The organism is Micromonospora aridisoli, from assembly GCF_056150025.1.
In genome coordinates this window covers 113,731-170,335 of sequence record NZ_JAXCFK010000005.1, presented here as the reverse complement: position 1 = coordinate 170,335, position 56,605 = coordinate 113,731, and the positions used below count along the sequence as shown (strand labels likewise).

Annotated in this window: 55 protein-coding genes and 2 pseudogenes; 30 read left to right on the top strand and 27 right to left on the bottom strand. The window is 72.1% G+C overall.

All coding sequences use genetic code 11. The features are described 5' to 3' along the window. Positions 1-205: 205 nt before the first annotated feature. The 3 genes from SM447_RS12810 to SM447_RS12800 all read right to left on the bottom strand — a co-directional run bounded on the left by SM447_RS12810 (position 206) and on the right by SM447_RS12800 (position 2,345). On the bottom strand, positions 206-1,432 hold the full coding sequence (locus tag SM447_RS12810) for an RNA polymerase sigma factor (protein ID WP_474572975.1): 1,227 nt from the start codon (positions 1,430-1,432) through the stop codon (positions 206-208). Beyond that, the gene (locus tag SM447_RS12805) at positions 1,429-1,755 is read right to left on the bottom strand and encodes a YciI family protein (RefSeq protein WP_474572974.1); all 327 of its coding nucleotides are present in this window, start codon (positions 1,753-1,755) and stop codon (positions 1,429-1,431) included. Before SM447_RS12805 ends, SM447_RS12810 begins: the two co-directional genes overlap by 4 nt. 101 nt (positions 1,756-1,856) lie before the next feature. After that, positions 1,857-2,345, bottom strand: coding sequence for a hypothetical protein (locus tag SM447_RS12800; protein WP_474572973.1), 489 nt, complete (start codon positions 2,343-2,345; stop codon positions 1,857-1,859). A gap of 270 nt (positions 2,346-2,615) precedes the next feature. Here SM447_RS12800 and SM447_RS12795 point away from each other — a divergent pair, with 270 nt between their 5' ends. Both SM447_RS12795 and SM447_RS12790 read left to right on the top strand, forming a co-directional pair. Continuing rightward, positions 2,616-3,428 carry a helix-turn-helix domain-containing protein gene (locus SM447_RS12795; protein ID WP_474572972.1) on the top strand — a complete coding sequence of 271 codons (813 nt, stop codon included), beginning with the start codon at positions 2,616-2,618 and terminating at the stop codon, positions 3,426-3,428. Between the two features lie 11 nt (positions 3,429-3,439). Next, on the top strand, positions 3,440-4,159 hold the full coding sequence (locus tag SM447_RS12790; protein WP_474572971.1) for an SDR family oxidoreductase: 720 nt from the start codon (positions 3,440-3,442) through the stop codon (positions 4,157-4,159). 33 nt (positions 4,160-4,192) lie between these two features. Here the strand turns inward: SM447_RS12790 and SM447_RS12785 are convergent, their stop codons facing one another. The 4 genes from SM447_RS12785 to SM447_RS12770 all read right to left on the bottom strand — a co-directional run bounded on the left by SM447_RS12785 (position 4,193) and on the right by SM447_RS12770 (position 7,908). Further along, a complete protein-coding gene (locus SM447_RS12785; protein WP_474572970.1) occupies positions 4,193-5,089 on the bottom strand; it encodes a Gmad2 immunoglobulin-like domain-containing protein in 897 nt (298 codons plus the stop codon). After that, on the bottom strand, positions 5,086-6,531 hold the full coding sequence (locus SM447_RS12780) for an ATP-binding protein (RefSeq protein ID WP_474572969.1): 1,446 nt from the start codon (positions 6,529-6,531) through the stop codon (positions 5,086-5,088). Before SM447_RS12780 ends, SM447_RS12785 begins: the two co-directional genes overlap by 4 nt. 13 nt (positions 6,532-6,544) lie before the next feature. After that, positions 6,545-7,225, bottom strand: a complete 681-nt coding sequence (locus tag SM447_RS12775; protein ID WP_474572968.1) for a response regulator — start codon at positions 7,223-7,225, stop codon at positions 6,545-6,547. A 98-nt stretch (positions 7,226-7,323) separates the two neighbouring features. Beyond that, positions 7,324-7,908 carry an AMIN-like domain-containing (lipo)protein gene (locus SM447_RS12770; protein WP_474572967.1) on the bottom strand — a complete coding sequence of 195 codons (585 nt, stop codon included), beginning with the start codon at positions 7,906-7,908 and terminating at the stop codon, positions 7,324-7,326. Between the two features lie 229 nt (positions 7,909-8,137). Here SM447_RS12770 and SM447_RS12765 point away from each other — a divergent pair. The 3 genes and pseudogenes from SM447_RS12765 to SM447_RS12755 form a co-directional block, all read left to right on the top strand. Then, positions 8,138-8,611, top strand: a pseudogene (locus SM447_RS12765) (snapalysin family zinc-dependent metalloprotease); the annotation flags it as partial. A gap of 18 nt (positions 8,612-8,629) precedes the next feature. Further along, entirely contained in the window at positions 8,630-9,322 is a 693-nt protein-coding gene (locus SM447_RS12760) for a S1 family peptidase (RefSeq protein WP_474573268.1), read from the top strand. Between the two features lie 144 nt (positions 9,323-9,466). Next, complete coding sequence (locus SM447_RS12755; protein ID WP_474573267.1) at positions 9,467-10,495, top strand: TRM11 family SAM-dependent methyltransferase; 1,029 nt, start codon at positions 9,467-9,469, stop codon at positions 10,493-10,495. A 21-nt stretch (positions 10,496-10,516) separates the two neighbouring features. On the opposite strand, the gene SM447_RS12750 is transcribed toward SM447_RS12755, so the two are convergent. Further along, complete coding sequence (locus tag SM447_RS12750) at positions 10,517-11,719, bottom strand: FAD-dependent oxidoreductase (RefSeq protein ID WP_474572966.1); 1,203 nt, start codon at positions 11,717-11,719, stop codon at positions 10,517-10,519. A gap of 112 nt (positions 11,720-11,831) precedes the next feature. On the opposite strand from SM447_RS12750, the gene SM447_RS12745 reads away from it, so the two are divergent. Further along, the gene (locus SM447_RS12745) at positions 11,832-12,530 is read left to right on the top strand and encodes a TetR/AcrR family transcriptional regulator (RefSeq protein ID WP_474572965.1); all 699 of its coding nucleotides are present in this window, start codon (positions 11,832-11,834) and stop codon (positions 12,528-12,530) included. A 129-nt stretch (positions 12,531-12,659) separates the two neighbouring features. On the opposite strand, the gene SM447_RS12740 is transcribed toward SM447_RS12745, so the two are convergent. The 4 genes and pseudogenes from SM447_RS12740 to SM447_RS12725 form a co-directional block, all read right to left on the bottom strand. Beyond that, positions 12,660-13,196 carry a P-loop nucleotide/nucleoside kinase family protein gene (locus tag SM447_RS12740; RefSeq protein WP_474572964.1) on the bottom strand — a complete coding sequence of 179 codons (537 nt, stop codon included), beginning with the start codon at positions 13,194-13,196 and terminating at the stop codon, positions 12,660-12,662. Next, on the bottom strand, positions 13,193-13,744 hold the full coding sequence (locus SM447_RS12735) for a hypothetical protein (protein WP_474572963.1): 552 nt from the start codon (positions 13,742-13,744) through the stop codon (positions 13,193-13,195). Before SM447_RS12735 ends, SM447_RS12740 begins: the two co-directional genes overlap by 4 nt. Positions 13,745-13,891: 147 nt before the next feature. Beyond that, a pseudogene (locus SM447_RS12730) lies at positions 13,892-15,514 on the bottom strand (sulfatase-like hydrolase/transferase); the annotation flags it as partial. Positions 15,515-15,668: 154 nt separating this feature from the next. Continuing rightward, the gene (locus tag SM447_RS12725) at positions 15,669-16,484 is read right to left on the bottom strand and encodes a CDP-alcohol phosphatidyltransferase family protein (RefSeq protein WP_474572962.1); all 816 of its coding nucleotides are present in this window, start codon (positions 16,482-16,484) and stop codon (positions 15,669-15,671) included. A 96-nt stretch (positions 16,485-16,580) separates the two neighbouring features. On the opposite strand from SM447_RS12725, the gene SM447_RS12720 reads away from it, so the two are divergent. From SM447_RS12720 to SM447_RS12690, 7 genes are all read left to right on the top strand, one after another. Next, positions 16,581-17,561, top strand: a complete 981-nt coding sequence (locus SM447_RS12720) for a zinc-dependent alcohol dehydrogenase (RefSeq protein WP_474572961.1) — start codon at positions 16,581-16,583, stop codon at positions 17,559-17,561. Positions 17,562-17,564: 3 nt separating this feature from the next. Then, complete coding sequence (locus SM447_RS12715; protein ID WP_474572960.1) at positions 17,565-17,996, top strand: 6-pyruvoyl trahydropterin synthase family protein; 432 nt, start codon at positions 17,565-17,567, stop codon at positions 17,994-17,996. Further along, complete coding sequence (locus SM447_RS12710; RefSeq protein WP_474572959.1) at positions 17,980-19,032, top strand: glycosyltransferase family 4 protein; 1,053 nt, start codon at positions 17,980-17,982, stop codon at positions 19,030-19,032. The genes SM447_RS12715 and SM447_RS12710 overlap by 17 nt, the downstream gene beginning before the upstream one ends. After that, positions 19,029-19,853, top strand: a complete 825-nt coding sequence (locus tag SM447_RS12705; RefSeq protein WP_474572958.1) for a methyltransferase domain-containing protein — start codon at positions 19,029-19,031, stop codon at positions 19,851-19,853. The genes SM447_RS12710 and SM447_RS12705 overlap by 4 nt, the downstream gene beginning before the upstream one ends. Positions 19,854-19,939: 86 nt before the next feature. Beyond that, entirely contained in the window at positions 19,940-20,878 is a 939-nt protein-coding gene (locus tag SM447_RS12700) for a lysylphosphatidylglycerol synthase domain-containing protein (RefSeq protein WP_474573266.1), read from the top strand. Between the two features lie 11 nt (positions 20,879-20,889). Then, complete coding sequence (locus SM447_RS12695) at positions 20,890-21,531, top strand: GTP cyclohydrolase II (protein ID WP_474572957.1); 642 nt, start codon at positions 20,890-20,892, stop codon at positions 21,529-21,531. Beyond that, a complete protein-coding gene (locus tag SM447_RS12690) occupies positions 21,528-22,235 on the top strand; it encodes a RibD family protein (protein ID WP_474572956.1) in 708 nt (235 codons plus the stop codon). The genes SM447_RS12695 and SM447_RS12690 overlap by 4 nt, the downstream gene beginning before the upstream one ends. Here SM447_RS12690 and SM447_RS12685 read toward each other — a convergent pair. The 5 genes from SM447_RS12685 to SM447_RS12665 form a co-directional block, all read right to left on the bottom strand. Then, positions 22,202-22,780 carry a GNAT family N-acetyltransferase gene (locus SM447_RS12685; RefSeq protein WP_474572955.1) on the bottom strand — a complete coding sequence of 193 codons (579 nt, stop codon included), beginning with the start codon at positions 22,778-22,780 and terminating at the stop codon, positions 22,202-22,204. The two genes, SM447_RS12690 and SM447_RS12685, sit on opposite strands and share 34 nt — an antisense overlap. Continuing rightward, complete coding sequence (locus tag SM447_RS12680) at positions 22,773-24,815, bottom strand: penicillin acylase family protein (protein ID WP_474572954.1); 2,043 nt, start codon at positions 24,813-24,815, stop codon at positions 22,773-22,775. The genes SM447_RS12685 and SM447_RS12680 overlap by 8 nt, the downstream gene beginning before the upstream one ends. Beyond that, positions 24,812-25,621 (bottom strand): ABC transporter ATP-binding protein, encoded by an 810-nt coding sequence (locus SM447_RS12675; RefSeq protein WP_474572953.1) that lies wholly within the window; start codon positions 25,619-25,621, stop codon positions 24,812-24,814. Before SM447_RS12675 ends, SM447_RS12680 begins: the two co-directional genes overlap by 4 nt. Before the next feature lie 88 nt (positions 25,622-25,709). Then, positions 25,710-26,732 carry a FecCD family ABC transporter permease gene (locus SM447_RS12670; RefSeq protein WP_474572952.1) on the bottom strand — a complete coding sequence of 341 codons (1,023 nt, stop codon included), beginning with the start codon at positions 26,730-26,732 and terminating at the stop codon, positions 25,710-25,712. Then, on the bottom strand, positions 26,729-27,670 hold the full coding sequence (locus tag SM447_RS12665) for a FecCD family ABC transporter permease (RefSeq protein WP_474572951.1): 942 nt from the start codon (positions 27,668-27,670) through the stop codon (positions 26,729-26,731). The genes SM447_RS12670 and SM447_RS12665 overlap by 4 nt, the downstream gene beginning before the upstream one ends. Positions 27,671-27,909: 239 nt before the next feature. On the opposite strand from SM447_RS12665, the gene SM447_RS12660 reads away from it, so the two are divergent. The 5 genes from SM447_RS12660 to SM447_RS12640 all read left to right on the top strand — a co-directional run bounded on the left by SM447_RS12660 (position 27,910) and on the right by SM447_RS12640 (position 34,327). Continuing rightward, positions 27,910-28,938 (top strand): ABC transporter substrate-binding protein, encoded by a 1,029-nt coding sequence (locus SM447_RS12660; protein WP_474572950.1) that lies wholly within the window; start codon positions 27,910-27,912, stop codon positions 28,936-28,938. A 139-nt stretch (positions 28,939-29,077) separates the two neighbouring features. Then, positions 29,078-30,631, top strand: a complete 1,554-nt coding sequence (locus tag SM447_RS12655) for a pyridoxal phosphate-dependent decarboxylase family protein (RefSeq protein ID WP_474572949.1) — start codon at positions 29,078-29,080, stop codon at positions 30,629-30,631. 35 nt (positions 30,632-30,666) lie between these two features. Beyond that, positions 30,667-31,947 carry a lysine N(6)-hydroxylase/L-ornithine N(5)-oxygenase family protein gene (locus tag SM447_RS12650; RefSeq protein ID WP_474572948.1) on the top strand — a complete coding sequence of 427 codons (1,281 nt, stop codon included), beginning with the start codon at positions 30,667-30,669 and terminating at the stop codon, positions 31,945-31,947. After that, a complete protein-coding gene (locus tag SM447_RS12645; RefSeq protein WP_474572947.1) occupies positions 31,944-32,522 on the top strand; it encodes a GNAT family N-acetyltransferase in 579 nt (192 codons plus the stop codon). The genes SM447_RS12650 and SM447_RS12645 overlap by 4 nt, the downstream gene beginning before the upstream one ends. Further along, complete coding sequence (locus SM447_RS12640) at positions 32,519-34,327, top strand: IucA/IucC family protein (RefSeq protein ID WP_474572946.1); 1,809 nt, start codon at positions 32,519-32,521, stop codon at positions 34,325-34,327. The genes SM447_RS12645 and SM447_RS12640 overlap by 4 nt, the downstream gene beginning before the upstream one ends. Before the next feature lie 58 nt (positions 34,328-34,385). On the opposite strand, the gene SM447_RS12635 is transcribed toward SM447_RS12640, so the two are convergent. Then, positions 34,386-35,384 carry a phosphotransferase family protein gene (locus SM447_RS12635; protein ID WP_474572945.1) on the bottom strand — a complete coding sequence of 333 codons (999 nt, stop codon included), beginning with the start codon at positions 35,382-35,384 and terminating at the stop codon, positions 34,386-34,388. 51 nt (positions 35,385-35,435) lie between these two features. After that, positions 35,436-36,182, bottom strand: a complete 747-nt coding sequence (locus SM447_RS12630) for a class I SAM-dependent methyltransferase (protein WP_474572944.1) — start codon at positions 36,180-36,182, stop codon at positions 35,436-35,438. 123 nt (positions 36,183-36,305) lie between these two features. On the opposite strand from SM447_RS12630, the gene SM447_RS12625 reads away from it, so the two are divergent. Continuing rightward, positions 36,306-36,530, top strand: coding sequence for a hypothetical protein (locus tag SM447_RS12625; protein ID WP_474572943.1), 225 nt, complete (start codon positions 36,306-36,308; stop codon positions 36,528-36,530). A gap of 34 nt (positions 36,531-36,564) precedes the next feature. Here SM447_RS12625 and SM447_RS12620 read toward each other — a convergent pair whose 3' ends face one another. From SM447_RS12620 to SM447_RS12605, 4 genes are all read right to left on the bottom strand, one after another. Further along, a complete protein-coding gene (locus SM447_RS12620) occupies positions 36,565-36,711 on the bottom strand; it encodes a hypothetical protein (protein WP_474572942.1) in 147 nt (48 codons plus the stop codon). Positions 36,712-36,903: 192 nt separating this feature from the next. Further along, the gene (locus SM447_RS12615) at positions 36,904-37,749 is read right to left on the bottom strand and encodes a phosphotransferase (protein WP_474572941.1); all 846 of its coding nucleotides are present in this window, start codon (positions 37,747-37,749) and stop codon (positions 36,904-36,906) included. Positions 37,750-37,784: 35 nt separating this feature from the next. Then, the gene (gene arfA / locus SM447_RS12610) at positions 37,785-39,314 is read right to left on the bottom strand and encodes an arabinosylfuranosidase ArfA (protein ID WP_474572940.1); all 1,530 of its coding nucleotides are present in this window, start codon (positions 39,312-39,314) and stop codon (positions 37,785-37,787) included. A gap of 228 nt (positions 39,315-39,542) precedes the next feature. Then, a complete protein-coding gene (locus SM447_RS12605; protein WP_474572939.1) occupies positions 39,543-40,559 on the bottom strand; it encodes a LacI family DNA-binding transcriptional regulator in 1,017 nt (338 codons plus the stop codon). Positions 40,560-40,806: 247 nt separating this feature from the next. Here SM447_RS12605 and SM447_RS12600 point away from each other — a divergent pair, with 247 nt between their 5' ends. Genes SM447_RS12600 through SM447_RS12590 form a run of 3 tightly spaced genes read left to right on the top strand, consistent with a single transcriptional unit; the run spans position 40,807 to position 43,924 of the window. Further along, positions 40,807-41,958, top strand: a complete 1,152-nt coding sequence (locus tag SM447_RS12600) for a Gfo/Idh/MocA family protein (RefSeq protein ID WP_474572938.1) — start codon at positions 40,807-40,809, stop codon at positions 41,956-41,958. Then, entirely contained in the window at positions 41,955-43,109 is a 1,155-nt protein-coding gene (locus SM447_RS12595) for a dihydrodipicolinate synthase family protein (RefSeq protein WP_474572937.1), read from the top strand. The genes SM447_RS12600 and SM447_RS12595 overlap by 4 nt, the downstream gene beginning before the upstream one ends. Further along, a complete protein-coding gene (locus SM447_RS12590; RefSeq protein ID WP_474572936.1) occupies positions 43,106-43,924 on the top strand; it encodes a sugar phosphate isomerase/epimerase family protein in 819 nt (272 codons plus the stop codon). Before SM447_RS12595 ends, SM447_RS12590 begins: the two co-directional genes overlap by 4 nt. 77 nt (positions 43,925-44,001) lie before the next feature. Here SM447_RS12590 and SM447_RS12585 read toward each other — a convergent pair whose 3' ends face one another. Then, complete coding sequence (locus tag SM447_RS12585) at positions 44,002-44,910, bottom strand: 5'-3' exonuclease (protein ID WP_474573265.1); 909 nt, start codon at positions 44,908-44,910, stop codon at positions 44,002-44,004. Between the two features lie 82 nt (positions 44,911-44,992). Between SM447_RS12585 and SM447_RS12580 the strand changes: the two genes are divergently transcribed. Then, positions 44,993-45,373 (top strand): VOC family protein, encoded by a 381-nt coding sequence (locus SM447_RS12580; RefSeq protein ID WP_474572935.1) that lies wholly within the window; start codon positions 44,993-44,995, stop codon positions 45,371-45,373. Positions 45,374-45,385: 12 nt separating this feature from the next. Here SM447_RS12580 and SM447_RS12575 read toward each other — a convergent pair whose 3' ends face one another. After that, complete coding sequence (locus tag SM447_RS12575; protein WP_474572934.1) at positions 45,386-45,613, bottom strand: hypothetical protein; 228 nt, start codon at positions 45,611-45,613, stop codon at positions 45,386-45,388. Positions 45,614-45,774: 161 nt separating this feature from the next. Between SM447_RS12575 and SM447_RS12570 the strand changes: the two genes are divergently transcribed. The 5 genes from SM447_RS12570 (at position 45,775) to SM447_RS12550 (ending at position 51,992) form a co-directional block, all read left to right on the top strand. Beyond that, on the top strand, positions 45,775-46,890 hold the full coding sequence (locus SM447_RS12570) for a M24 family metallopeptidase (protein ID WP_474572933.1): 1,116 nt from the start codon (positions 45,775-45,777) through the stop codon (positions 46,888-46,890). Further along, positions 46,887-48,029 carry an acyl-CoA dehydrogenase family protein gene (locus SM447_RS12565; RefSeq protein WP_474572932.1) on the top strand — a complete coding sequence of 381 codons (1,143 nt, stop codon included), beginning with the start codon at positions 46,887-46,889 and terminating at the stop codon, positions 48,027-48,029. Before SM447_RS12570 ends, SM447_RS12565 begins: the two co-directional genes overlap by 4 nt. A gap of 86 nt (positions 48,030-48,115) precedes the next feature. Further along, positions 48,116-48,586, top strand: a complete 471-nt coding sequence (locus SM447_RS12560) for an Lrp/AsnC family transcriptional regulator (RefSeq protein ID WP_474572931.1) — start codon at positions 48,116-48,118, stop codon at positions 48,584-48,586. A 353-nt stretch (positions 48,587-48,939) separates the two neighbouring features. Next, positions 48,940-50,286, top strand: coding sequence for a polysaccharide pyruvyl transferase family protein (locus tag SM447_RS12555; RefSeq protein WP_474572930.1), 1,347 nt, complete (start codon positions 48,940-48,942; stop codon positions 50,284-50,286). A 26-nt stretch (positions 50,287-50,312) separates the two neighbouring features. Beyond that, complete coding sequence (locus SM447_RS12550; protein WP_474572929.1) at positions 50,313-51,992, top strand: CDP-glycerol glycerophosphotransferase family protein; 1,680 nt, start codon at positions 50,313-50,315, stop codon at positions 51,990-51,992. Between the two features lie 97 nt (positions 51,993-52,089). Here the strand turns inward: SM447_RS12550 and SM447_RS12545 are convergent, their stop codons facing one another. Further along, on the bottom strand, positions 52,090-52,701 hold the full coding sequence (locus SM447_RS12545; protein ID WP_474572928.1) for a histidine phosphatase family protein: 612 nt from the start codon (positions 52,699-52,701) through the stop codon (positions 52,090-52,092). 347 nt (positions 52,702-53,048) lie between these two features. On the opposite strand from SM447_RS12545, the gene SM447_RS12540 reads away from it, so the two are divergent. Both SM447_RS12540 and SM447_RS12535 read left to right on the top strand, forming a co-directional pair. Next, the gene (locus SM447_RS12540) at positions 53,049-54,716 is read left to right on the top strand and encodes an ABC-F family ATP-binding cassette domain-containing protein (protein WP_474572927.1); all 1,668 of its coding nucleotides are present in this window, start codon (positions 53,049-53,051) and stop codon (positions 54,714-54,716) included. Positions 54,717-54,904: 188 nt separating this feature from the next. Further along, a complete protein-coding gene (locus SM447_RS12535; RefSeq protein WP_474572926.1) occupies positions 54,905-55,099 on the top strand; it encodes a CsbD family protein in 195 nt (64 codons plus the stop codon). Between the two features lie 93 nt (positions 55,100-55,192). On the opposite strand, the gene SM447_RS12530 is transcribed toward SM447_RS12535, so the two are convergent. Beyond that, positions 55,193-56,599, bottom strand: coding sequence for a KamA family radical SAM protein (locus tag SM447_RS12530; RefSeq protein ID WP_474572925.1), 1,407 nt, complete (start codon positions 56,597-56,599; stop codon positions 55,193-55,195). Between the last annotated feature and the right edge of the window lie 6 nt (positions 56,600-56,605).

The following is a 56,605-nucleotide window of genomic DNA, read 5'->3' as shown; positions in this document are numbered from 1 at the left end:
CCGGGGGTGGCCGTCCCTGCGTGTCACCGGTATGCGCGGCGGTTTCGAACTGTCGCGCCGCCGTGCGCGCTGCCTACCCATCCCGCCCTCGTTCCGATACCTGCCGCGACCCGCCGATAATCGAAGTGCGCCGAATCGTCGTCAGCCTACTACCGCGATTCAACGCGCATATCAGATAAGCGTCAGTGCAGTTCTCCCCGTCGGTTCACAGCTCGGCCAGCTGGTCACGGCGACGGGTGAGGTACGCCCGCTCGGCGCTGTTGCCGGCCAACTCGATGGCCCGGTCGTAGGCCGCGCGGGACCGCGCGCTGTGGCCCAGCCGCCGCAGCAGAGCGGCCCGAGTGGCGTGGTAGGCGTGGTAGTGCTGCAGCGGCAGGGCGTCGATCTCCGCCAGCGCGAGTTGCGCGCCGTCGAGTTCGGCGACCGCGATCGCCCGGTTGAGTCGCACGATCGGCGAGGGATCGACGCGGGCCAGCTGGTCGTAGAGCGTGACGATCTGCGACCAGTCGGTGTCCCGCGCCTCCCGGGCGTCGGTGTGCACGGCGTTTATCGCGGCGAGGATCTGGTAGCGCCCCGGCGCCTCACCGGAGGCGATGCGCGCACGGACCAGGGCGTGGCCTTCGGCGATCAGCTCGCCGTCCCAGGCGCCGCGGTCCTGCTCGTCCAGGGTGACGAGTTCGCCGCTCGCCGACACGCGCGCCGCCCGACGGGCCTCGGTCAGCAGCATCAGCGCGAGGAGCCCGGCGACCTCGCCGTCGGCCGGCAACAGGGCGCGGACCAGCCGGGTCAGCCGGATCGCCTCGGCGGTCAGGTCGCCGCGGACCGCCTCGCTCCCGGGGCTCGAGGCCAGATAACCCTCGTTGAAGACCAGGTAGAGGACGGCGAGCACCCCGGTGACCCGGGCCGGGATGTCCTCCCGCAACGGCACTCCATACGGGATCCTCGCCACCTTGATCTTCGCCTTCGCTCGGGTGATCCGCCGGCTCATGGCCGTCTCCTGGACCAGGAACGCGCGGGCGATCTCGGCCACGGTGAGCCCGCCGACCATCCGCAGCGTCAACGCGACCCGCGCCTCCATGGCCAGCGCCGGATGGCAGCAGGTGAAGACCAGGCGCAGCCGGTCGTCGTCGATGGCACCGAGCGGCTCAGGTGGCTCGGAGAGCATCAGCGCCTCCTGGTGTTTCTCCTCGCGCCTGGCGTCGCGCCGGATCCGGTCGATGGCCTTGCGATGGGCCGTGGTGGTGAGCCACGCGCCGGGACTCGGCGGGAGGCCGTCGACCGGCCAGCGCTCGACGGCGGTCGCGAACGCCTCGGCGGTCGATTCCTCGGCCACGTCGAGGTCGCCGAAGCGCCTAACCAGGTTCGCGACCACCCGGGCCCATTCCACGCGGTGGACCAGGGTGATCACGTCGGCGAGGTCGGGCGGGTTCACAGGAACGGCCGCAGCTCGACCCGCCGGTTGCAGTGCTTCGACCCGAGGGCGGCCAGCCGGAGAGCGACGTCGAGGTGGGGAGCGTCGATGATCCAGAAGCCGCCGACGTACTCCTTCGATTCCAGGTAGGGCCCGTCGGCCAGGATCGTCTCCCCGGCGCGGGCGTCGACGACGGTGGCCGTGTCGGGCGACGCGAGGCCGCCGGCGAAGACCCAGTGGCCCTCGGCCTTGAGCTGGTCGTTGAACACGCCGATGGCGGCCATCTCGGCCGCGGTCGCGGAGCCGGTCGTGTCGTCGAGAACGGACATCAGGTAATGCGCCATCGGATCGTCTCCTGTCGTCGGTGGTCGGCTCTCACCCTTGCTACGAACGTCACCGCCCCGGTCCGACATGTTCCTCGACCAATTTCGCCGCTCGGGTCTGCTCAGGTGCCGACCGGCCGCCACAGCCAGCGCAGCGCGTCGGGCAGGAGGACGCCGCCGTGGTTCGGGCTGTGCCCGCCATCGCCCAGTACGAGCCGGAAGTCGTAGCCGGCCTCGGCCAGGGCGGCCGCGACCCGCAGGTTGTCGGCGAACCAGTTGTGGTCAGGCTCGTTCCAGCGCAGGTCTCGGTGACCCGCCTGCATGAAGATACGCAGCGGCTTACGAGCAACCTCGGGAATGATCCCGGGGTACGGGTTTCCGCCCGGCATCTGCGCGAAGCTGGACAGGCAGCACAGCACGCGACGGAACCGGTCCGGCCGCAGCCAGGCAAACACGATCAGCGACGCGGGCCGCGACGGATCGTACTGCGCCGGCAGGTGGATCCAGAATCGGCGCGAGGTGCCCGGCTGCCGGTGGGAGTCTGGTCCGTGGAGGTAACGGACGTCCGACTGGTCGACGGCGAGGGAACGGAACGGCACCTCCACGGTCACTCAGGTGACGCTACGAGCCGTCGTCACCAGGGGCAACAACATTCGGCGGACGGAGCTGTTCGGCCCGGGTCCCCGGCGTCCGGAGCCTCGTCCGTCGCGGCGTCGAACGGCAGAACCGCTGACGGTCGTACCGGACCATGGCGTGCAGCCGTACGGGTCGACGGGGATACCGGCGGGCCACGGCGTCGCGCAGGCACGTACAGCCCCGCGTCGGGCAGAATCATGGTTCGTGCGCGACCCTTCCTCCGCATCCGTCGCCGGCCCACCGGGATGAGTCCTCGACCGGCGCTGCCACTGCTGCACTCCCTTCCGGTCGAGCCGTACGCCGGCTGCGTCGAGAGCCCGAGCCGGCTGGCTCGTGGCGCGGCAGCGCCGTACGTCCTCGGGTACGCGGGCTTCCACGCGACGGTCGGCGGACGGCTGCGACGTCGGCTGCTGCCGATCAACGTCACCACGTTGATCGTGGACTTCAGCGGTCGGGGCAGTTGGGTGACCGGGCCGCGCCGGGTCCACGGGACGCACGAGTCGGCGGAGTGGCGACACGGCGTGGCGATCGGGTTGACCCCGGCGGGCGCGTCCGCGCTGCTGCGCGTACCCGCACCGGAGCTGGTCGGCGCGACCGTGGACCCGACGGTCCTGCTCGGACAGCGAGCGGCCGAACTGAGCGACCGGCTGGGCGCGATGCGGGACTGGCCGGCGCGGTTCGCGTTGCTCGACGACCTGCTGGCGGCGTGGCTGCCGACCGCACGGGCGCCGGCCGACGCGGTGAGTCGAGCCTGGTGGCGCTTGCACCGGCCGGGACGGACGGTGGGTCAGGTGGCGGCGGACATGGGGATCAGCCGGCGCGGACTGGAGCTGGGTTTCCAACGACACGTCGGACTGTCGCCCAAGACGGTGGCGCGCGTCGCCCGCTTTCAGCGGGCGGTCCACCGGCTCGGCCACCCCGACGTCACGCTGGCCCGGGCGGTCGACATCGGTTACGCCGACCAGTCGCACCTCACCCGTGAGGTCCGGGCGATGGCCGGGGCCACGCCCCGCCAACTGTTCGCATTTCTGCAAGACCTGCGTGGGCCGGCCACCTAGCCTTCCCGGTCATGATGTTGCGCGGGAAGACGGCGGTGGTCACCGGAGGCTCACGGGGAATCGGTCGGGCGATCGTGCGGCGCCTCGCCCGCGAGGGAGCGCGGGTGGTGTTCAGCTTCCACTCGGACCGGGCCGCCGCCGAGGAACTGACCGGTGAACTCGACCAGGTGGTGGCGGTCCGCGCCGACCAGGCCGACCTGGGCAGCCTCGACACGCTCTTCGCGGCGCTCCCCGACGGCCTGGACATACTGGTCAACAACGCGGCGATCAACCCGTCGCTGCCGATCGCGGAGCTGACCGGCGAGGCGTTCCACCGGGTGATGACGGTCAACGCCACCTATCCGGCACTGGCCGTCCGTCGCGCCGCCGAGCTGATGCCGGAGGACGGCCGGATCATCAACATCTCCAGCCTGAACACGGTGGTACCGGCACCCGGTGCCGTTCTCTACTGTGCGAGCAAGGCGGCACTGGAGCAGGTCACCGCGGTGGCCGCGCGGGAACTCGGTGGGCGGGGGATCACGGTCAACACCGTCTCGCCCGGCGCGACCGACACCGACCTGCTGCGGGCCAGCAACCCGCCGGAGGCGCTGGCGCAGAGCGTCCAGCTCACCGCCCTGGGGCGGCTCGGCCGGCCGGAGGACATCGCCGACGTGGTGGCGTTCCTGGCCGGCCCCCACTCGGGGTGGATCACCGGCCAGAACATCCGCGCGACCGGTGGGCTGCTGCTCTGAGCCCTGGCGGCGAGGCCCCTGCCCGGCCGGTCATCACCGGGTGGCGGCCAGGGTCACCGGCACCGCGACCACGTTGACCCGGGAGCCGTCGTCGGCGGAGACCTCGTACACCTCGATCGTGCCGGCCTGCTCGCGGGCCAGTCGGTAGCCGACGGAGATCCGGTAGCTGCCCCGGCAGCCGGAGCCGCAGGTGGCGGTGGTGAAGGCGGTGGCGAGCTGGCGGCCGGTGGCGTCGAGCACCCGCACGCTGACGGTGGCCTCGAACACGTCGGCGGTGCCGGTGACGGTGACCGGGCTGGTGACCCGGTCACCGATGGCCGGGCCGGTCACCACGACCGGTGGCAGCAGGTCCGCGTAGTCGGCGCGGCCGGCCGGCGCGGCGGTGCCGAAGGCGACCTGTCGGACGGTGGGGAACTCGGTGAGCGTGTAGATCACCTGGGCCTCGCGCAACCGGCGGATGACGGGGTCGGGTGCGCCGGAGAGTCGGACGGTGGCCACGCCGGAGGCGATCCGGCTCACCTGCGCGCCGTCCGGCAGCAGGGTGACCAGGCCGGCGGCGGTCTCGGCGGCGGTCGGTCCGGCGGCCAGCTCGCTCAGCGCGAGGCGCGAGGTGGCCACCGTGACGGGCCGGGTGCGTCGGGTCGGTGCGAGTCGCCCGTCACGGACGTACCACAGTTGCAGGGTGAGGGAACCCGGCCGGCTGGTCTCGGTGCTGGCGGGCCTTGCGGCGGTGCCGGTGCCCGGCGTGGTCGTGGCGGGGGCGTCGGAGGGCGACGGCGCGCTGCCGGACGACGGGCCGAGGCTGGTGGGGCCCGCCACGGTCGGCGCGACGGCGGTGGGTGCCGGCCCGAGCGACCCGGACCGCGCCGGTGCGCACGCGGCGACCAGGAGCAGCAGGGTGATCAGCGTGGCGATCCGGCGGCGGCTCATCCGACGTCGGCCGATCCTGCGTGGTGCGGTGCGGCGTCGGGCGGTCCGGGCTCGTCCGATCCCGCCTCGTCCGGTTGTCCGGCGGGCAGGTCGAGGCGGAAGCGGGTGCCGACGTCGGGGACACTGTGCACCGTCAGCCGACCGTCGAGCAGCCGGGCGTTCTCCAGGGCGATGGCCAGACCGAGTCCGCTGCCGCCGCCCGAGCGTGCCGGGTCGACCTTGTGGAAACGGTCGAACAGGCGCGGCAGATGTTCGGCGGGGATGCCGGGCCCCTGGTCGTCGACGTCGAAGAGCACCCGTTCGCCGGCCCGGGCGACCCGTACGCGGATCCTGCCCGCGCCGTGCTGCACCGCGTTGGCGATCAGGTTGCCCAGCACCCGCTCCAGGCGGCGCCGATCGGTGTGCAGCCGGAGCGGACCGCCGTCGACCGTCACCCGGTCGGCCCAGCCGCGAGCGGCCAGGATGCCGCGTAGCAGCGCCGGTGCGTCCACCTCGGCCACGACGACGGCCTCCCGCCCGGCGTCGAGCCGGGAAATCTCCATCAGGTCCTCCACCAGGCGGCGCAGCCGCACCACGTCGGTGACCAGCAGCTCACCGGCGCGCCGGGCGTCGCCGGGCAGCTGGTCGAGGTGGTCGCGCAGCAGCGAGGCCGCACCCACCAGGGCGGTCACCGGGGTACGCAGCTCGTGCGCCACGTCGGCGGTGAACCGCCGCTCGCGCTCCTGCGCCCGGTGCAGGGCGGCGATCTTCGCCTCCAACGCCTCGGCCATCTCGTTGAACGAGGCGGCCCACGCACTGAACTCGTCACGCCCACCCACCGGCAGCCGGGTGGCCAGCAGGCCCTCGGTGATGGCCCGGGCGGCCCGGCTGGCCCGGCCCACCGGCTCCAGGGTTCGTCGGGCGAGGGTGTGCCCGACCGTGGCGGCGAGCAGCACCACCAGCACCCAACCGGCGGCGAGCGCGTTGCGTAACTGCTCCAGCCCGACGGCGAGGTCGTCCTCGTCGGTGAGGACGTAGAGCTCGGCGGTGGAGCCGGGAATCCGCCCGCCCACCACCAGCAGCCGGTTCGGCTCCGCGATGCGCTGGTAGCCGAGCTGCCCGTCCGCGACGGTGGTCCGCAGTCGGTCACTCAGGGGTGGCACGTACTCCGGGTCCGAGGGCCAGGTGTCACCGGCGATCAGCACCACGTGCCGACCGCTGCCCTCGAAGCTGGTCAGCAGCTCGGTGCGGCGCTGCTCGGTCAGCGGCAGGAACTGCCCGGCGAGCACGAGCCGGTAGCGGGCGTCGGCGGCGGCGGCGTGCAGCGAGGCGTCGTAGCGGGCCTGGCGGAGCAGCAGGTACGACCCACCGGCGAGCACCCCGGCGGAGATCCCGGCGACCAGCACGAACGCGATGGTCAACCGGCGGCGCAGCCGGCCGGGCCGTACGGACTGGGTGCTCACCGTGGTCGCCTGCTCATCCGGCGACGAACTTGTACCCGGCGCCGCGAACCGTACGGATCAGTCGGGGGTTGCCCGGGTCCGGTTCGACCTTGGCGCGCAGCCGCTGCACCGCCACGTCGACCAGCCGGCTGTCGCCGAGGTAGCTGTGGTTCCAGACCCGGTCCAGCAGCAGTTCCCGGGTGAACACCTGCCCGGGTCGGCGGGCCAGCTCCAGCAGCAGCCGGAACTCGGTCGTGGTCAACGGCAGTTCGTGACCGTCGCGACGGGCCACGAACGCCCCCGGGTCGATCTCCAGGCCACCGACCCGTAGCGCGCCGGGCTCGGGCGGCACCACCGCGCGGCGCAGCACCGAACGGACCCGGGCCACCAGTTCGGGCAGGTCGAACGGCTTGCGCAGGTAGTCGTCGGCGCCGCACTCGAGTCCGACCACCACGTCGATGGTGTCCGTACGGGCGGTCAGCATGAGGATCGGCACCGTGCTGCTGCGCCGGATCTCCCGACACACCTGCAGGCCGTCGAGGCCGGGCAGCATGACGTCCAGCACGATCAGGTCCACGGTGCCGGCCCGCCAGGCGGCCAGGGCCTGCCGCCCGTCGGCGGCGGTCTCCACGCGGAAACCGGCGCGGCGCAGTCCGAGGGCGATGACCTCCCGGATGGAGGCGTCGTCCTCGACCACCAGCACGCGGCCGTCCATGATGCACCCAGGGTAGTCCCGGGGCACCGGTGGGTCGCTCGGCGTGACGGTCAGCGGTGATGGTCCGGCCGGCGCCGGACCATCACCACAGCGGTCGGTCATTCCTGCCACTGGTGTGCCACGTCGATCACGATGCGGCTGTGGCTTCCGGGGCCGGCCAGGACGAACACCCGGAACGGCAACCGGGCGCGGACACCGACGGCGAACGTGCTGTAGCCCTCGAAGCTGCCGCCGAATACCACGTCGCGCAGCGTCCGGTAGCGCAGCACGTTGGCCACGTGCTCGCCGGTCCGGTACGGCACCGTGGCCAGGTGCCGGTCGTCGTACGCGGGGGCGCGCAACGACACGCTCAGCAGCGCGCCACCGGCGGTGTACGGCGACAGCGCCAGCCCCTCACCCTCGGTGTACGTCTCGCCGTACGCGACCGAGTAGCCGCTGACCGTGCCGTTGAACTCGAACACCACCCGGTCGTAGCAGTCGTGCCGGCCGGTGCGCACGTCGATCAGCGGGGCGGAGCTGAGCGCCCCGGCCGCCTTGTCGCCGCTGCCCCAGGTGATCCCGCAGTACGGCGCGGCGGCCGCCTGGTGGGCGGTGGTGGGCGCGGCCGTGGTCGGCGTGGCCGTGGCGGCGAGCAGCGCGGCGAGCGCCACGAGCAGCGTGGTGACGGTCCTTCTGGTCCGCATCCTCGTCTCCCTTCGTTACCGCCGCGTCTTACCGCGAGCGGGTGTGAGCTGGTCGGATCCACCGTCCTGCCGGTGCGCCACCGGGGCTTCACGGTGGTGTAACGCGCGGGTAACAGCGGTGGGCGGTATGACGCTTTCGCGATGACACCTGTCCAGGGATGACCATTAATATTCACGCACATCGATCGCGGCGTGTCGGCGCGCCGCTCAGTCCGCAGGGGAGTGCGTGATGATCCGACGACAACTGCTGCGCGCGGCCACCGCCGCGCTGGCGGCGGTGCTGGCCGCGACCGGGCTCCAGGTGGCCACCGCCGCCGGCGCCTCGGCGGCCCGGACCGTCTACTACGACGCCAGCCAGGCCGGCGAGTTCCGGACCAACTTCGACCAGGCCGCCCAGATCTGGAACAGCCGGGTCAGCAACGTGCGGCTGGTGCCGGGCACGCCCGCCAGCGTCACCATCCTGGTCGACAGCGGCTGGCCCCGGGCGCAGGTCACCGGGCTCGGCTCCGGCCGGATCTGGATGGGCTGGCAGGCGGTCAACCAGGGCTACCACCGCACCCGGATCGCCAGCCACGAGTTCGGCCACATCCTCGGCCTGCCCGACCGGCGTACCGGGCTCTGCTCCGACCTGATGTCCGGCAGCAGCGCGCCGGTCTCCTGCACCAACGCCAACCCCAGCTCCGCCGAGGCGAGCCGGGTCAACCAGCTCTTCGCCGGCAGCGTGAGCACCTCGGCCGCCGCCGGCAGCTACACCTGGACCGAGGACACGGGCGTCGGGACGTTCGTGGTCGGCGGCCGGCCGGCCACCGAGAACTACCCGTGGCTGGTCTACACCTCCGGCTGCACCGGCACCCTGATCAAGGCCAACTGGGTGGTCACCGCGAAGCACTGCCCGACCCCGTCGTCGGTGCGGGTCGGCAGCACCAACCGCACCAGCGGTGGCACGGTCGTCGGGGTGAGCCGGGCGGTCAACCACCCGAACATCGACGTCAAGCTGTTCCAGCTCTCCGGCTCGGTCAGCTACGCGCCCGCGCCGATCCCGAGCACCTCCGGCGCGGTCGGCACGGCCACGCGGATCATCGGGTGGGGCCAGACCTGCGCGCCCCGCGGCTGCGGCTCCGCGCCCACCGTGGCGCACGAGCTGGACACCTCGATCGTGGCCGACAGCCGGTGCAGCGGCATCAACGGCCCGTACGAGATCTGCACCAACAACACCAACGGCAATTCCGGCGCCTGCTACGGAGACTCCGGCGGCCCGCAGGTGCGCCGGATCAACGGCGTGTGGAACCTGATCGGCGCGACCAGCCGGGCCGGCAACAACAACTCCACCTGCGCCACCGGCCCGTCCATCTACGGTGACCTGCCCTCGATCCGCTCCTGGATCAACACCCAGGTCGGCGGCCTCCCCGCCTGACACCGATTCGTCGATCATGCAGCTGTGGCACCCCATGAACGCCTCGGAAGGGGATGTTCCGGGTGCCACACCTGCATGATCGGCGGGGGAGTGCGGGGGCCGGTCGCCGAGGTGGGATAGTGGTCGGTCGTGACGCGGTATGGAGTGTTGAGTCTGCCTTCGAGCAACCGGGTGTACTCGGGAGCAGCGGTCGAGTTGACCCGGGCTGAGCTGGAGATCTTCGGCGACGCGGTGCTCGACGGACGGATCGGCGAGGTGGAGACCGCCACCATCGGCGGGGCCCGCTACGTCACCTTCACCGCCGTCGGTGGCCTCAGCGACCGGGACGCCGCGCTGCTGGCCAACCTCTCCAGCGCGTACGCCCTCTTCGAGTTCGTCGGTGACCTGCTGCGCCCGGTGGCGTTGACCCGGCTGGACCGCTTCGACGACGACCTGATCACCATTCAGAAGTACCCGGGGAAGACCAACGAGCAGTTCACCAAGCTGCTGCTCAACGTCACCCTGCTGGCCTCGGCCGGGGCCGGTGAGTTGCTGACCCGACGGTTCCGGGTGCTCGACCCGCTGTGCGGCCGGGGCACCACGCTCAACCAGGCGATGATGTACGGCTTCGACGCCGCCGGCCTCGACCGCGACAGCAAGGACTTCGAGGCGTACCAGGCGTTCCTCACCACCTGGCTCAAGCGCAAGCGGATCAAGCACCGGATCCTGGAGTCCGGCCCGGTCCGCCGCGAACGCAAGGTGGTCGGCCGGCGGCTGAGGCTCGAACTCGCCGCCTCGAAGGAGGCCCACAAGGCCGGCGACGTCCAGTCGGTGGACGTGGTCAGCGCGGACACCACCCGCGTCGGCGAGTTCTTCCGCCCCGAATCGGTCGACGTGGTGGTGGCCGACGCACCCTACGGCGTGCAGCACGGCAGCCGTACCGCCGAGAGCGGGCTGGCCCGCGACCCGCTCGCCCTGCTCACCGCCGCCGCGCCGGGGTGGGCACGGGTGCTGCGCCCCGGCGGCGCGCTCGGCATCTCCTGGAACACCAACGTCGCCCGCCGCGAGGCCGCCGCCGAACGGCTCGCCGCGGCCGGCCTCACCGTCCTCGACACCGGCCCCTGGCGTGCCCTGTCCCACCGCGTGGACCAGGCCATCGTCCGCGACGTCCTGGTGGCCCGCAACCCCACCTGACGCCACACCCGGTCGCATCGATCACGGTCTCCGTTGCCCGTTTCGGCTCGTGCCGAGGCCGGTGCGTGTTGCCTGGTGCCCACGAGGGAGCATCTGGTCGGCGATCCGGAGTGACTGTTCGATGGTGGCGAAGCCGCGGGGTAGCATGACGCGTTCGTATGCGGCGATCGCTTCGGTGAGCGAGTGTTGGCCGCGTGCGGCGGCGAGGAGTTCCGCTGACAGGGTCGCGGCGTCCTGGAGTGCGGCGTTTGCACCGACGCCGCCGGTGGGTGGCATGGTGTGGATGGCGTCGCCGAGCAGGGTGACCGAGCCCGGTTCCCATGCCTCGACAGGTTCACTTGCCCTGATGGTGATCGGAAAGAACGTGTCGGGGTCGGCGTGTGCGAACAGGTCCCGCACTGCCGGGTGCCACCCGGTGGTGGCCTGGGTGGTGAGGTGCCACAGGGCCCTCGGCGGGAGCTTGAAGAGGATCTCGTCGGCCGTGCCGAGGCGTTGCGGGGTCGCGACGAGAGTGGTCATCAGGTAGTCGGATGCGTCTGTGGGCCGGGACCGGTAGCGGACCGTCGCGAACCCGGCGCCGTGTCCCTGCTCGTCGGCCACCCAGCAGAACCCGCGGTGGAAGTCGGCCGGGATGAGGCTGTCGGTGGTGTCGTCGATGGTCATCCGGCCGTAGAGGCAGCGGAGTCCGATGTCCCGGACGGCGGCGTGCGGCAGCAACTGCCGGCGTACCGCCGAGCCGACTCCGTCCGCGCCGACGAGCAGGTCACCGTCGTCGCTGCTGCCGTCGGCGAAGGTCACCCGGACCCGCCCTGATCCGGTGATCTGGTATCCGGTGACTGTCCGCGCGAAGTGGACCGTGTCGGACAGGTCGGTGAGCAGGGCCTGCCGGAACGTGTTCCGGTCGACGTGGGTGATCTGGTCGCTGCCGATGCCCGGGAACGTCTGGGTCATCACGGGCTCCAGTTGGTGGGTGTACGCGGCGACGAGGTCGCCGTTGATGGCGGCGGTGTCGCGGACCCGATCGAGTACCGGCGGCGGCAGGCAGGCGCGCAGCGCGGCGTTGCCGTTCGGGTCGAGATGGACGCGGTAGCCCTGGTTACGGGTCTTCGGTGTGGCGTCCCGCTCGTACACCGCGACGTCGAGGCCGCCCTGGCGCAGCGCCTGCGCCAGGGCCAACCCGCCGATGCCGGCGCCGGCGATGAGGATCCGTGCTCGGTATGCCATTCGCTGCCCTTTCGTCGAGGCCGGTGTGCCGCCGCCGACGCTATCAAGCGTACGTATAGCCTTGTCAAGCAGATGTATGAATAACGTGTTCAGGTGTCCGTATAATCGGTACGTGCCGTCATCGAGCCCACGCAGGTCGCCCAAGCCGCAGGAGCGGCAGCGCGATCCGGAACGCACCCGACAGCGGATCCTGGACGCTGCGGCGGTGGAATTCGGCGCGCACGGCTACGCGGGCGCCCGGATCCGGGCGATCGCCGACCGCGCGGGGGTCAACCAGCAGCTCGTCTCGTACTACTTCGACGGCAAGGAAGGCCTGTACCAGGCCATGTCTCAGCGGTGGCAGCAGCGGCGTCAGGAGCTGGCGCCACCCGGAACGCCAATGCCGGAGCAGCTGCGCCGCTACGCCCTGGAGGCGTTACGCAGTCCGGAAGGCGTCCGCGTGCTGGCGTGGAGCGGCCTGGAGTACACCGGCCCGGCCGACGACCCCGACCGAACCTCCAGAACCCAAATGCTCGCCGACAGCGTCGAAGAACTGCGATCGCTCCAACGGTCCGGTCAACTTCCGGCCGAGGTGGACCCGGCTTGTCTGCTGGTCATGCTGATGGCCGCCGCCATGGCTACCACCACCCTGCCGCACGTCATCGAAGGCATCTGCGGCGTGGATCCCAGATCTGCTGAGTTCGTCGAGCACTTCGCCGACCAGGTCGCCGTCCTCGCTCGGCTCATCGGACTCGACCACCCCGATCCCAACGCCTCGTTTCCCTCAGCGATCAGCTCAGCACGACCGTCGTCATCCGCTGGAGAAGCTTGATCCCCTGCGCGCCGAATCCCGCACCGCGTCACCAGGTTGCCGAAGTGACAGCCTTCAAGCCGAGCGTCGGTGAGTGCTGAGGCGCGAGCTTGCCGATGAGCGCTTTGCCGGCGTTGTGGGGAGCCGCCGTCAGGAGACCGACGGCGGCCAGCGGTGGGTACGCCACTCGTCCCAGGTGGCGAAGCCAGCCGGCGGATCATCGATGGGTTCGGTGCCGTCGAGTTCGCCGGGCGTCGGGACGTCGATGGTGGCAGCCCACCCGGCGAGTTCCTCGTCGGACATGGGCCAGGTCGTATGAGGCGCTTCGGCTTGGCGGTGATCGAGTCGTCGACGTTGCTCGGCCGGGCTCAGCTCGAAGTAGCGCATCTCCACCACCGCGCCCACAGCCGCTGCCGCCTGCCGTAGGGCGGAGCGCTCGTCTCGACTCCACAGGCCGTAGTCGATCACGACGTTGGTGCCCAGTTCGAGGGCCCGCAGCCCGATCTGGATGAGTCGTCCTTCGATCACGTCCTGAGCCGATGGCGGGTTCTCGTCCCCGTAGAGGGCCTTCACCCACTCGTCCTTCGTGAGACGAAGCGCGCACTGCTCGACCTCGATGCGCCGGGCAGCGGTGGTCTTCCCGGTGCAGGGGAGTCCCACAGTCAGGAACAGGGTTGGTCGCCTCATCGCTCTCCGCCTTGTGCACCGTCAAGCTTTCGGTGGCGCAGCTCCCGGATGACGCCGTGCCGCTTCAGCGCCCAGACCAGACGGCGGGCGGGACGGTGCCGTACGAGCAGCCAGGTTGCCTCCCGGACCAGCATCAGTCGATGGCCGCGGAACTCATCCTCTGCCACCCTCCACACCAGTGTGCGCACCCCCCGCGACTCGAGGACGTCCCGGATCTCGGCGCGGACGACTGGATCGTCGAGAGCAGACCGGATCGACACCGCGAGCCCGGGGCGGTCGGCGAGGTTGTCCGAGATCGCGGCGGTGAGGCTGCGCCGGATGTCGTCGGTCTCTATCAGCAGCAGGACCGCGCCGCGGATCTCCGCTGTCTCCAACGCCGAACGAAGGAGCTCCAGGGCCCGCCGCCGCACCTCATCGTCGTGATCGTCGGCGGCCAGAGCGGCGAGCAGAGACGTCACCTCGTCGAGATCGATCAGATGCCGCAGGCCGGCCCGGAAGTCCGGCCGCTCCCAGGCGGCGAGCAGCACCCTGACCACGTTGCGATCCATGCCCTCACCTACCCGACCGACACTCGGGACCAAACGGCTCGGCACGACCACGACGACCGGGCACTCGTCGTGGTCGTGCCGTTCGCGGGTGCGACCGGTCACCGGGATGGACGCTGTCGCCCGCGACCGAGCGGCCGAGGCGCGAGATCAGCGGGGTTGGGCCTGAGGGCGGGAGCCGGTGGGGCCGAAGGCGGTGAGGAAGCGGTCGCGGAATTCGTCCATCGGCCAGACCGGGGCGTCGGCGTCCGGGGTGAGGCCGTCCTGCCAGGCCCAGTCGTTGATCCGCTCGAACACCGCCGGGTCCTTCGCCACGATGTGGATGGGCACGTCGTGACTCGGGTTCTCGCCGGTGACCACGGGGGCCGGCTGGTGGTCACCGAGGAAGACCATCACCGTGTCGTCGTCACCGTACGTCTCCAGGTAGGAGATGAGGGTACGCAGGGTGTAGCTGATCGAGTGCCGGTAACCGGTGCGGGCCTGCGCCGTGGGGGTGCCGATGATGCCCTGGCGGAACACCTCCCCGTCGTCGATGGCGTCCCAGTCGACCACCGACGGCACCTTGGTCCAGGGGGAGTGGCTGGAGACCAGGGCCAGCTCGGCCATCACCGGACGGTCCTTCTTGCCGGCCAACTCGCGCTGGTGGAACTGGTGAATGGCGAACTGGTCGGGCATCGGGGCGAAGGCGAACTTCGGACCCTGGTAGCCGAGGTCGGGCCCGCTGTAGAACTGCTCGTAGCCGTAGAACGCGCCCTCCGGCCAGGCCTGGTTGACCGCCGGCATCACCCCGACCGTACGCCAGGACGCCCGCCCGAACGCGTCACCCAGGGTGAACCGGTCGGTGGCGAGCAGGTTCCGGTAGCGCTGATTGTTGTCGACCCACAGGCCGGACAAGAGGGTGGCGTGCGCCAGCCAGCTCGCCCCGCCGATGGTCGGCGAGGTCAGGTAGCCGCTGCGGGAGCCGAAGCCGGCCGCCGCCAGCCGACCGGCGCCCTCGTCGAGCAGGCGCGGGATCGAGGCGAACTCGGCGTCGGTCACCGCGTCGCGGCCGTAGCTCTCCACGAACACGATCAACACGTTCTTGCCCCGCAGCCCGGTCAGCAACTCGTCGCCGGGCACGTCGCGGAACGGGTCGACGCCCACCTCGCTGGCGAACGCCTGACGGTCGGACAACCGGTCGCGCACCTCGGCGGCGTGCTCCTGGACGAGGATTGTCGCGTTGGTGTCGGCCATCGGCATGGCGGGCACGATCCGTACGCCGAACACGGCCAGTACCGCCCAGACCACCACCAGCGTCGCGACGGACCGCGTGGTGCCGGTCCGGTGTCGGGCGAGCAGCCCGGACAGCCGCACCGTGGACAGCGCGGTCAGCACCGGCACGGCAAGCAGCAGCAACCCGACGCCGAGGGCGATGGCGATCGCGCCGGGCCGACCGATCGACTCGGCCACGAAGCCGAACGCCTCGTCCAGCAGCGACCAGTCCAGCACGAGGTCGAACGGGCGGCCCAGCGACGAGTAGAAGCCCAGGTCGCCGACCTTCACCACGACGATGAGCCCGATCATCACCCCGGCCACCGCGGCCACCACCCGACGCGGTCGTCCGGGCAACGCGATCAGCAGCGCGGCCAGCAGCAGCGCCTCCAACGGAATCCGCAGGAACGCGCCGGGCTCAAGCTGCCACGGGCGGTTGGGCAGGGTCAGCGCGCCCAGGACCAGTATGGCGGCGAGCGCCGTGAGCACCCGTGCGGCGATCCGTCGCTGGCGGGTGACGGGCGCCGTCGCCGAGGCGTCGGACGCCTCGACCGAGTGCGCCTCGCCGCCGGCCGTGGCCCGCGCTCCGGTGGAGTCCGGGTCGGCGATGGTGCTCGTGGTCTGGTCGAGGTTCGGCGTGGATGCCGGGTCGGCGATCGACAACTGGGTCTCCGGGTCAGCGCAGCGACAGGACGGGGGCGGTGGACAGTTCGCGTTCGTCGGCCCGGGCGGCCCGACGAACGCCGATCGGCACGGTCGGCACCGTCGGTGCCACCACCAGGGCCGGGACGGTCCGGACCGCGCGGTTCCGCCACAGCCAGGTGACGTCCCGTCCGAACGACTCGACCAGCAGGCCCAGCGCCGCCACCAGGACGAGGGTCGTCAGCGTCCCGGGCAGCATCTGGGAAGCGGCGACCGCGAGCATGATCCCCTGAACGGCGGCGACCACCTTACGCCAGTACCGGGGCGGCAGTTGCGCGTCCACCCAGGGCAGCACCCAGCCGGCAGCCAGGAAGGCGTACCGCATCAGGCCGATGGCGAGCACCCAGGGACCGACCGACGGAGCGACGTAGAGGCTCAGCATCAGCACCAGGAACGAGTCGACCTCCATGTCGAACCGGGCGCCGAGGGCGCTGACCGTCCCGGTGCGGCGGGCCACCTTGCCGTCGACCGCGTCGAGCGCAAGCGCCACCGTCGTCATCGCGACCAGCACCGCCACCGGCGCGGGCCGACCGCTGGTCAGCGCGTCGGCGATCAGCGCGGTCACCGCCCCGACCAGCAGTCCACGGCCCATCGTCACCCAGTCCGCCGGTCCCAGTCGGTCGGTGCCCGCGTGACGTAGACCACGGACGAGCGCCAGGCAGGTCACCGCCCCGTACGCCAGGCCCGCCAGCCAGCCCGCGACACCGAGACCGACCGTCGCGGCGAGCCCCGCCAGCAGAACGATCTGGACGATCAGTCCGATTTGCGGACCGGTTCGAACTGTGGACACCGTGCCTCCGTGTTTATGATCGACGACCCCTGACAGGGAACTACGGAAAATACGACGGATCGGTTCGGTCCGGACGCAGGTAAGGAGAAAAACCCGGTGACGCGAGCCGCCCGCGCCTTCTGGCTCCGCGCTCCCGGCGTGGGTGAGATCCGTCCGGTGACGCTGCCCGAGCCGAGCGCCGACGAGGTCCTGGTGCGCAGCCGGTACTCCGGCGTCAGCCGCGGCACCGAGACGCTGGTCTTCAGCGGCGGCGTGCCGGCCAGCCAGTACGCCGCGATGCGCGCTCCGTTCCAGGAGGGGGACTTCCCCGCGCCGGTCAAGTACGGCTACCTCAGCGTCGGCGAGGTCGAGCAGGGCCCGGCGCACCTGCGCGGTCGTACGGTGTTCTGCCTGCACCCGCACCAGAGCGCGTACGTGGTGCCGGCGGACGCGGTGACCGTCGTACCCGACGGGGTCCCGGCGGCCCGCGCGGTGCTGGCCGGCACGGTGGAGACCGCCGTCAACGCGTTGTGGGACGCCGCGCCCCTGGTGGGGGACCGGGTGACCGTCGTCGGCGGCGGCATGGTCGGCTGCGCCGTGGTCGCCCTGCTGGCCCGCTTCCCCGGTGTCCGGGTTGAGCTGGTGGACACGGATCCGGCCCGTGCCGAGGTGGCCGCCGCGTTGGGCGTCGACTTCGCCACCCCCGACACGGCCGCCGACGGTCGTGATCTGGTGGTGCACGCCAGCGCCTCCGCCGCCGGCCTGCAACGCGGCCTGGACCTGCTCGTGCCGGAAGGCACCCTGCTCGAACTGAGCTGGTACGGCGACCGGCCGGTGCGGCTCTCCCTCGGCGGCGCCTTCCACTCCGGACGGTTGACCATCCGCAGCAGCCAGGTCGGCACGGTCGCCCCCGCGCGACGCGGCAGTCGCAGCTACGCCGACCGGATGGCGCTCGCCCTGGACCTGCTCGCCGACCCGGCGTTCGACTCGCTGATCACCGGCAGGTCGCCGTTCGCGGACCTGCCCGACGTGCTCGCCCGACTCAGCGGGGGCGACCTGCCCGCGCTGTGCCACCTCATCACCTACGACGGGGAGTGAACCGTGTTCAGCGTTACCGTCCGTGACCACATCATGATCGCCCACAGCTTCCGTGGCGAGGTCTTCGGCCCCGCCCAGCGGCTGCACGGCGCCACCTTCGTCGTCGACGCCGCCTTCCGCCGCCCCGACCTCGACGACGACGGCATCGTCGTCGACATCGGGCTGGCCACCGACCAGCTCAAGGCCGTGCTCGGCGAGCTGAACTACCGCAACCTCGACGACGAGCCCGCCTTCGCCGGGACGAACACCACCACGGAGGTGCTGGCCCGCACCATCGCCGATCGGCTCGCCGACCGGGTACGCGACGGTCAGCTCGGCGCCGGCGCCCGGGGACTGACCGGGATCACGGTCACCCTGCACGAGTCGCACGTGGCGTGGGCCAGCTACGAGCGGCCGCTGCCCGGCCACACCACCGACGGTGAGGGCACCGCCTGACGTGCCGACCCTGCACGTGATCCTGCCGGGCGACATCGACGACCCGGCCTCGCCCAGCGGCGGCAACGGATACGACCGGCGGGTCTGCTCCGGACTCGCCGCCGCCGGCTGGTCGGTCCGCGAGCACGCCGTGGCCGGCGACTGGCCGGCACCGGCCCCGGCGGCGCGGGCCGCGCTTGCGCGGGTACTGGCCGGGACACCCGACGACGCGCTGGTGCTGGTCGACGGCCTGGTCGCCTCGGTGGTGCCGGACGCCCTCGCCGCGCACTCCCGGCGGTTGCGCCTGATCGCCCTGGTGCACCTGCCCCGCGACGACGAGGCCGAGGCGCGCGCGCTGGCGGCGGTCACCGCGGTGATCGCCACCAGCACCTGGACCCGTGACGCACTGCTGCGGCGGTACGCGCTGCCGGCCGGGCGGGTCCACGTGGCCCCGCCCGGGGTGGACCCGGCGCCACCGGCGCCCGGGTCGGCGGCCGGTTCGGGGCTGCTGTGCGTCGCGGCGGTCGCCCGGCACAAGGGCCACGACGTGCTGGTCGAGGCGCTGACCTCGGTGGCCGACCGGCCCTGGACGTTGACCTGCGTCGGCTCGCTCAACCGGGAACCGGAGTTCGTCGAGCGGCTGCGCGAGCGCATCGGCGCGGCTCGGCTCGGTGACCGGATCCGGCTGACCGGGCCGCTGACCGGTGCGCGGCTCGACACCGCGTACGCCGCCGCCGACCTGCTGGTGCACCCGTCGCGCGGCGAGACGTACGGGATGGTCGTCACCGAGGCGCTGGCACGCGGCGTACCGGTGCTCGCCACCGCCGTCGGTGGACTGCCCGACACCCTGGGAGGCACCGCGACCGGCGAACGGCCCGGCCTGCTGGTGCCGCCCGACGACCCGGTCGCCCTCGCCACGGCGGTACGTCGCTGGCTCGACGACGCCGCGCTGCGCCGGCACCTGCGACACGCCGCCCACCGGCGACGGGAGACCCTCGCCGACTGGAGCACCACCGTCGCCCAGATCACCACGGCCCTGAAGGAGGCGTCGGCATGAACATCGAACTCCCGCCGGATTTCGCGCAGTGGCTCGCGCTCCGCGAACCCGCCGACGTGGCGGCCCGCTCCACCGAGCTGGTGGACACGCTGCGTGCGGCACTGCCCGGCGACGAACCCCTCGTCGTGCACGACCTCGGTGCCGGCACCGGCTCGCTGGGCCGCTGGCTGGCCCCGCTGCTGCCCGGGGCACAGCACTGGATCCTGCACGACCAGGACCCCGACCTGCTGGCCCGGGCCCGCGCCGGCATGCCCACCACCACCGCCGACGGCGCACCGGTGACCGTCGAGACCCGTCGGGGCGACCTGACCCGGTTGACCGCCGCCGACCTGGCCGACGCGGCTCTGGTCACCGCCTCGGCACTGCTCGACATGCTGACCGGCGAGGAACTCGACCAACTGGTCGAGGCCTGCGCCAAGGCCGGCTGCCCGGCCTTGTTCCTGATCTCCGTGACCGGCACCGTGCGGTTGACCCCGCCCCACCCGCTCGACGACGAGATCGCCGCGGCCTTCAACGCCCACCAGCGTCGTACCGTGAGCGGTCGCCGGCTGCTCGGGCCCGACGCCACCGACGCCTGCGTCGCCGCCTTCGCCCGGCACGGCGTGGACGTGCAGTTGCGGCCCAGCCCGTGGCTGCTCGGGCCGCAGCAGGCCGCCCTGGCGGTGGAATGGTTCACCGGATGGCTCGACGCGGCCCGCGAGGAACGCCCCGACCTCACCGGCCGAACCGACGAGTACGCGCGACGTCGGCTCAGGGAGGCTGAAACCGGTCGGCTCGGGGTACTGGTCGATCACGTCGACCTGCTGGCGCTGCGGCGTTGAACCGCTGGCCGACCAGCTACGTGCGTACAGTCAGGGAAGATCGCCATGCCGGGGAGGCACGAGTGGGGGATGAAGGTGGCAACGCCGTGCCCACGGCGGCCCCGGGAGCCCGGTCGTTCTGGGGCTGGGCGCGTCTGGCGCTGGGGCTGGCCGTCCTCGTGGGGCTGCTCTGCTGGCTCGGCACCGGTCCGTTCCTGGCCGGGCTGCGGTTGATCGACGCCCCCGCGCTCGCCGCCGCCCTCGCCATCGGGGTGCTCACCACGGTCTGCGCCGCCTGGCGGTGGAGCCTGGTCGCCGCTGGTCTCGGCGTACGCCTGCCGCTGCGGGAGGCGGTGGCCCACTGCTACCGGGCGATCTTCCTCAACGCGACCCTGCCGGGTGGGATCCTCGGCGACGTGCACCGCGCGGTGCGCCACGGCCGGGACGTCGGTGACGTCGGACGCGGCATCCGGGCGGTGGTGTGGGAACGGATGGCCGGTCAGGTGGTACTGGTCGCGGTCGCGGTGGTGCTGCTGTTCGCCTTCCCGTCGCCGGTGCGACCGTTCCTGCCGGTGGCCACCGCCGTGGCGGTGGCGGTGGTGGTCGTCGTGGTGCTGGCCGCCCGGCTGCTGCCGCAGTCCGGCGCGTCGCGGTGGACCCGCGCGGTGGGTACCGCCGTCTCCGACGTCCGTCTCGGGCTGCTCGGTCGGCGTACCTGGGCCGGAGTGCTGCTCGCCTCCGCGCTGGCGGTCGCCGGCCACCTGGCGACGTTCCTGGTGGCGGCCCGCACGGCGGGTTCCACCGCACCGCTGAGCCTGCTGCTGCCGCTGACCCTGCTGGCCCTGCTCGCGATGGGGGTGCCGGCCAACGTCGCCGGGTTCGGCCCCCGCGAGGGGGTGGCCGCGTGGGCGTTCGCCGCCGCCGGCCTGACCGCCGCCGAGGGGGTGGCCACCGCGACGGTGTACGGCGCCCTGGTGCTCGTCGCGAGCCTGCCCGGAGCCGCCGTGCTGCTGGCCCGACGTGTCCGTGTACCCGCCACCGTCTGACGAGGAGACCCATGTCCGAATCACTGCCTGTCGCCACCATCCGGACGCAGGTCACCGTGCCGCTGCGGTTTCCCGACGGCTACGCCACCACGGCCCGGCTGTTCACCTTCGACGGGCTGGTCGACGGCCGGGAGCACCTCGCCTTCGCGCTCGGCGACACCGGCGCGGCGGAGCCGAACGGGAAGGTGCCGCTGGTCCGCCCGCACAGCGAATGCCTCACCGGTGACGTGTTCGGCAGCCAGCGCTGCGACTGCGGGCCGCAGCTGCGCGAGGCGGTGCAGCGGATCGCCGACGCCGGCGGTTACCTGCTCTACCTCCGCCAGGAGGGGCGCGGCATCGGGCTGTACGCCAAGCTCGACGCGTACGCGCTGCAGGACGCTGGGCTGGACACCTTCGAGGCCAACGTCGCGCTCGGCCACGCCGAGGACGAGCGCGACTACACCGTGGCCGCGCAGATGCTCGCCGCCCTCGGCGTCGGGCCGATCGCGGTGCTGAGCAACAACCCGGAGAAGACCGAGCAGCTGGGCCGGCTCGGGATCACCGTGACCGAGCAGGTGCCCACGGGCGTGTTCCTGTCCCCGGCCAACGCCGAGTACCTCGCGGCCAAGGCCAGCCGCGCGGCCCGCGCCGCCGACCTCCCTTTCGTCCGGTGACCGGCCCGTCCGAGGTGGCACGGCCATACGTGCTGCTCAGCTGTGCCACCTCGATCGACGGCTACATCGACGACGCCACCGACGAGCGGCTGCTGCTCTCCAACGACGCCGATCTCGACCGGGTGGACGGGGTCCGGGCCAGTTGCGACGCGATCCTGGTCGGCGCCGGCACCGTCCGCCGCGACGACCCCCGGTTGCTGGTGCGCTGCGACCGTCGCCGGGCCGAACGGGTCGCCCGCGGCCTGCCGGCGTCACCGACCCGGGTGACCGTGACCGGCTGCGGCGACCTGGACCCGGACGCCCGGCTGTTCACCGTCGGCGACACCGACCGGATCGTCTACAGCGCCAGCGGTGCGGTGGAGAAGGCCCGGCACCGGCTGGACGGGCTGGCCACCGTCGTCGACGCCGGTGATCCGGTCGATCTGGCGTGGCTGCTGACCGACCTCGCCGAGCGGGGAGTAAGTCGGTTGCTGGTGGAGGGCGGCGCGGGCATGCACGGCCAGTTCCTTTCCCAGGGGCTCGCCGACGAGCTGCACCTGGTGGTTGCCCCGTTCTTCGTGGGCGACCGGCGGGCGCCGAGGTTCGTCGGTGAGGGCCACTTCCCGTGGCACCCGGGTCGACGGGCGCGGGTGGTGGAGGCCCGCCAGATCGGTGACGTGGTGCTGACCCGTTACGCGCTGTCGGAGCGTTGCGAGCGGACGTGAGAGCCCGTCCGGTCGAGGAACATCAGCCGGGCGCGCTTGTCGGGCAGCTCCACCAACGGCCCTTCGACGAAGCCGGCCCGCCGCAGCCGGGCGATCGCCTTGTCGTTGCGGGCGTCCGGCTCCATCACCAGCCGCAGCCGTCTCCGGTCGGTGAAGACGAACGCGATGAACTCGGTCAGCAGCGTGCCGGTGAAGCCCGGCTCGGGCCGCACCGGAGTGCCGATCAGCAGGTGGCCGCCGTGGTCGCCGGGGCGTACCGGATAGCACTCGCCGACCGGGTCGTGCTCCGGCTCGTAGGTCTGGAACAGCGCCACCGGGTGCCCGTCGCGCAGGGTGAGGTACGCGTGGTGGGTGGGCAGTGAGTCGACGTACCGGTAGATCTCGGCGACCCGGTCCCGGTCGGCGTCGCGCATCCCCCAGAACCGGGCCCGCTCCTGGCTGACCCACGAGTGGATCACCTCGGCGTCGGCGTCGGGTTCGACCGGCCGGAAGGTGACGACTCCGAACCGGGGCACGTGCCGTTCGTAGTGGTGCCGGTCAGTCATCGCGCTCCTCGGTCAGCCGGTCCCAGTCGCAGGTCACCGTGATCAGATCGCCGCGCGACCACAGCGGCAGCTGGTCGTCGCGGTGCGGACCGGCGCCGGTGGCACCGAGCGGCACCACCCACCGGCTGTTCTCCCGCCGGGCCAGGTCCCACACGTAGCGGGCCGCCGGTCCGCGAAGGCACAGGTCGGTGACGCCGGGAACGCTGGAGGTGGCCAGCACACAGTCGTGGTCGCCGGCCAGCCGCGGTCCCGGTGGCGCGGCCGGGTCGGGCAGCGCCCGCCACGGCGCGAGCCGGTGCCGGTCGCCCCAGAGTCGGCGGTCACCGGCGGCGGCGACCTCCTCGACCGCCTCGCGCAGCAGGGCGGCCCGGTCCAGTCCGGGCAGGTCGGCGTGCAGCAGCGGGGTCACCGCGTACCCGACCCGGGGGAGCAGGGCCAGCCAGGGCCGGAACACCTCCGGATGCGCCGGCGGTTCGGCCAGCCCCGCCAGGGCCGGGTGGGCGGCGAGCCGGCGTACCACCGCGGCCCGCAGGTCGGCGAAGGCGGCGGCGTCGACGCTGTCGGCGGCCATCCGGCGGTCCCAGGCCAGCAGACGTTCCCGCAGCCCCTGGGCGGCCGCGCCGAGCCCGTCCAGGCCGGCGACCAGCTCCAGCAACGGCCCTGCCGCGGCGAGGTAGGTGTCGGTGTGCACGGCGGCCAGCTGCTCGGGTCGCCAGTCGGTGGTCGCGTCCAGCAGCTCGCGGATCCGGTCGGCCCGGTACGGCGGGGCGAACTCCACCCCGAGTCCGGCGGAGACGCCGCGCTCGTTGGCCATCACCGCCACCTGGTCGACCGGTGCCTTCGGCATCGGGTGCCAGCCCTGCCAGGCGTGGCCCGCCTGCCAGCCGGGGACCACCCGCAGGCCATTGTCCGGGTGACGTCGAGGCACCCGGCCGGCCACCCGGTGCAGCAGCCGGCCGGCGGTGTCGGCCGCGAGGACCACGTTCACCGGCTCGACCCAGCCGTCCAGCGCCGCGTCGACGTCGTCGACGGTGCGTGCCCGCAGCAGCGCCGGCAGCACCGCGAAGCCCAGCTCGCCGAGGACGCGGGGCGGGTACCGCAGGCTGACCGTGACGGCCGGGTCGTCGTCCGGCCCACCGGACACCAGCGGCCCCCGCTCGGTCTCGATCACCTCGACCTCGACCCGATCGGCGCCGGCCACCTCGATCGTCTCGGTGTGCCGGTGTGCGGCCCCCCACCCGTCGGGCCCGTACGCCTCGACCGCCGAACCCTGGCGGCGCAACCGCTCGGCGTAGACGTCCTGGTAGTCGGCCATCGCGTTGGTGATCGCCCAGGCCACGGAGCCGGCGTGACCGAAGTGCGCGATGCCGGGCACCCCCGGTACGGCGAAGCCGAGCACGTCGTACTCCGGGCAGGCCAGGCGGATCTGCTGGTAGATGCCGGGCGCCTCGATGAACCGGTGCGGATCACCGGCGATCAACGCGGCTCCGTCGGCGGTGCGTTCCCCGCTCAGCAGCCAGCCGTTGCTGCCCGAGGTGACCGGCCCGTCGGCGGCGAACAGCCCGACGGCCTGCGGGCCGAGCCGCCGCGCCACGTGCTCCCGCCAGAGCTTGGCGGGGAAGCCGGCGAACAGCACGTGGTGACTGAGCCAGATCGCCAGCGGGGTCCACGGCTGCCAGCGACCGGGCACCAGCCCGGTGGCGGCGAACTCGGGTGCCTGTGCGGCACCCGCGGCCAGCCCGGCGTTGACCCCGTCGACGTAGCGACCCACCCACGCCGCGGTGGCCGGGTCCAGGCGGGCATGGCAGCGTCGTGCGGTGTCGTCGAGCCGGGCGCGGCGGGCGAAACTGTCCCACGCCACGGCGTCCGGGCCGAGGAAGGCGGCGGAGGTGCCCTGGGACCGGTGCCGTTCCACCTCGATCTGCCAGGCCCGGTCCACGGCCGTGACCCGGCCCTGGGCGAAGGCCAGCGACCCGTGGTCGTCGGCGCGCAGGTGGGGGACGCCGTAGCCGTCGCGGTAGCGGCGTGCGCTCACGACGCCACCGTACCGAGCCGGGCGCGGGCCGCCGGGACCACCAGGGGGGTGCCGGTCTCCGGGTCGTCGATGACCCGGCAGGGCAGGCCGAAGACCTCTTGGACCAGCTCGGCGGTGACGACCCGCCGGGGTTCGCCGGAGGCCACCACCTGACCACCGCGCATCGCGATCAGGTGGGTGGCGTACCTGGCGGCGTGGTTGAGGTCGTGCAGCACCGCGACCAGGGTGCGGCCCTGCTCCTCGTGCAGCCGGGCACACAGGTCGAGGACCTCGATCTGGTGGGCGATGTCGAGGTAGGTGGTCGGCTCGTCGAGCAACAGCAGCGGGGTCTGCTGGGCCAGCGCCATGGCCAGCCAGACCCGCTGACGCTGGCCGCCGGACAGCTCGTCGACCAGCCGGTCGGCGAGGTCGTCGACGCCGGTGGCGGCCATCGACTCGGCGACGATCCGCTCGTCGTCGGGGGACCACTGCCGCAGCAGACCCTGGTGCGGGTAGCGGCCCCGGGCCACCAGTTCGGCCACGCCGATCCCGTCCGGGGCGATCGGCGACTGGGGCAGCAGCCCGAGCGTACGGGCCACGGCGCGGGCGGGCAGCCGCTGAATGTCGGCGCCGTCCAGCAGCACCGACCCGGCGGCCGGTTTCAGCAGCCGCGACAGCGCACGCAGCAGGGTGGACTTTCCGCACGCGTTCGGGCCGATGATGACCGTGAAGGAGCGGTCGGGCACGGCGACGGTCAGTTCCTCGGCGACGACACGTCGGTCATAGGCGAGCCGCAGCTCGCTGCCACCGAGCCGGGAGGTCGGCATGCTGGTTACTCCGTTCTCGTTATGGAGGTCGTCACCGTCGGACCGTCGGCGGTCTCGTCACCGTCGGTCGGCCTGCTCGGCGGTCTCGTCACAGTCGGCCCGCCCGGCGCTCGGTGGCCAGCAGCCACACCAGGTAGCCACCGCCGATGACGCCGGTCACCACGCCGACGGGCAGTTGACCGGGCAGGGCCCGCAGCGCGACCTGATCGGCGACGACGGTGATCAGCGCGCCGATGACCGCCGCCGGCAGCAGGGTGACGCCGGGCGCCCGGGTGAGACGACGGGCCAGGTGCGGGGCGGTGAGCGCGACGAACGGCACCGGGCCGGCGGCGGCCGCGGAGAGCGCCACCAGCAGTACGGCTCCGGCGAGCAGCAGCATCCGCAACCGGTGCACGCTCACGCCCAGCCCGCTGGCGGCGTCGTCGCCCAGCTCGGTCATCCGCAGCGCCGGCGCGCAGCCGAGCAGCACCGGCACCAGGACCGCGAGGGCGGCCAGCAGCGGTGCGGCGTCGGACCAGCCGCGGCCGTCGAGGCTGCCGGTGAGCCAGAGCATGGCCCGGGAGGCGCTCATCAGCGGCACCCGGGTCATCAGGTAGCCGTTGACGCCGGTGAGGATGGCCGACATGCCGATGCCGACCAGGACCAGTCGGTAGCCGTGCACCCCGCGCCGCCAGGCGACCAGGTAGATGAGCAGGCCGGTGGCGACGCCGCCGAGGGCCGCGGAGCCGGCGAGGGCGGCGCTGCTGCCGCCGACGGCGACCACGACGAGCGCACCGGTGGCCGCGCCCTGAGTGAAGCCGAGCACGTCCGGGCTGCCCAGCGGGTTGCGGACCAGTGACTGGAACACCGCGCCGGCCAGGCCGAGCGCGGCACCCACGGCCACGCCGGTGACCAGCCGGGGCAGTCGCAGCTGGGTGACGATGAACTCCTCGGCGGGGCTGCCGCCGCCGGTCAGGGTGCGCAGCACGTCGGCCGGGGACATCGGATAGTCGCCGTGCCCGACGGCCAGCACGCCGACGCCGAGGGTGAGCAGCAGGCAGACGGTGCCGACGGCGAGGACGCGTGGTCGCAGCCGGACGGAGAGCCGGCCGGGAGTACGGATCACGATCATCGGCGGGTCGTCCTCGTCCTGATCACCAGGGCCAGGAAGAGCGGACCACCGACGACCGCGGTGATCAGGCCGACCTGGAGCTCACCGGGGCGGCCGAGGACCCGGCCGAGCACGTCGGAGCCGAGCAGCAGCACCGGGGCGAGCAGCGCGCAGTAGGGCAGCAGCCAGCGCAGGTCGGGGCCGGTGAGGGCGCGGACCAGATGCGGCACGAGCAGCCCGACGAAGACGATCGGTCCGCAGGCGGCGGTGGCGGCACCGCAGAGCAGGGTGATGGCGATGATCACGCCCGCCCGGGCCAGGGCCGGGCGGGCGCCCAGGGCCTGGGCGGCGTCGTCGCCGAGCGCGAGGGCGTTGAGCGGGCGGGCGGCGGCCAGCGCGACCAGCAGGCCGGCGGCGATGAACGGCAGCACCCGCAGCACCGTGCCGGTGTCGGCGCCGGCCAGCGACCCGACGGTCCAGAAGCGCAGCCGCTCCAGGCCGGCGGCGTCGAGCAGCATCACCGCGCTGACGTAGGAGTAGAGGGCCGCGTTGAGCGCCGCGCCGGCCAGTGCCAGGCGTGCCGGGGTGGCCGCCCGACCGCCTCCGACGGCGTACACCCCGACGGTGACGACGGCGGCGCCGAGCAGCGCGAACCACACCTGACCGGTACCACCGCCGAGGCCGAACAGGGCGGTGGCGGTGGCGATGGCGGCGGCGGCCCCGGCGTTGATGCCGAGCAGCCCGGGATCGGCGAGCGGGTTACGGGTGAGTGCCTGCATCGCCGCGCCCGCCACGCCGAGCGCGGCGCCGGCCAGCAGCCCGAGCAACGTACGGGGCAGCCGCAGTTGCCGCACGACCGCGTACTCGGCGGCGTCGCGGTCGGTCAGGGCGTCCCAGACGTCGGGCAGGGGGATCGGCTTGGCGCCGATGGCGATGCTGAGCACCGCGACGACGAGCATGGCCAGCGCGGCGACGACGAGACCGCCGGCGCGCAGGGCGGCCCGGCGCTGCCGGGGTGGTGCGGTCGACCGGGCCGGCGTCGCTTGGGGTGGCGACTCGATGACGGACAGGGTGGACTCCAGTGTGGTGCGAAACGCCGTCGGGACTTGACAGGAGCCGAGTCTAGGCAGGAAGTTAGGTTAGGTTAGCCTAACCTGGTTGTCCATGGTCCCGAGACCCTCATCGAAAGACGACACGAATGTCTGAGCACCTCTCCACCCGTGGCCTCTCCCGCCGGGGCCTGCTCGCCGTCGGCGGTGCCGCCGTGGCCGCCGCGCTCGTCGGCTGCGGCCGCGACGACAACGCCGGCAGCAGCACCGACAACGCCTCGGGCCCCTGGTCGTTCACCGACGACCGCCCCGAGAAGGTCGCCGCCGACGCCCGACCCGAGCGGGTGGTCGCCTTCACCGGCTCCGCCGCAGCACTGGTCGACTTCGGACTCGGTCGCGAGGTTGTCGGTGTGTTCGGCGAGACGAAGAAGGCGGACGGCAGCGTGGAACCGCAGGCCGGGGACCTGGACGTGGAGAGCGTGGAGATCCTCGGCAACGTCTGGGGCGAGTTCAGCGTCGAGAAGTACGCCGCCCTGCGCCCGGAGTTGCTGGTCACCCACATGTACGACCCGGGCGCCTACTGGTACGTCCCGGACGAGAGCAAGGACAAGATCCTCCCGTTGGCGCCGGTGGTGACCATCACCACCGCGAGGGTGCCGATGACCAAGCCGATCGAGCGGTACGCCCAGCTCGCCGAGTCCCTCGGCGCGGACCTGGCGGCACCGAGGGTCACCGACGCCAAGGCGCGGTTCGAGGCCGCCGCCGAGGCGGTGCGCCAGGCCGTCGCGGCCAACCCGGGCATCAAGGTGATGGCCACCTCGGGTAGCCCCGACCTCTTCTACGTCTCCAACCCGAAGGTCAGCACCGATCTGATGTACTTCGCCGAACTCGGCGTCGACATCGTGGAGCCGACCAAGCTCGAGGCCGGCGACTACTTCGAGGCACTCAGCTGGGAGAACGCCGACAAGTTCCCGGCCGACCTGATCCTGCTCGACAACCGTGGCACCGCCCTGCAACCGACCGACCTGGCCGCCAAGCCCACCTGGAAGCGACTGCCCGCCGTCCAGGCCGGGCAGGTCACGCCGTGGGACGCGGTGCCCCGCTTCTCGTACGCCGGCGCGGCTCCGCTGCTGGAGAACCTCGCCAAGGCGATCCAGGGAGCGAAGAAAGTCACCTGACGCCCCGGGCGGCCGGCTCGCGCCACCACCGCACCGGCCGCCCGCCACCGCCCTCCCAGAACCGCAGGGCCCGCAGCACTTGTGGTGCGGCGGGTTCCGGCTGCCCGAAAACGAACCGCCGAGCGTGGAGGACACGTCCATGACCCTGCCGGGGCACACCGCCGAGGTAACGCCGAGCCATCCGACGCCGGGGCCCACACCCGCCCGGGCGCACCTGCTCAGCGGCGACACAGTGGAGCAGTACCGCCAGGCGGTGGCCGCCGGCACCGACCGGGTCGCCCGCCGGGTCGCCGCGGCGCCCGGACCCTTCACCGGCGTACGCCCCGACGAACTCGCCCCTCAGGTGGAGGCGATCGACCTGGACCGGCCGCTGGGCGACACCACCGCCGCGCTCGACGAACTGGAGGACGTCTACCTGCGCGACGCCGTCTGGTTCCACCACCCCCGCTACCTGGCCCACCTCAACTGCCCGGTGGTGATTCCGGCGCTGCTCGGCGAGGCGGTCCTCAGCGCGGTCAACTCCTCGATGGACACCTGGGACCAGAGTGCCGGCGGCACCCTCATCGAGCGCCGGCTCATCGAGTGGACGGCCGACCGGATCGGCCTCGGCCCGGCCGCCGACGGCGTGTTCACCAGCGGCGGCACCCAGTCCAACCTGCACGCCCTGCTGCTGGCGCGGGAGGAGGCCCTGGCCGCGGCGACGCCCGCCGACCGACGCGTCCTGCTGCCCCGGCTGCGGATCATCGCCTCGGCGGCCGGGCATTTCAGCGTGCAGAAGGCGGCCAAGCTGCTCGGTCTGGCGCCGGACGCGGTCGTGGTGGTGGAGACCGGCCCCGACCGGCGGATGCGTCCCGGCGCGGTCCGGCACGAGATCGCCCGCTGCCGGCGTGCCGGTCTCACCGTCATGGCGGTGGTGGCCACCGCGGGCACCACCGACTTCGGCACCATCGATCCGCTGGACGAGATCGCCGAGGTGTGCGCCACCGCCGGCGTCTGGCTGCACGTCGACGCCGCGTACGGCTGCGGGCTGCTGGTCTCGCCCACCCGCCGGCACCTGCTCGACGGCATCGAACGCGCCGACTCGGTGACCGTCGACTACCACAAGTCCTTCTTCCAGCCGGTCAGCTCCAGCGCGCTGGTGGTCCGCGACCGGCGGACGCTGCGGCACGCCACCTGGCACGCCGACTACCTCAACCCGGCCCGGGCGGTCGCCCAGCGCATCCCCAACCAGGTCGACAAGAGCCTGCAGACCACCCGTCGGTTCGACGCGCTCAAGCTCTGGCTGACCCTGCGGGTGATGGGCCCCGACGCCGTCGGTGAACTCTTCGACGAGGTTTGCGACCGGGCCGCGCAGGCGTGGGACCTGGTCGCTGCCGACCCGCGCTTCGAGGTGCTGACCCGCTCGCGGCTGAGCACCGTGGTGTTCCGCTGGCGGCCGACCGGACCGGGTCGGGAACTGGCCGACGCGGCGAACCTGCGGGCCCGCGAGGCGCTGGCCGCATCCGGTCTCGCGGTGGTCGCCGGCACCAAGGTCGACGGCCGGCAGTACCTCAAGTTCACCGTCCTCAACCCGGCCACCACCGCCGACGACGTCGCCTACGTGCTGGACCTGATCGCCGAGCACGCCGGCCGGTACGTGCACGAACACGCCGAATCGTCCGCCGCCGCCGACCTGACCTGCCCGGTCGGCTGACCATGCCACCCGCGAACCCGAGCCTGGAGGGCCGGATGTCCAGCTACGACTTCATCGGGATCGGCCTCGGCCCGTACAACCTCGGTCTGGCCTGCCTGACCGCCCCCGTCGCCGACCTCGACGGGCTGTTCCTGGAGGCCCGCGACGACGTCTCGTGGCATCCCGGCATGCTGCTGGAGTCGTCCCGGTTGCAGACGCCGTTCCTGGCCGACCTGGTGACCCTCGCCGACCCCACCTCACCCTTCTCCTTCCTCAGCTACCTCAAGGAGATCGGGCGGCTCTACCCGTTCTACATCCGGGAGAGCTTCTTCCCGCTGCGGGTGGAGTACGACGCCTACTGTCGTTGGGCGGCCGCCAAGCTGCCCAACCTGCGCTTCGGCCACCGGGTCACCGCCGTGGAGCACGACCCCGCCGACGACCGGTACGTGGTGACGGCCACCGCCGACGGAACGACGGTCACCCACCGGGCCCGGCACCTGGTGCTCGGCACCGGCACCCCGCCGCACCTGCCGGCCGCCTGCGCCGGCCTGACCTCCGACGCGGTGCACAACTCGCGCTACCTGGAGCACCGGGACGCGTTGCGGGCCAAGCGGAGCATCACCATCGTCGGCAGCGGCCAGAGCGCCGCCGAGATCTACCACGACCTGCTCGGTGACATCGGCACCCACGGCTACCAGCTGAACTGGGTCACCCGCTCGCCCCGCTTCTTCCCGCTGGAATACACCAAGCTCACGCTGGAGATGACCTCACCGGACTACGTGGACTACTTCCACGCCCTGCCCGAGCCCACCCGGTACCGCCTCGAAGCCGAGCAGAAGGGGCTGTTCAAGGGGATCTCCGCCGACCTGGTCAACGACATCTACGACCTGCTTTATGCCTCAAGCGTCGACGGCCCGGTGAACACCCGCCTGCTGACCAACACCGAGCTGACCGCAGTGACCCACGACGAGACCACCGGAGTGCACACCCTCAACCTGCGCCACGTCGAGCAGGAACGGGACTTCACTCTGGACACCGAGGGGCTGGTGCTGGCTACCGGCTACCGGTACGAGGTACCAGCGTTCCTGGAGCCGATCCGGCACCGGCTGCGTTTCGACGGTCACGGCCGGCTCGACGTCGCCCGCAACTACAGCGTCGACTCCACCGGACGCGGCGTGTTCCTGCAGAACGGCGGTACCCACACGCACAGCATCACCTCACCCGACCTGGGCATGGGCCCGTACCGCAACAGCTGGATCATCCGGGAGATGCTCGGCCGCGAGCCGTACCCGATCGAGAAGTCGATCACCTTCCAGGACTTCGGGGTGACGGCGTGACCGGGCCGGTCTACACCCGCCACGACCGGCGGCTCGGCGAGTTCGCCCTGCGTACGCTCGACGTGGCCGCCGACGCCCCACTGCTGCACCGGTGGGTGACCCACCCCAAGGCGGCGTTCTGGCTGATGCAGGACGCCGACGTCGACGCCGTGACCGCCGAGTACCAGCGCATCGCCGACCATCCGCACCACGAGGCGTACCTCGGGCTGTGGCGCGCCGAGCCGGCGTTCCTCGCCGAACGGTACGACCCGGCGCGGGTCGAACTGGTCGGCCTGCACGACGCCCGACCCGGCGACGTCGGGATGCACTTTCTCTGCGCACCCACCGACACCCCCGTGCACGGCTTCACCCGAGCCGTCATCACCACCGTGATGGCCTGGCTCTTCGCCGACCCCGCCACGGAACGGGTCGTGGTCGAGCCGGACGTGCGCAACACCGCCGTGCACGCGCTCAACGCGGCGGTCGGCTTCGAGGTGATCGGACCGATCACCAAGCCGGAGAAGACGGCCCTGCTGAGCATCTGCACCCGGCAGCGGTTCCTGGCCGCCACCCGAAACGAAGGAGTACCGGCATGACCTCGCGCTCACCCGTCGCCCACCTGCGCCCGGAGACCTGGGAGCGGGCCAACCGGCTGCTGGTGCGCAAGGCGCTCGCCGAATTCACCCATGAGCGTCTGCTCACCCCCGAACCGGACGGTCCGGCCGCCGACGCCAACGGCCGCCGCTGGTACGCCGTGACCGCCGCCTCCGGCGCCGTCCGGTACCGCTTCGCGGCCCGGGTGCTGACGCTGGAGCACTGGGACATCGACCCGGAGAGCATCACCCGGCGCCGGGGCGCCGAGACACTGCCGCTGGACGCGGTCGACCTCTGCCTCGACCTGCGCGACGCGCTCGGCCTCACCGACCGGATCCTGCCGGTCTACCTGGAGGAGATCACGTCCACCCTGGCCGGCCTGGCGTACAAGCTGGACCGGGCGCTGCCCAGCGCGGCGAAGCTGATCGAGGCGGACTTCCAGACCATCGAGACGTCGATGACCGAGGGACACCCCTGCTTCGTGGCCAACAACGGGCGGCTCGGCTTCGGCGTCGACGAGTACCACCGGTACGCCCCCGAGGCGGCCCAGCCGGTCCGGCTGATCTGGCTCGCTGCCCACCGCGACCACGCCACCTTCACCAGCGCCGGCGACCTGGACCAGGAGACGCTGCTGCGTACCGAACTCGGTGCGGCGACTCTCGCTCGGTTCGCCGGGACCATGGCCGAACTGGGCCTGGACCTTGCCGACTACCACCTCATCCCGGTGCACCCCTGGCAGTGGTGGAACAAGCTGTCGGTCACCTTCGCCGGCGAGGTGGCGCGTCGCCGGCTGGTCTGCCTCGGTGAAGGGCCCGACGAGTACCTCGCCCAGCAGTCCATCCGCACCTTCTTCAACGTCAGCCACCCCGAGCGGCACTACGTCAAGACCGCCCTGTCCGTGCTGAACATGGGCTTCATGCGGGGCCTGTCGGCCGCGTACATGGAGGCCACCCCGGCCATCAACGACTGGCTGGCCGACCTGATCGACGGCGACGAGGTGTTCCGGTCTACCGGACTGACGATCATCCGGGAGCGGGCCGCCGTCGGCTACCGGCACCGTCAGTACGAGGCCGCCACCGACCGGTACTCGCCGTACCGGAAGATGCTGGCCGCGCTCTGGCGGGAGAGCCCGGTACCCGACCTGGCTCCCGGCCAGCGGCTGGCCACCATGGCGTCGCTGCTGCACGTGGACGCCGACGGCCGGTCGTTCGCCGCCGAGCTGATCGCCGCCTCCGGACTGGCGCCGAGGACCTGGCTGCGCCGCTACCTGAACGCCTACCTGACTCCGCTGCTGCACGCCTTCTACGCCTACGACCTGGCGTTCATGCCGCACGGCGAGAACGTCATCCTGGTGCTGCGCGACGGGATCGTCGAGCGGGTGATCTTCAAGGACATCGCCGAGGAGATCGTGGTGATGGGCGCCGAGACGCAGTTGCCGCCGGCGGTCGAGCGGATCCGCGCCGACATCCCGGAAGACATGAAGCTGCTGTCCATCTTCACCGACGTCTTCGACTGCTTCTTCCGCTTCCTCGGCGCGTTGCTCGCCGACCAGGACGTCGTCGACGAGGAGGACTTCTGGCGTACCGTCGCCGACTGCGCCACCGAGTACGCCGGCCGGGTGCCCCACCTGGCCGACCGGCTGGCCCGTTACGACCTGTTCGCGCCGGAGTTCGCGCTCTCCTGCCTCAACCGGCTGCAACTGCGGGACAACCAGCAGATGGTCGACCTGGCCGACCCGTCGGCCGCGCTGCAACTCGTCGGTGCCCTGACCAATCCGCTCGCCCGCTTCGCCCCCGGCGACGGGTAGGCGGTGCGCCAGAGGCCGGTCCCGGCGGGACCGGCCCGTCACGGTCCGGTCGGGCCGGTCACGCCAGGTCGGTGAGGTCCCGCTCCAGCAGTTCGGCCAGCAGGGCGTGACGGCCGGGGTCGTTGTCCGGGGTGATGCCCCGGCTCGGCATCTCCACGGTCATCAGCAGGTGCAGGTGCATCCGGTACAGCGTGAGCCGGCGACGGGCCCCGTCGTCGAAGACCAGCGGCACCCCGGTAGCGCCGGCGTACCCCCGGAGGAACGGATGCGCCGGCTCGTCCTCGGCGCGGCGGAACAGCAGCGGGGAGACCAGGTCGAGCAGCGGATCGCCGTAGAGGAACCGTTCGCCGTCGACCAGGCCGCACATCCGGTACGCGCCGTCGGTGTCCGGGGCGGCGAGCACGTTGCCGTCCCAGCAGTCGAAGTGCAGCAGGGCCGGCCGGCGTACCGTGTCGAGCAGCGCGCCGTGCCGGGCCACCAGCGCGCGGAACCGCTCCGCCGGCGCGGGCAGCGCCACCTCCCAGTTGGCCGCGTCGGCGAGCAGGTCGTCGATGATCGCCCTGAACGCGGCCGACCAGGTCGATCCGCCGGTACGCCCGGCGTCGTAGCCGAACCGGTCGCCGGTGATCCGGTGCAGGGCGGCCGTCGCGGCGCCCAGGTCGGCGCGGACCGGGCCGTCGTCACCGTCCACCTCGGGCAGTGCCCGGCCGGGTAACCGGCCGGTGACCAGCCACTCGCCGAGCCGTCGATCACGGCCGTGGTGCAGCACCGGCGGCACCGGCACCTGCGGCGCCCGCTCGGCGACCAGCCGGAAGTAGCGGGCCTCGGCGGCGAGCAGGTCGGTCTCGTAGCGCAGCAGTCGGGCGGTGGGCGGCGGGGCGACCTTCAGCACGACGTCGGTGTCGTCGTCGAGGCGGGCCCACCACACCGCGGCGAAGCCCCCGCCGGTCAGCGGCCCGCAGCCGGTCACCCGTCGGTGCGGACCGAACGACGCCCGGACGAGGTTGACCACGTCGTCGGGGGAGAGGACCCGTTGGGTAGGACTGACCGGTGCCACCCGGCCAGCGTAGGTGGCGGGACGTGAGCTGTCCGTCCCCTGTCCTGCCGGTCAGCGAGTATCCGTCTGCCCGCCCCGCCGACCCAGCACCAGCGTGGTGCGCAGGTTGAGGACGACGGTGCCGCCGAAGTCGTCGACCAGCCGGCCGAGTGCGCTCAACCCACGCTGTTGCAGCTCAGGCGACCGGGACAGGAACGGGCCGAAGGTCCGCACCAGATCGAGATAGCGTTGCTTGTCCAGCGGCAGGTCGCGGGGAAACACCGTCTTGCGGACGTCGGTGAACTGGCCGTGCTCGACGACGTCCCGGTGGAACCAGTCCGCCGGCCGCTCCCGTACGGTCGGGTCGATCGCGTGCAGCGCGGCTCGGATCGCCGCTCGTTGGTCAGGGTCGGCGTAGTCGTACCGGTGTCCGAAGATGGCCAGGGTGCCGCCGGGCGTGAGAGCCTGCCGAGCGCGGGCGTTGCGGGTGGCCGGGTCCAGCCAGTGCCAGGCCATCGCGCAGGCCAGCACGTCGACCCCACCGGCGGGGGGCGCCCACTGCTCGAAGGTGCCGGTGTGGACGCGGACGGCCGGAAATCGCCGGGCCAGCAGGGCCGCCATCCGCGGATCGGGTTCGAGACAGGTCAGCGGTGCGCCGATCCGCGCGAGCACGTCGGTGGCCTTGCCGGTGCCGGCACCGATCTCGACCACGGATGCGGGTACGCCGCCGTGGTAGCCGATGACCTCGTCGGCGATCTCGGACGGATAACCCGGCCGGGCGGTCTCGTAAAGGTCGGCTACCGACCCGAAGACGTCCATCACCTCACTCCTCTCACCAGGCCCGCAGCCTGACACCGGCGACCGCTGCTGGACAAGACCGGTGCGTACCGTACGGGTATGCCCGCTATCGGTTGGTGACGGCGAAGAGGGAGCCCACTCGCGATGATCCCGACCCTGATCCTGTTCGGTCTTCTCCTCGGACGCTGGTGGCGCACCTCGCTCGTCGCTGCCGCTGTCGGATGGCCGGTACTCCTGGTCACCAGCGGTGTCACGAGCGTCGGGCCGGATCTGTTTGCCGCGTCCGGGCTCGCCGTGGCCAATACCGGCGTCGGCGTGCTGATTCACCGCGGCATCCTGCTGACGGTCCGGCGACAGCGACGTCCGTGACCGCTACCGGCGGCTGCGGTGCCGGCAGGCCGAGTCACGCGACCGTGTACGTGGCCACCGCCGCCCACCTGGACGCCGCGAGATCCGCGGCAGCGCCGGGGGTGTAGTCCCACTGGAGGATCACCAGGGTGCCGGTGTCGTCCGGCTGTTCGGGTGAGTAGGCCTCGCTGCCGACGCCCACGCGTGCGTGGCGTCCACCGACACGACGTCCCACGACACGCTGGTCGGCCCGGCCGGCTCCGGCAGCGTGGCCAGGCGCCAGTTCCGGGTGGGCTCCCCGGTGACGACCTCGGGTGATTCGGCGGCGGTCGCGGGAGGGCCCGACGGTGATGCCGTGGTGCTCGTGCCGGCGGGTTCGCCGGTGCACCTGACATCAGGCCGAGAGCACCTCCGCGATCATCCGATGGCCCTGGGCCTCGAACGCCTCGTCACCCACCCGGTGGGCCCACGCCGCGGTGCCGATCGCCTCACGGACCCGGTTGCGGTACCACGCCTCCGGCTCGCGGGGATCGGACCCGTACCCGTCGAGGAAGGCCTCCTCAAGCGCTGGCTCGCGGCGGAAGTCCTGGGCGGCCAACCGGCCGAGGTCGGCCAGTGCGGGACGCAGCTCGGCGCGACCGAAGTCGATGACGCCCAGGACCCCGTCGTGGACGACCCAGTTCCGGGGCTGCCAGTCGCCGTGGGTGGGTACGAGGGCTGCCGGCGGGGTCGGCCACCCGCTGATCTCGGCCCGTAGTCGCTGCACGGTGCGCGCGTCGATCCGGTGCGGTTCGCTCAGCCACGCCAGCGACCTCTCGTTCGCGCGCCGCTCGTACTCGTGGTCGGTGACGACGTGCTGGGCATGCAGCAACGCCAGCAGCTCACCGGCCTGCTGGTAGAGGCGGGGACAATCGGCGTGTGCGCTGCCGAGCACCAGCCGGCCGGGCAGGTACCGGGTGACGAGCAGTTTCGCGTCCGCGTCACCGTGCGCCAGCGCCGGTGCCCGACCCCGGTCCGTCCAGGGTCGCAGCCAGTTGCGGTGGGCGTGCAGTTCGCGTCGGATGCCGTGGTCCTCGTCGCCGCCGGCCTTGACGATGAACCGTGAACCGGCGCAGGTGACCTCGAGGACGGTCGTACCCACCAGACCCCAGCTGTGGTCCCGTTCGACGGTCGCGCCCGGCAGCCACCGCCGGAGCAGCGTCAGCTGCCGCGGCGCCAGGTTGTCGAGCGCAGACGTCACGGCGAGGATGATACGAGCGGGTCGCCGCCGAACGGTCAGGCCTCGCCGGGTTCGGTGTGTTGGGCGACCGTCACCGCGGTCCACGACACCGGCGGCAGCTCGACGGTGAGCAGGCCGTCGGCGAGCCGCGCGGTGTCGTTCGTCCGCAGCCCCACCCGTTGCGTGTCCCGCAGGTCGTTAGCGGCGCGCACGTCGGTGTCCCAGATGCCCCGGGCCGAGACCGCGCCGGTCGGCTGGAACGCGCGCAGGTCGATCGTCACCGTCGTCGCCTCGGTGAGGTGCCGATTCTGCAGGAACACCGACAGCGTCGGACCTTCGCAGGTGGCGGCCGCGGCCACCACCGGGACCGAGCCGAAGGTCGCGGTGGTCGTCGCGTCGGCGTCGACCAGGACCCGCAGCGCGTCACCCCGGGCGGCGTTCGAGGTCACCGAGAACGGGAAGAACGTGGTCTGCCGCCAGGCGGGACCGCCCGGCTCGGTCATGATCGGTGCGATCACGTTGACGAGCTGTGCGAGATTCGCCGAGGTGACCCGGTCGGCGTGGTTGAGCAGGGAGATCAGCAGACCGCCGAGGACGACCGCGTCCGCGACGGTGTACCGGTCCTCGAGCAGACGGGGCGCCACCGGCCATTCGTCGATGCTGAACGTCCGAGCCTGTTCCTGCCACCGGCTCATGTACCAGATGTTCCACTCGTCGAACGAGAGGTCGATGCGTTTCGGTGACCGCTTGACGGCGCGTACGTGGTCGACGGTGGCGACGACCGACTCGATGTAGGAGTCCATGTCGACGCCGGAGGCGAGGAAGCTCGCGAGATCCCCGTCGTGCTCCTGGTAGTAGGCGTGGCAGGAGATGTAGTCCACGTCGTCGTACGCGTGGGTCAGCACGACGCGCTCCCACTCACCGAAGGTCGGCATGCCGCGCCCGGACGATCCGCAGGCGACCAGTTCCAGGTCCCGGTCCACCTGCCGCATGGCCTTCGCCGTCATCGCCGCGAGCTTGCCGTAGTCCTCGGCGTCGCGGTGGCCGAGCTGCCAGGGACCGTCCATCTCGTTGCCGAGGCACCACATGGCGATGCCGAACGGTTCCTTCCGACCGTTCGCGGCCCGCTGGGCGGCGCGGGCGGTGCCGGCCGGGACATTCGCGTACTCCAGCAGTTCGACGGCCTCCTTCGGCCCTCGGGTGCCGAGGTTGACCGCCAGCATCAGTTCGCTGCCCACCAGGTCGAGCCAGTGCTGGAACTCGTGCAGGCCGACCTGGTTGGTCTCGGTGGAGTGCCAGGCGAGGTCGAGCCGGCTGGGCCGCTCCGCGAGTGGTCCGACGCCGTCCTCCCAGTTGTAGCCGGAGACGAAGTTGCCGCCCGGGTAGCGGACCGTGGTCACCCCGAGTTCCTTGACCAGCTCGATCACGTCGCGCCGGAACCCGTCCGGTCCGGCGCTCGGATGGTCCGGCTCGTGGATGCCGTCGTAGATGTGGCGGCCGAGGTGTTCGACGAAACCGCCGAAGAGTCGTCGACGGACCGGCCCGATGGCGAAGGCCGGGTTGATGGTGAGGTGGGCGCGCGGCATGAGGCTCCTTACGATGATCAGCCACGATAACGTTGTCGATGGGGGTAGGCGAGCCCCGGGAGATCGTTCGGCCTGTCGTGGTGGGGCCTGGGTGTCTGGACGCTGTCGACCTGATGGCGCAGACGGGTCGCGGGCGTCGGCGGGACAGCGCCCGGCGCGACAGCACAGACGGTTCAGCTCGGCAGGGCCCACACACCCTGCCGGCGACCACCTCCCGCCAGAGGCCTGTCAGGTCGGGGAGGGGCCGGAGCTGTCCCGGCGGATCAGCTCGGCGTGCAGCGACTCGATGCGGGGCCCGGCGGCTCCGGGATCGAGGGCCAGGGCCATGGCCCTGGCGCCCATCTCCACCAGCGGTAGCCGGATCGTGGTCAGCGCCGGGGTGACGTCGCGGGCCATCGGCATGTCGTCGAAGCCGAAGACACTGACCTGCTGGGGCACCGGCACCGCGCGGGCGCGCAGCAGCGCCAGCGCGCCGATGGCCATCGAGTCGTTGAGGGCCGCGATCGCGGTCAGCCCGGGCTCCGCGTCGAGCAGCGCGGCGGTCGCCTCGGCGCCGCCGTCGCGGTCGAAGTCGGCGTAGCGGACGCGGTGTTCCGGCAGCTCACGGCCGTGCTCGGCGAGTGCCGCGCGCAGCCCGGTGAGCCGGTCGGTCGTGGTGGTCAGCACCCGTGGCCCGGCCACCACTGCGATGCGTTCGTGGCCTAGGCGGCACAGCTCCCGTCCGAGCAGCTCGCCGCCGCCGCGGTTGTCGGGCATCACCGCGTCGCCGGAGTGCTCGTGGCGGCCGATAACCGCGACCCGCCCGCCGGTGGCCTCGTAGGCGGCGAGCTTGCCGTTGAGCAGCCGGGTGAAGTCGGCGTCGTGGTAGCCGGAGCCGGCCAGGATGATGGCGGCGACCTGCTGGCCCCGCAGCAGCTCGACGTACTCCAGTTCCCGCTCCGGGTCGCGGTAGCTGTTGCAGATCATCAACAGCCGGCCCTGATCGGTGGCGACCCGTTGCAGACCTCGCGTGATCTCGGAGAAGTACGGGTCGGAGACGTCGTGCACGATCACCCCGACGGCGCCGCGGTGCGAGCGGGCCAGCAACTGGGCGTGGGCGTTGGGTACGTACTGCAAGTCGGCGACGGCCCGCAGCACCCGTTCGCGCAGTTCGTCGGTGACCGGCTTGCTGCTGCCGTTGATCACGCGGGAGGCCGTGGCGGGTGAGACACCGGCCCGTCGGGCCACATCGGACAGAGTCGCCACCTAACGCCCCCTCACGCCCTGGCGCCGCTCGCGTGGCGGCAAGCGTCACCGTACCGCAGTACGGACAACCTCCCTCAATCATGGTTCGAGCAGGTCATCGCCGTTTGGTTCGACACCGGGCGTGACCTCGGCCAGCGGCCGCCAGGCCGAAACTACCGATCGAGGAAAGCCCTTGCCGGCAGCCGGCGGAGGAACTTAGGCTGAGCCAGGAAAGCGCTTACCCGCTTGGTGTGACGGAAGGACCCCCATGACCCGCAGGTCGATCGGCATCATCGTGAACGGCGTCACCGGCCGGATGGGATACCGGCAGCATCTGGTGCGTTCCCTGCTGGCCATCCGCTCCGCCGGTGGCGTGCCGCTGGCCGACGGCACCACCGTCTGGCCGCATCTGGTCCTCGTCGGCCGCAGCGAGGCCAAGCTGCGCGAGATCGCCGAACGGCACGGTCTGGACGACTGGACCACCGACCTGGCCGCCTCCCTGGCCCGCGACGACGTGGAGATCTACTTCGACGCCCAGGTCACCCAGCAGCGGGAGAAGGCCATCCGGCAGGCCATCGAGGCCGGCAAGCACATCTACACCGAGAAGCCCCTCGCCGAGGACACCGCCGCCGCACTGGACCTGGCGCGCGCCGCCCGGACCGCCGGCGTACGCACCGGCGTGGTGCAGGACAAGCTCTTCCTGCCAGGGCTTCGCAAGCTCAAGCGACTGCTCGACGGCGGCTTCTTCGGCCAGGTGCTGTCGGTGCGGGGAGAGTTCGGCTACTGGGTCTTCGAGGGCGACTGGCAGCCGGCGCAGCGCCCGTCGTGGAACTACCGGGCCGCTGACGGCGGCGGCATCGTGGTGGACATGTTCCCGCACTGGCACTACGTGCTGGCGGAGCTGTTCGGCGAGGTACGCGCGGTCTCCGCCACCGTCGCCACCCACATTCCGCGCCGGGTGGACGAGGCCGGGCGGCCCTACGAGGCCACCGCCGACGACGCCGCGTACGGCATCTTCGAGTTGGAGGGCGGCGTCATCGCCCAGCTCAACTCGTCCTGGTGTGTGCGGGTGCACCGCGACGAGCTGGTCGAGTTCCAGGTCGACGGCACCGAGGGCAGCGCGGTGGCCGGCCTGCGGCGCTGCCGGGTGCAGCACCGGGCGGTCACCCCCAAGCCGGTCTGGAACCCGGACCTGCCGGCCACCGAGGACTTCCGTTCACAGTGGACGGAGGTGCCCGACAACGAGGACTTCGACAACGGCTTCAAGGTGCAGTGGGAGGCGTTCCTGCGGCATGTCGCCACCGGCGAGCCGTTCCCGTGGGACTTCCTGGCCGGCGCCCGTGGGGTGCAGCTGGCCGAGCTGGGCCTGCTGTCGGCCCGGGAGGGACGTCGTGTCGAGGTGCCGGAGCTGGCGCTGTGAGCGGCACCGAGGTCACCCTGCCCGGCGGCGGTCGCCTGCAGCTCTCCGGCGGCACCGGGCATCCTCGCCCCGACGGCCCGCCGAGCCGCCGCATCGCGTACGCCGCCGCGCACGTGGTGGCCGACCCCGCCGCCGACAACACCCCGGGTGCCCCGGCCGCGCTCGACTGGGAGCGCACGCTCGCCTTCCGCCGGCACCTCTGGTCCTACGGCCTGGGGGTGGCCGAGGCGATGGACACCGCGCAGCGGGGCATGGGCCTGGACTACCCAACCACCCGGGAGCTGATCCGCCGGAGCGCGGCGGAGGCCCGGGCGGCCGGTGGGCGGATCGTCGCCGGGGTCGCCACCGACCAACTGCCGGCCGGCCCGGCGACCCTGACCGAGGTCACCGCCGCCTACCGCGAGCAGCTCGACGACGTGCAGGCCGCCGGGGCGGTGCCGGTGCTGATGTGCAGCCGGCACCTGGCCGCCGCCGCCCGCGGGCCGGAGGACTACCTGCGGGTGTACGACGAACTGCTGCACGCCGCCGACCGGCCGGTGGTGCTGCACTGGCTCGGGCCGATGTTCGACCCGACGCTGTCGGGTTACTGGGGCACCACCGACCTGGATCTGGCCGCCGACACCGTCGTCCAGCTGATCAAGACCCACTCGGCCCGGGTCGACGGCATCAAGGTGTCGCTGCTCGACGCCGGACGCGAGGTGGCGCTGCGCCGCCGCCTGCCGGCGGGCGTACGTCTCTACACCGGCGACGACTTCCACTATCCGGAGCTGATCCGGGGCGACGACGCCGGCCATTCCGACGCGCTGCTCGGGGTCTTCGCCGCCATCGCCCCGGCCGCCTCCGCCGCGCTGGCCGCCCTCGACCGCGGCGACCTGACCCGCTACGACGAGATCTTCGCGCCGACCGTGCCGCTGGCCCGGCACCTGTTCGCCGCACCCACCTGGTACTACAAGACCGGCATCGTCTTCCTCGCCTGGCTGGCCGGGCACCAGGAGCACTTCACCATGGTCGGCGGGTTGCAGTCCGGCCGCTCACCGCAGCACCTGGGCACCCTGCTCACCCTCGCCGACGCGGCCGGCCTGCTGCCCGACGCCGAGCTGGCCGCCGCTCGGGCCCGGGCCTTCTTCACCGTGGCCGGGGTGACCCAGTGACCGGGGACCGGACGGCCTTGCGCCGGTTCTCGTTCAACCAGGCCACCGCCCAGCACTGGCCGCTGCCCGAGGTGGTCGCCGGCTGCGCCGCCGCCGGTGTGCCCGGCATCGGCCTGTGGCGGGAACCGGTCGCCGAGTACGGTCTCGGCCGCGCCGCGAAGCTGGTCCGCGACGCCGGCCTCGCGGTCACCACCCTGTGCCGGGGCGGGTTCTTCACCGCCGACGACTGGCGGGAGCAGAACCTGCGCGCCATCGACGAGGCGGCCACGCTCGGCGCCCCGGTGCTGGTGCTGGTCTGCGGCGGGCTGCCCGCCGGCAGCCGGGACATCGACGGTGCCCGCGCCCGGGTCGCCGACGCGATCGCCGAACTCGCCCCGCACGCCGACGCCGCCGGGGTGACCCTCGCCATCGAGCCGCTGCACCCGATGTTCACCGCCGACCGCTGCGTCATCGCCACCCTCGGTCAGGCGTTGAACATCGCCGAGCAGTTCGACCCGGGCGTGGTCGGCGTGGTGGTGGACGCGTACCACGTGTGGTGGGACGACACCGTCTACGACCAGATCGCCCGGGCGGGGGAGTGGATCGCCTCGTTCCAGGTCTGCGACTGGGTCACCCCGCTGCCAGAGGGGGTGCTGCTCGGCCGGGCGCTGCCCGGTGACGGCTGTATCGAGCTGCGCCGGTTGCGCGAGGCGGTGGACGCGGCGGGCTACACCGGCGCGATCGAGGTGGAAGTCTTCAACGCCGAGGTGTGGGCCCGTCCCGGGGAGCGGATCCTCGCCGCCGCCATCGACGGCTACCTCCGCGAGGTCGCCTGACCCACTCGGCAGATGGCTGGTCGACGGTCCGACGCCGGAAGCCGCCCACGTCAGCTGCGGACCCGGGCAGAACCCGGTCAGTTCGTCGAGGCGCGGGCGGCGAGGGCGTCGACCAGGCGGCGGGTGGAGCCGGCGAGGTTCCAGCGTTCGGCCAGGTCGAGCAGCCGCTCGGGGTCGGCCGGCGCGACCGGCAGCTCGGTGGGCAGCGGCGGCAGCGGCACGTCCAGGGCGACCCGGACCACCTTCGGCGCCACGGCGAGGTAGTCCCGCGCGGCGGCGAGCTTGGTGCGCAGCCCGGGAGCGAAGCCGGAGGACGGGTCGTCCAGGGCGGCGAGGATGCCGGCGATGTCGCCGTACCGTGCGACCAGCCGGGCGGCGGTCTTCTCACCGACGCCGGACACCCCGGGCAGCCCGTCGCTGGGGTCGCCGCGCAGCGCGGCGAACTCGGCGTACCGGTCGGCGGGCACCCCGTAGCGGGCCCGCACGGCCGCGTCGTCGCAGTCCTCCAGTTTGGCCACGCCGCGCCCGACGTAGAGCAGCCGCACGTCGCGGTCGTCGTCGATCAACTGAAACAGGTCCCGGTCGCCGGAGACCACCTCGACCGGACCGGGCTGGGTGACCGAGAGGGTGCCCAGCACGTCGTCGGCCTCGTAGCCGGCCGCACCGACGACGGTGACACCAAGCGCGTCGAGCACGTCGAGGATCATCGGCACCTGCGGGGTCAGGGTGTCCGGCACCACCTCGCCACCCTCGGGGGCCACCCGGTGCGCCTTGTACGACGGCAGCAGCGCGACCCGCCAGTCCGGCCGCCAGTCATGGTCCATGGCGCACACCATCCGCCCGGGGCGGCGGGTGCGCACCAGGTGGGCGAGCATGTCGAGGAAGCCGCGCACCGCGTTGACCGGCTGACCGTCGGTGGTCTTCGCCGCGGACTCCGGGATGCCGAAGTACGCCCGGAAGTAGAGACTGGGTGCGTCGATGAGCATGATCGGGGTCTGCGCTGTCACGCCCGACAGCCTGGCACAGCCCACCGACGTTCGACGACGGGCGACACGATCAGGAGGGGCGATGCACGGAACGACCGGCCTCCGGCTGACCACGGTCAACCTCGACACGCCCGACCCGGCGGCGTTGGCCCGCTTCTACGCTCGCCTCCTCGGCTGGGACATCGAGATCGAGCAGGACGACGACGTGATCCTGCGCGCCGCCGACGGCGGGGTCGGGTTGTCCTTCCAGCGCGAGCGGGCGTACGTGCGCCCGACCTGGCCGGCGGCGGACGGCCGGCAGCAGATGATGATGCACCTGGAGATCGGGGTGCAGGACCTGCCCGCCGCGCTGGAGCACGCGCTGGCCTGCGGGGCGACCCTGGCCGAGTTCCAGCCGCAGGAGGACGTCCGGGTCTGCCTGGACCCGGACGGCCATCCGTTCTGTCTCTGGGTGACGGGTTGACCCGGCGCGGGCTCAGCTCGCACCGGCCGTGCCCTGCCGGCCGCGTCGCCTGAGGGCGTACGGCAGCACGAACAGGTAGAGGCCGGAGAACGTGAGCAGGGCGAGGGGCAGCAGCGGTACGTAGGAAACCCAGACGACCGGCTCCGGCTGCGCCAGCGCGACGGAGGTGACCACCACGGACACCGTGAACCCGATCGCCAGCCACCGATGGACCTGTCGGATGCGCTTGTTCCAGCTCAACGAAACCTCCTGGGTGATTGGGCGGTCGCGGGGCCGGAGCGGCCCTGGCGGTCAAGTTAGTGACGCCCGACGACCGCTGCTTCTCGATTCCTGACCGGTCTGCTCGGGGCGGGTCGGCACCGCACGCACCCGGCAGCCCAAACGAGCGTTAAGCTGTCGGGGTGGGGTTCGAGGAGCTGTATCCGCCGCGGCGACTGGTCACCGCGCAACATGCGATCGCCGCCGCCGGGCTGGACGCGTTGCTGCTCAGCCCCGGCTCCGACCTGCGCTATCTGACCGGGTACGACGCGCACGCCGGTGAGCGGCTGACCCTGCTGGTGCTGCCCGCCGAGGGCGAGCCGACGCTGATCGTGCCGACCCTGGAGCGACCGGCGGCCGAGGCGTCGCCGGCCCCGGCCACCGGGGTGCGCATCGTCGACCATGCCGACGGCACCGACCCGTACCCGTTGGTGACCGCCGCCCTCGGCGGCCCGGTGGTCGAGGTGGGGCTGGCCGACCGGATGTGGGCCGAACAGGTGCTGGCGCTGCGCGCGGCGCTGCCCGACGCCCGGCAGCGGCTCGCCTCGGCGGTGCTGCGGGAGTTGCGCATCCACAAGTCGGCCGCGGAGATCGAGGCCCTGGCCGAGGCCGGCGCGGCCATCGACGCGGTGCATGCCCGGATGGGCGAGTGGCTGCGGCCGGGACGGACCGAGGCGCAGGTGGCCGCCGACATCGCCGCGGCGATCCGGGCGACCGGGCACGTCACCGTCGACTTCGTCATCGTGGCGGCCGGCCCGAACGCCGCCAGCCCCCACCACGGCACCGCCGACCGGCCGATCGGCGCGGGTGAGCCGGTCGTGGTGGACATCGGCGGCACCATGCCCTCGGGCTACCGCTCCGACTGCACCCGCACCTACGTGACCGGAGGGGCACCACCGACCGAGTTCGTCGACTACTACGCGGTGCTGCGGGAGGCCCAGCGCGCCGCCGTGGCGGCGGTCCGCCCCGGGGTGAGCGCCGCGGCGGTCGACGCCGCCGCCCGCGAACCGATCGCCGCGGCCGGCTACGGCGACGCCTTCCTGCACCGCACCGGCCACGGCATCGGTCTGGACGGCCACGAGGAGCCGTACGTGGTAGCCGGCAACGACCGTCCGCTGGCGGAGGGGATGACCTTCTCCGTCGAGCCGGGCATCTACCTGGCCGGGCGGCACGGCGCCCGGATCGAGGACATCGTCGTCTGCACGACGGACGGCGTACGACGGCTCAACACCACCCCCACGGAGCTCATCGCGCTATGACTGTCGACCGGATCCTGCCCACCGACGAGGCCCGCGAACTGCTGGAGCTGACCACCGAACTGGCCGACCGGGAACTCGCGCCGAAGGCCGCCGAGTACGAGCAGCGGGCCGAGTTCCCCCGGGAGCTGCTGCGCACCCTGGGCCGGGCGGGACTGCTCGGCCTGCCGTACCCGGAGGAGTACGGCGGCGCCGCCCAACCGTACGAGGTCTACCTCCAGGTGCTGGAGATCCTCGCCGGTCGCTGGCTGGCGGTCGCCGAGGCGGTCAGCGTGCACACGCTGTCCTGCCACCCGGTGGCCACCTTCGGCAGCGACCAGCAGCGCAAGCTGCTGCCCGACATGATCGGCGGCGAACTGCTCGGGGCGTACTGCCTGTCGGAGCCGCAGGGCGGTTCGGACGCCGCGGCGTTGACCACCAGGGCGGTCCGCGACGGGGACGGGTACGTCGTGACCGGCACCAAGGCGTGGATCACCCACGCCCAGGTGGCCGACTTCTACAACATCTTCTGTCGTACCGGCGGTCCGGGCCCGCGCGGCATCTCCTGCCTGCTCGCCGACCGGGCCACTCCGGGTATCCACCCGCAGGCCGCCGAGCGGACCATGGGACTGCGCTCCTCCCCGGTGGCGCAACTCGTCTTCGACGAGGCCCGGGTGCCGGCCGATCGGCTGATCGGTGGCGAGGGGACCGGCTTCACCATCGCCATGTCGGCCCTGGACTCCGGGCGGTTGGGCATCGCGGCCTGCGCCGTCGGACTGGCCCAGGCGGCGCTGGACTACGCGGTGGACTACGCCCGGCAACGCCAGCAGTTCGGCCGGTCGATCATCGACTTCCAGGGACTGGGGTTCACCCTGGCCGACCTGGCCACCCAGATCTCCGCCGCCCGGGCGTTGACCCTGGCCGCGGCACGGTTACGCGACGCCGGGCGGCCGTACTCGATCGAGGCGGCCAAGGCGAAGCTGTTCGCCACCGACGTGGCGATGCGGGTGACCATCGAGGCGGTGCAGGTTCTCGGCGGCGCGGGTTACGTCGCCGACCATCCGGTCGAGCGGTACCTGCGGGAGGCGAAAGTGCTGCAGATCGTGGAGGGCACCAACCAGATCCAACGGCTGGTGATCTCCCGCGCGCTGGCGAAGGACTGACCGGGCGCGATCGTCCCCCCGCCGAGCGTGACGCCCGGCGGGCCTGTCGGTCGCGTCGCCCGGCCGTACCCGGTAGGTTGCACGCCGTGGAGGAGATCGACCGCGCCATCGTGGTGGCGCTGACGGCGGACGGCCGGCTGTCGTACACAGACCTGGCGGAGAAGGTCGGCCTGTCGGTCTCGGCGGTGCACCAGCGGGTGCGCCGGCTGGAGCAGCGCGGAGTGATCAAGGGCTATGCCGCGCGGGTCTCCTTCGAGGCGCTCGACCTGCCCTTGACGGCGTTCGTGGCCATCCGGCCGTTCGACCCGTCGCAGCCGGACGACGCGCCGGAGCGGCTCGCCCACCTGCCGGAGATCGACTCGTGCTACTCGGTGGCGGGGGAGGACTTCTACCTGCTGCTGGTCCGGGTGGCCAGCCCGGTCGACCTGGAACGGGTGCTCCAGGAGATCAGGACGGCGGCGAATGTCACCACCCGCACCACCGTGGTGCTGTCCACCCCGTACGAGCACCGGCCACCCAAGGTCGTCGGCAACCCGGCGAACCACCACCGCCCCTGAGGGGTGTCGCCCGAGGCGGCGAGCCGACGGGCGGGCTGACCCGGGACACCCCGTGCTGCCGCGGCACCGGAGACGCGGCTAGGATCCATCCCTGATTCAGCGGAAAGTGAGACCCGGATCATGACCGGACGCCGGGCCGATTCGTGCCGCCCTCGTCCCGGTCACGTCGCGTGTCTCGAAGGGGAGGATGAGGTGAACCGATCGATGCGATCGCGCTCCAGCCAGGCGGCATCCGGGGTCCGCCCATGACACGCATCCTCATCCGCGCCGGCAAGAGTCCGTTGACAGTGCTGTCCCATGAGCAAAGCCTGTCCACCTCTCGGTTGGGTGTCTTCGGGTCGAACTCTGGGAACATGCTGTTCTACAGCGCGGTGTTCCGGGTGCTGAGCGTGCCCGGCGCCGAGGTGGTCGCGAACTCCTACGTGCATGAGCGCCCGATCCATCTGAACACCTACATCGGCCGGACCAACGAGGAGTTCGACCGGTTCGTCCTGCCGATGGCGAACTCGTACCGGGACACCTTCCTGCCGCACCTGGAACGCCTCGCCAAGGTCATCGAGCGGCTGACGATTCCGGTCACGGTGGTCGGCATCGGCGCGCAGCTGCCGTACGGCACCGAGTTCAGCTCGCTGCCCGACGACTACAAGAAGATCGTCACCCGGTTCACCCGGGCCGTGCTCGACCGGTCGGCGTCCATCGGCGTACGCGGCGAGTACACGGCCCGCCTGCTGAAGTACCTGGGCTTCGGCGACGAGCACGTGCGGGTGATCGGCTGCCCGTCGATGTTCGGCAACGGGCCACTGGGACCCCTGGTGCGCAAGGTGGATCGGCTGGCCTACGACAGCCCGATGGCCATCTCGTACACCCCGAAGGTCAAGGGGGTGGACCGGCTGGTCGAGGCGAACACCAACCGTTACCCCAACAGCGTCATCGTGCCGCAGCAGCATCACCGGCTGGCGCTGATGCTGTGGGGCGAGAACCCGGCCAAGGTCCCCAACAAGCGGATGCCCATCCACACCGACCATCCGCTGTACGAGAACGACCGGATGCGCTTCTTCGTGGACGCGTCGACCTGGGTCGAGTTCATGGCCGAGCAGCACTTCGCCTTCGGCACCCGCATCCACGGCAACGTCGCGGGCGTGCTGGCGGGCACGCCGTCGGTGGTGCTGGCCCACGACTCCCGCACCGTCGAGCTGTCCGAGTACCACGGCATTCCGTACCGCCTCTACTCGGAGCTGCCACCGGACGTCGACGCGCAACGGCTCTACGAGGAGGCGGACTTCGACGCCTTCGGGCCGCGTCAGGCAGAGACCTTCGACACCTACGTGCGATTCCTCGAGCACAACGACCTTGAGCACGTGTTCCAGCCGGGCAAGGAGAACCCTGCCTACGACAAGGCGCTCGCCGCCGCCAAGTTCCCCGGCCCGGTGCACACGCTGATGGCCTCGGACGTCGTCGGGCGGCGCCAGGTGATGTCCCGGCTGCGTTGGCTGCGCCAGGGGCACGAAGGTGATCTGGAACGTCCGGCCTACGAATTCGAACCACCCTTCCGCGAACCGCGCGGAAAGAAGTCGCTCGAGGAGCGGGTAACCGAGTTGGAAAAGGAACTCAAGGTGCAGCAGGCGTCGCTGGCGAACTGGCGGGGCCGGATGGGGCGTGTCCTGCGGATCAACCCGTTGTCCATTGGGGGCCGACGGTGACGATGGCGGATCCGGAGAAGTCCGGGTTGAGGGCCTTGCTGGCCTCGAACGCGGGAGCGCGATTCGTCTCCACCACGATCGAGGTGGCGGCCCTCGTCGCGCTGCTGTTGGCGGCGGTGGGCGGCTCCCGGCTCTGGGCACTGCCGCCGGCCCTGCTCGCGGCCGGCCTGCTGGCCTGGACGTGGCGTGGTGCGTTGCGCGGGGGAGCGGTGCCCACCGCGAAGGCGGTCGTGCCACGGGTACTCCTGCTCGCCTGCGCGTACCTGCTCGGCGTGGTGCACGGCGGCGTCGATCCCGCGCTCGCCGTCGGCGTTGCCCTGGCCGGTCTGGCGGTGCTCGGCGAGGCGCCGCTGGGGTTCATGTCCCGTGCCGCCTACCCGGTCACCGCCAACCTGCCGGGGATCGGGGCGCGACCCTACCGGCGCCCGAACACCAGCCGCGTCGTGCTGGTCAACGGTGCCGCGGTGCTGGTGGCGCTCGGCTGCGCGTTCACCGGCGCCCTCGGGGTGATCTCCGCGGCGGTGTCGGCGGCCGCGCTCGGCCTGGGACTGATCACCTCGTGGCAGGCGCTGACCAGGGTACGGGCCAGGCGGACCAGCGAGCAGAACCTCTTCACCGCGCTGTCCGCCTACGAGCCCGCGTTCGTCGTGCACTGGAACGCACCCGCCGGCACCGCGTACCAGATCGCGATGTGGCTGCCGTACCTGGAGCGCCTCGGTCGGAGGTTCTTCGTGCTGGTCCGCAGCGAGGCCAACTTCAACGAGGTCGCGGCGCTCACCAAGGCTCCGGTGGTGCTCCGGACCGCCCTGGAGGACCTGGACGACGTCGTCACCCCGTCCCTGCGGGTCGCCTTCTACGTGAACACCGCGACGAGGAACAACCACCTCATCCGGTACACGAAGCTGACGCACATCCAGCTCAACCACGGCGACAGCGACAAGGTGCCGAGTCACAACCCGGTCTTCCGGATGTACGACAAGAACTTCGTCGCCGGCCAGGCAGCCATCGACCGGTTCGCGGCCAACGGGGTGAGCATGCCGATGGAGATGTTCACCGTCGTCGGGCGGCCCCAGGTGGAGAACGTGGCGGTGGCGGCCAAGCCGATCGCCTCGATCGCCAACCCCCGGGTGCTGTACGCACCGACCTGGGCGGGTTTCTACGCCGACTCGAACTACTCCTCGCTGCACGTCGGCTACGACATCGTCAAGGCCCTGGTCGCGCGCGGTTGCAGCATCGTCTTCCGGCCCCACCCGTACAGCCGCCGGTCCCCGGCGCTGGCCCGTGAGTGTGACCGGATCCAGGCGCTGCTGGACGAGGACCGCCGCGTCAACGGGCGGCAGCACGTCTTCGGCAACCAGGCCGAGGTGAAGATGTCGGTGGTCGACTGCTTCAACGCCTCGGACGCGATGGTGTCGGACGTGTCGAGTGTGGTGGCCGACTATCTGTACTCGGAGAAGCCCTTCGCGATGGTGGCCGTCTCGACGTCGGCGGTGACGTTCACCGACGAGTTCCCGTTGGGGCGGGCCGGCTACATCATCGACGCGCACAGCGGCCGGGTGCAGGGACTCGACACGATCCTCGACGACTTCCTCGGTGCCGACCCCCTGGCTCCCACCCGGCACGACCTCAAGAAGTACTACCTCGGCGACATCCCGCCGGAGCGGTACGCCCAGCACTTCCTGGACGAGGCGTCGCGCCACCTCTGAGGCTCCACCTACCGGCTCCGGCCCGGCTTCACGCCGGGCCGGAGCCGGTCCCGTTCGGGTAGCGGCTCGACGCCGCCCGGAACCGGTTCCCGGTCGGTCAGTGCCGGGCCGTCGGCTCCCGCGCGGGCCCGGAGGGCTGGGCGACGGGTTGGTTCCAGCGGAGGATCACCCGCCGGCCGTGTTCGTGACCGAGCAGGCTGAGGGTGGCGGTGTCCAGCCGGAGCAGCCCGCCGGCGGAGGGCGGCAGGCCGATCCACCGGGCGCCCAGCACGCGCAGCGCGTGCGCGTGACCGACCAATGCGACCGGGCCGCGGTCGAGCAGCGGATGCAGCTTGGCGAGCAGTCGGTCCAGGCGCTCACCGACCTCGCTGGGCGACTCGCCGCCCGGGCAGCCGTCGGTCCAGACGCTCCAGCCGGAGTGTTCGTCCTGGATCTCGGCGGTGGTACGGCCCTCGTAGTCGCCGTAGTGCCATTCGGCGAGATCGTCGTCGGAGCGGGTCACGGTCAGCCCGGCCAGCTGCGCGGTGCGCAGTGCCCGCGTGCGTGGGCTGGTCAGCACCGCGACGAACCGACGCTTGGCGAGGGCCGGCTCGAGCGCCCGGGCCTGTCGCTCACCGTCGGGGGTGAGCGACAGGTCGGTGTACGAGGTGTGGCGGCGGCTCGCGCTCCACGTGGTCTCGCCGTGCCGGATGAGCAGGATCTCGTTCACGTCGCCGCACCGCTCCGCTCCGCGGCACGGTGCGTGCCCACCGTGCCGACCCTGACTTGCTCGCGCATGCCCTCAGTCAACCAGGCCGCTGCGCCCGCTGCCGGGCGGCGACGGGATCGGCCGCGGCCAGGCGTTGTCGTCGCCGCTGTCCCGATGGCTGGGGCGCGGACTTACGGGTACCGTCGGATCATGCACTCAGGCGTCGCCTCGATGAAGCTCTGGACCCGCCGCTGACGGCGGCAGGGTTGACCGGCTTTCTCTGATCCGGCTCTGTTCCGCCGTCCTGGCGTTCCCGCCGGGCGGCGTGTCGTCGCTGCCCGGCTCCACGACGAGCCGAAGAGCGCAGAGTGAACAGTTCCGAACCAATTCCATCGCATGATCCGACCGTCGGCCTACCGGCCGGTGACCGGGCGCACGTCCGAGCCGCCGGTGTCCGGGTGGTGCTGGGCGGCCGGGTCGTGCTCTCCGAAGTCAGCGTGACCGTCTCCGCGCGGTCCCGCCTGGCCGTCGTTGGCGAGAACGGCCGAGGCAAGACGACGCTGCTGCACGTGCTCGGTGGTGTGCTCGTACCCGACCGGGGCACGGTGGAGCGGGTCGGTACGGTCGGCGTCGCGAGGCAGGCGTTGCCGGCGCGGGACGGTGAGACGGTCGGCACCCTCGTCCTGGCCGCGGTGGGGGAGTCCCGGCGGGCGTTGCGGGCGTTGGACGACGCGGCGACGGCGCTGGCCGAGGACCGGCCCGGGGCGGACACCTGGTACGCCGCCGCGCTCGACGCCGCGACCCGGCTGGACGCCTGGGACGCCGAGCGCCGCGTCGACGTGGCGTTGGCCGGGCTCGACGCCTGCACCGACCGGCAGCGCCCGCTGTCGACGTTGTCGGTCGGACAGCGCTACCGGGTCCGTCTGGCCTGTCTGCTGGGGGCACGCCACGACCTGCTGATGCTGGACGAGCCGACCAACCATCTCGACGCGGACGGTTTGGCGTTCCTCACTTCCCGGCTGCGTCAGCATCCGGGCGGGGTGGTGCTGGTGAGCCATGACCGTGCCCTGCTCGGTGACGTGGCCGAGGAGTTCCTGGACCTCGACCCGAGCGAGGACGGTCGACCGCGACTCTTCGCCGGTGGCTACGCGGCCTGGCAGGCCGGGCGTCGACGTGAGCGTGAGCGCTGGGTCCGCGACCACGAAGCCCAGCGGGCCGAGCACCAGCGGTTGGCCGACGCGGTGAGCGAGGCACGGCAACGGCTGAGCACCGGCTGGCGACCGGAGAAGGGACACGGCAAGCACCAGCGCCAGTCCCGGGCCCCCGCGGTGGTGCAGGCGCTGCGTCGACGCCAGGAGGAACTCGACGCCCACCGGCTCACGGTGCCCGAGCCACCGCCGCGCCTGCGCTGGCCCGACCTCGACACTCGGCCCGGGACACCCCTGCTGCGCTGTCACGACGTCACCGTGGCCGGGCGCCTGAGCCGGCCGGTCACTCTCACCCTCGACGGCGGGGACCGGCTGCTGGTGACCGGGTCGAACGGGGCGGGCAAGTCGACCCTGCTCGGGGTCCTGGCGCGCAACCTCGAACCGTCGACCGGCGCCGTCCGGCATCTCGCGCGGGCCCGCGTCGCGTACCTCGGGCAGGAGGTTCCGGGCTGGCCGCCGGATGTGCTCGCCGGTGACCTGTACGACCAGCACGTCGGCCGGCTCGAGTCCCGAGGGCGGCTCGATGTCGACCGGCCACCTTTGACCGCTACTTACCTGCTTGACCGGGAGGCCCTCCGTACCCCCGTCGGCCGGTTGTCCCAGGGCCAGCAACGGCGGTTGGATCTGGCACTGCGGCTGGCCGAACTGCCCGATCTGCTGATCCTCGACGAGCCCACCAACCACCTGTCGATACCGCTCGTGGACGACCTGACCGCGGCCCTGCTGGAGACCCGGGCCGCGGTCGTCGTGGCCACCCACGACCGGCAGATGCTCGACGATCTCGCCGCCTGGCCGACCCTCTCGCTCGATCTGGCCGGACCGGCGTGACGATCCGGCGGATCATACCTAGTGTCCTAGGATGCCTTAGCGGATGTGCCTCACCACACCCGCACAGGACGCTCCGCCAAGCAGCACCGACGTCACCCGACGAGCCGTTTCAGGTCTCGGGACGGGGGGACACCAAGGGGAGCGGAGCGGTCCGCTCCGCCAACCGCCGAGGTAGGCAGGGAGGCGACATGAGCTTCACCGACAAGGCGAAGAACAAGGTCGAGGAACTGAGCGGCGCCGCCAGGCAGCGCATCGGCGACATGACCGACAACGAGCGCATGCGGGCGGAGGGCGCCAACCAGCAGGGCGATGCCCGTGCCCGTCAGGCCGGCGAGAACGTCAAGGATGCCGGGCGCAACGCGAAGGACGCCTTCACCAGGTGACCGCCCAGTACCGAAGCGGGCCGCCGGATCATCCGGCGGCCCGCTTCGTGGTGGGGCAGGGGAAGGCGGCGGGCGGCGTGCCGCCGGGCGAGGTCAGTCGTTGCGGTGGGTCCGCCACCACTGCCGGCCGGCCTCGGGGAGGGTGTCGATCGGGTCGTAGTAGGCGTAGCGCTTGCTGAGCGCCTCCAGGTCGGCGGACTCGATGGAGGTTCGGTAGTTCTTCGTCCAGTAGGAGATGCCGCGTTCCCGGTCGTACTCGGTGACCATGTGCACCCAGCGCTTGCCGACGAAGGGCACGTCGCAGACGATCCGCGGAGTCGCGTACCCGGGCAGGTAGCCCATGATGTCGTGCTGGAGCTGCTGGGCGTGCCAGACCGGGACGCGCCAGTGCTCGGCGTTGGGGATCATGTCGCACATGTAGAAGTAGTAGGGCAGGATGCCGGCTTCGCCCTGCAGGGCGAAGCAGAGGTCGAGCAGGTCGGTGCTGGTGGCGTTGACCCCGCGCATCAGCACGCCCTGGTTGCGTACGTCGCGGACGCCGATGTCGAGGGCGGTCTGGGCGGCCCTGGCGACCAGTGGGGTGAGCGACTGTGCGTGGTTGACGTGGGTGTGGATGGCGAGGTTGACACCGCGGCGTGCGGCGGTGCGGGCGACGCGTTCCAGCCCTTCGACGACGTCGGGTTGCAGCCAGTGCTGGGGCAGGCCCATGAGGGCCTTGGTGGCGAGCCGGATGTCGCGGATGGTCTCGATCTCCAGCAGGCGCATCAGGTAGGACTCAAGGTTGCGCCAGGGCACGTTGGCCACATCGCCGCCGGAGACGACGACGTCCCGCACCCCCGGGTGGGCCCTGAGGTAGCCGATGTGGGCGTCGTAGCGGTCGACGGGCTTGAGGGTGAGCTTGAGCTTGTCCACCGTGGGGGTGGAGTTGCCGACCAGGTCCATGCGGGTGCAGTGGCCGCAGTACTGCGGGCAGGTGGAGAGCAGTTCGGCGAGGACCTTGGTGGGGTAGCGGTGGGTGAGGCCCTCGGCGACCCACATGTCGTGTTCGTGCAGGGAGTCCCGGGTGGCGTAGGGGTGCGACGGCCAGTCGGTGAGCCGGTCGGAGGCGACGGGGATCATGTAGCGCCGGATGGGGTCGTCGAGCAGCGCCTCGGTGGTCGGCGGGGCGGACGGCACCATGGTGTTGATCATTTGTGGTGTCACGAGCATGGACATCGTCGCCAGGGCGCGCTGGTCGGCTTCGAGGTCGGCGTAGAAGGTGTCGTCGACGGTGTCACCGAGTACGGTGCGCAGCTGCTTGAGGTTCTTGACGCAGTTGACGCGTTGCCACTGGGCGCTCTCCCACTGGTCGCGGGTGACCGTGCGCCAGCCGGGGAACCGGGTCCAGTCGGGTTCGACGAGTGGGGTGCGGCGGTATTCGTAGGGCTGGCCGGTGCGCGTGGTGGTGGGGGCCGGCTGGGGCGCCGGGATGGTCTGCACCGGCGGTCGGGTCTGGGTCACGGCCCC

Coding starts and splice junctions, on each gene's coding strand:
- SM447_RS12625 (WP_474572943.1), top strand. CDS start 36,306: ATGATCCCGACCCTGATCCTGTTCGGTCTTCTCCTCGGACGCTGGTGG.
- SM447_RS12735 (WP_474572963.1), bottom strand. CDS start 13,744: ATGGATCGCAACGTGGTCAGGGTGCTGCTCGCCGCCTGGGAGCGGCCG.
- SM447_RS12675 (WP_474572953.1), bottom strand. CDS start 25,621: ATGCCGACCTCCCGGCTCGGTGGCAGCGAGCTGCGGCTCGCCTATGAC.
- arfA (WP_474572940.1), bottom strand. CDS start 39,314: ATGCCGCGCGCCCACCTCACCATCAACCCGGCCTTCGCCATCGGGCCG.
- SM447_RS12565 (WP_474572932.1), top strand. CDS start 46,887: ATGACTGTCGACCGGATCCTGCCCACCGACGAGGCCCGCGAACTGCTG.
- SM447_RS12600 (WP_474572938.1), top strand. CDS start 40,807: ATGACCCGCAGGTCGATCGGCATCATCGTGAACGGCGTCACCGGCCGG.
- SM447_RS12805 (WP_474572974.1), bottom strand. CDS start 1,755: ATGGCGCATTACCTGATGTCCGTTCTCGACGACACGACCGGCTCCGCG.
- SM447_RS12630 (WP_474572944.1), bottom strand. CDS start 36,182: ATGGACGTCTTCGGGTCGGTAGCCGACCTTTACGAGACCGCCCGGCCG.
- SM447_RS12750 (WP_474572966.1), bottom strand. CDS start 11,719: ATGGCATACCGAGCACGGATCCTCATCGCCGGCGCCGGCATCGGCGGG.
- SM447_RS12740 (WP_474572964.1), bottom strand. CDS start 13,196: ATGAGGCGACCAACCCTGTTCCTGACTGTGGGACTCCCCTGCACCGGG.
- SM447_RS12795 (WP_474572972.1), top strand. CDS start 2,616: ATGAGTCCTCGACCGGCGCTGCCACTGCTGCACTCCCTTCCGGTCGAG.
- SM447_RS12535 (WP_474572926.1), top strand. CDS start 54,905: ATGAGCTTCACCGACAAGGCGAAGAACAAGGTCGAGGAACTGAGCGGC.
- SM447_RS12790 (WP_474572971.1), top strand. CDS start 3,440: ATGATGTTGCGCGGGAAGACGGCGGTGGTCACCGGAGGCTCACGGGGA.
- SM447_RS12650 (WP_474572948.1), top strand. CDS start 30,667: ATGTCCAGCTACGACTTCATCGGGATCGGCCTCGGCCCGTACAACCTC.
- SM447_RS12785 (WP_474572970.1), bottom strand. CDS start 5,089: ATGAGCCGCCGCCGGATCGCCACGCTGATCACCCTGCTGCTCCTGGTC.
- SM447_RS12670 (WP_474572952.1), bottom strand. CDS start 26,732: ATGATCGTGATCCGTACTCCCGGCCGGCTCTCCGTCCGGCTGCGACCA.
- SM447_RS12640 (WP_474572946.1), top strand. CDS start 32,519: ATGACCTCGCGCTCACCCGTCGCCCACCTGCGCCCGGAGACCTGGGAG.
- SM447_RS12705 (WP_474572958.1), top strand. CDS start 19,029: ATGAACATCGAACTCCCGCCGGATTTCGCGCAGTGGCTCGCGCTCCGC.
- SM447_RS12660 (WP_474572950.1), top strand. CDS start 27,910: ATGTCTGAGCACCTCTCCACCCGTGGCCTCTCCCGCCGGGGCCTGCTC.
- SM447_RS12555 (WP_474572930.1), top strand. CDS start 48,940: ATGCTGTTCTACAGCGCGGTGTTCCGGGTGCTGAGCGTGCCCGGCGCC.
- SM447_RS12585 (WP_474573265.1), bottom strand. CDS start 44,910: ATGCTCATCGACGCACCCAGTCTCTACTTCCGGGCGTACTTCGGCATC.
- SM447_RS12685 (WP_474572955.1), bottom strand. CDS start 22,780: ATGACTGACCGGCACCACTACGAACGGCACGTGCCCCGGTTCGGAGTC.
- SM447_RS12695 (WP_474572957.1), top strand. CDS start 20,890: ATGTCCGAATCACTGCCTGTCGCCACCATCCGGACGCAGGTCACCGTG.
- SM447_RS12655 (WP_474572949.1), top strand. CDS start 29,078: ATGACCCTGCCGGGGCACACCGCCGAGGTAACGCCGAGCCATCCGACG.
- SM447_RS12665 (WP_474572951.1), bottom strand. CDS start 27,670: ATGCTCGTCGTCGCGGTGCTCAGCATCGCCATCGGCGCCAAGCCGATC.
- SM447_RS12770 (WP_474572967.1), bottom strand. CDS start 7,908: ATGCGGACCAGAAGGACCGTCACCACGCTGCTCGTGGCGCTCGCCGCG.
- SM447_RS12775 (WP_474572968.1), bottom strand. CDS start 7,225: ATGGACGGCCGCGTGCTGGTGGTCGAGGACGACGCCTCCATCCGGGAG.
- SM447_RS12580 (WP_474572935.1), top strand. CDS start 44,993: ATGCACGGAACGACCGGCCTCCGGCTGACCACGGTCAACCTCGACACG.